Genomic DNA, 50163 nt, shown 5'->3' with positions numbered 1-50163 from the left:
AGTGCTGAAAGAAGATGAGTTCTTCCGTTCAAAAGTCTACCGTGACCTTGAGGCCTTTAAAGCGGATAGCGATATTATTTTGGCTAACCGGATGGTGCCTGAAATCGAAGATGTGGCGGATAAAGTGTATACCCGCGACCTATTTGGTAACGATTAAATGAATTTGTTTTTTGACAAGCCTTTAGTTTCTGTAATCATGCCCTGTTATAATGCAGAAAAAAACATTCAGGAGTCAATACAGTCTGTTTTAGAGCAGGAGTATGATAATCTTGAATTGATAATTATCGACGATAATTCAACAGATAATACTAGAAGTATTCTTAAAAAGATTGATGACCCTAGGGTTCATATCATTCTTTCTGATGAAAATCATGGTGCTGGGTATTCTCGAAATAAAGGTATCGAAAGTGCTAAAGGACGTTTTATTGCCTTTTTAGATAGTGATGATATTTGGTTAAAAAATAAATTAAAAGAACAAGTTTCTTTTATGTTAGATAATAATTACAATTTTACTTTTAGTTATTACCAACATATAAGTAACAACGGATTAGGAAAAATTGTCACAGCTCCAACATTCACAACCTACCATAAATCATTATACGGTAATGTAATAGGTTGTCTGACAGTAATCTATGATGCTGATTACTTTGGTAAACAATACATGCCGCTGATTAGAAAAAGGCAAGACTTTGGACTATGGTTAACATTGCTTTCCATCGAAAAGAAAGCTTATTGTTACCCTAAAGTGTTAGCTTATTATCGGACAGACTCCGGTATGACTCAAAATAAGTTGAATGCTGCTAGATATCAGTGGCAATTTTATCGAGAAGTTTTAAAACTTAATCCTTTTCAGACTTTCTGGTATTTTTCTTTTTATACCATCAATGGTTTCTTAAAACATTCGAGTATACTAAAGAAGTAAAAGTGTTCTAATAACATGAAATAAATGATTTTCATTAGAATAACCGTTATATTCTATTAGCTTTACTTACGATAAACTCCTACTAAAGGAATAGCTAGTTTATGAAACATCTTTCTGTTATTGCGCTAATGCTCACCGCATTAACTGGCTGTACCGTTACCCCTGGTGTCTATATGTCTACCTCGGGGAAAAATGTCGTCGACACTGGCGATCGTGATATTTCTAAATTTGTCGATATCTACCCGATCTCGCCAAAACTATTAGATGAGATGTATACCCCACAGGTTATCGCAAAACCCAACCCAACCTTAGAGAAGCAACTTGCAACCTATGAGTACCGTGTTGGTGTGGGTGATGTATTAACCATTACGGTATGGGATCACCCTGAGTTAACCATTCCTGCTGGCTCTTACCGTAGCGCCGCGGACTCCGGTAACTGGGTGCATTCCGATGGTACTATCTACTATCCGTATATTGGTAAAGTTAAAGTTATCGGTAAAACCGTCACTGAAATCCGTAACTTAATTAGCAACCGCCTTGCAACCTATATTGAGTCTCCGCAAGTGGATGTCAGCATTGCCGCCTTCCGCTCACAGAAAATGTATGTTTCAGGTGAAGTGGCTAAACCCGGTACACTGCCGATTACTAACGTACCGCTAACGGTTTTAGAGGCCTTTAATAATGCAGGCGGCCTGACTGAAAAAGCCGATTGGGACAATGTCGTACTCACCCGAAATGGCAAAGAAATTAAAATCTCACTGCAAGCATTAGTTCAGTATGGCGACCTAACGCAAAACCATCTGATGCTACCGGGTGATGTGTTATACGTACCACGTAACGACGGGCAGAAAGTATTTGTGATGGGCGAAGTGGGTCAGCCAAATACCCTAACCATTGACCGTGCTGGCATGAGTATCACCGAAGCATTGAGTAAAGCAGGCGGTACAGATCAAAATACCGCTAATGCAACTGGCGTATTTGTCATCCGTCCAATTAAAAACCAAACCTCAGGTGATAAAGAGCTGGATGCCCTACTGCCGAAAAAAATGGCGGCGGTCTATCAGTTAGATTTATCCGATGCCACTGCCATGGTGATGGGAACTGAATTTAAACTGCAACCTTATGACTTAGTTTATGTCACAGCCGCTCCAGTTGTACGTTGGAACCGCCTAATCACCCAATTGCTACCAACCATCGCAACTTATAATCAGTTAACCGAAGGTACTAAACGTATTCATGACTGGTAATCCATATGTTTAATAATATTCTCGTTGTCTGTATGGGGAATATTTGCCGCTCCCCCACGGGGGAGCGCCTATTACAAACCCATTTCCCCGATAAAAAGGTGCACTCCGCGGGCATTATCGCCAAAGAGGATCGCCCCGCTTATGATAGCGCCATCCGTATTGCACAAAACCACAATCTCTCTTTAGATGGCCATCAATCACGTCGTTTAACCAGTGAATTATGTAAAGAAGCAGACTTAATCCTAGTGATGGAAAACGACCATATTGATAGAATCCATCAACAGTTCCCCGAGACGCGTGGCAAAGTCATGCTGTTCGGCCAGTGGCTAAATAAAACCGAGATCCCAGATCCGCATAAACGCAGTGATGAAATGTTCGAGCATGTTTATCAACTGATGGAAAAAGCCGTTATACAGTGGCAAGGGAAAATTTAATTTTACTATTTGAAGGCTTAACGTTAATTGATTATGAACACGACAAAAACCAGCTCCGCTACCTCTGACGAAATCGATCTGCTGGCGCTATTTAAGGTACTCAAATCCAGCTACCTTAAAATCGGCTTTTTTACCCTCTTTTTTATTGTTATTGGTGCCGCTTATAGTTTTCTAGCGACACCAATCTATCAAGCCAATGCGACACTGCAATACGATAAAATGAGCCAAGTTTCATTGTTAGATCAAATGAGCGATGTGATGCCATTTGCTAATAGTAATAGCCAAGCCGATTCCGAAATCGAGGTCATTAAGTCTCGGATGGTGCTCGGTAAAACGGTTGCAGACCTTAATTTAGATACCCACACCGCACCGGCTGGTTTTTTCGATAGGCTTTGGGGAGACAAAGCTTCTATCGCTATTTCCCTCTATTCTTTACCTGAACATCTTATTGGTGAACCCGCTATTGTGACCTATTTAGGCGAAAACCGTTATGCTCTTCATATTGATAACCAAACCTTTGAAGGCAAAGTGGGCGAACTCCTAAAACAAGATGAAATCAGCTTGCTGGTATCCTCAATCAATGCTGAAGTCGGACAAGAATTTACCTTATCTAAAGATGCCCGTTATTCGACCATTGAAAACCTACGTAATACCTTAACGATTGCAGAAGTCGGTAAAGGCACGGGGATTATTAATCTTGCTATTAAAGGTGCCGATAAAGCGGAAAATGTGCAAATTCTGAATAGTATTATTCAAAATTATGTGGATCAAAATACCGAGCGCAAAAAAGAGGTTACCAACAATACTCTACTATTCCTAGATGAATACTTACCGAAAGTAAAAACTAAATTGGACAACTATGAAAACCAATTAAATGCTTTCCGTAAAAAGAATGAATCTATCGACCTGTCCTTAGAGGCTAAATCAGCTCTTGATAGCGCCTTGCAAGTCGAAGAAAAACTCAATGAATTAACCTTTAAAGAGGTAGAGATCCAGCAGCTCTATACCCGTAACCACCCTGCTTACCAATCATTGCTGGATAAGCGTCAGCAACTGTTACGTGAAAAAGAGAAAATCAGTAAAAATATCCAAAAACTTCCCAATACCCAGCAACAGATAGTACGTTTAACCCGTGATGTAGAGTCCGAGCAAGCTATCTATAATCAGCTAGTGGCCAAACAGCAAGAGCTGAGCGTATTAAACTCCGGGATCACCGCCGATGTGCGTATTATTGACTCGGCAGAATCCCAACCTAATGCCGTGGCACCGAAAAAAGCGCTCATAATGGTTCTGGCGACGATCCTCGGTTTTATTGTGGGTTGCGCTTATGTGATCGCCCGTGAGTTCTTTAATAATAAGATTAAAGGTACTGAAGATATCGATGCATTAGGTGTTAACGTCTATGCCACTATTCCATTCTCTACTCATGAGAAAAAATTAATTGCAGCGGGGAATAAGCCCCCACTTGCATTGGAAAACCCAGCCGATACGGCAGTAGAAGCCATCCGTTCCCTGCGTACCAGCGTTTACTTCTCGGTGATGAACCAAGGGAATAACTTGGTGATGATCAGTAGTGCGTCACCGGGCGTAGGTAAAAGCTTTGTTACCTCTAATATGGCGGTTGTATTAGCTAATGCGGGTAAAAAAGTTCTCTTAATTGATACCGACTTACGTAAAGGCCGTATTCATAAAGCCTTTGGTTTAAGCAATAAAGCGGGGTTATCCGAATATTTGGCTCAGCAGGACATTACGCAACCGACCATCCACCGTGGTGTGATTGAAAACCTAGATGTGATCTGCCGTGGTAAAAATGTCACTCACTCTTCTGAGTTACTGATGGGAGAACGTTTTAAACACCTGCTCGACACGGTGAAAGGGCAATATGATATCGTGGTTATCGATACCGCCCCAATCTTAGCAATCACTGACTCTGCGATTATCGGTAAGTACGTCGGCACCTCACTGCTTATTGCCTACTATGGTGTCAATACGGTGAAAGACGTTGAGCTATCGCTAAAACGCTTTAAACAAAACGATATCGAAATCACAGGCGTGATCCTCAATGGTATCGATGCGAAATCAGACGACTATAACTATGTCTATGAGTACTAGTCGTACAGGAATTTAAAATGAATCATACAAAGGTCTTAGTCACAGGCGGTCTTGGCTACATTGGTAGCCATACCTGTGTGCAGATGATTGAACAAGGCATGCAACCAATTATTTTAGATAATTTATGTAATGCCAACCCAGAAGTACTCAACCGCATTGAAACCATCACAGGTACAAAACCTGTCTTCTATGCCGGTGATGTACGTGATAACGCTATTCTGGATACGATTTTTGCTGAGCACCAAATCACATCGGTGATCCACTTTGCTGGGTTAAAAGCGGTTGGTGAATCCGTTCAAAAACCGATTGAGTATTATGATAATAACGTCAATGGCACGTTAGTATTACTTGCCAGTATGCAAAAAGCGGGCGTCAAAAGCTTAATTTTTAGCTCATCGGCTACTGTGTATGGTGATCCAGAAGAAGTACCATTAACCGAAGACTCTAAAGTCGGTGGTACTACCAACCCATATGGCACCAGTAAATATATGGTTGAGCGTATTCTTGCTGATCTATATATTGCACATAACGATTGGTCGGTTACTTTACTACGCTACTTTAATCCCGTTGGCGCACACCAATCAGGCTTAATTGGTGAAGACCCACAGGGTATTCCAAATAACCTAACACCTTATATCGCTCAAGTAGCAGTTGGTCGTCATAAAGAAGTCATGGTATTTGGCTCTGATTACCCAACTCCAGATGGTACTGGCGTACGTGATTATATCCATGTTATGGATTTAGCTAGCGGTCATATTGCAGCATTAAATAATGTCAGCCATCAAGCAGGCCTACATATCTATAACCTAGGTACGGGTAAAGGAACGAGTGTATTAGAGATGATTGCTGCTTTTGAAAAAGCATCAGGTAAACCTATCCCGTATAAAATTGTTGAGCGCCGCCCTGGCGATATCGCTGAATGTTGGTCTAGCCCTAAAAAGGCCTTTAATGATTTAGGATGGAAAGCACAATATTCAGTACAAGATATGGTTAATGACAGCTGGCGTTGGCAATCTCAAAACCCTAACGGCTATAAGCAGCAATAGCCTTTAATTGAGATCCTTCACTTAACAGCGGGTTCCTTATCGAACCCGCTTTTTTATTTAGCTTCAACAACTACATGCAACTTGTACCATTTGCGCGTAAAATCCTTCCTCATTGTTCCATCTAACTTGACTGTTTAATACAACCATTCGTTATGCCACATATTGTTTTATTCGAACCAGAGATCCCGCCAAATACGGGCAATATTATTCGCCTTTGTGCCAATACCGGATTTAGTTTGCACCTTATCCATCCGCTAGGCTTTACTTGGGATGATAAGCGACTACGCCGTGCAGGCTTAGATTACAGTGAATTCGCCGATATCAAACACCATCATGACTATTATGCTTTTTTAGATAGCGAAGGCTTAAGTCCTGATAATAACCAATCTGCTAGCGGTGCTCGCGTTTTTGCTTTAACCACCAAAGGTAAGCCAAGCCACAGTAATGTAAGCTATCGGCAAGATGATTATTTAATGTTTGGTCCAGAAACGCGGGGATTACCCCCTTACGTACTCGACAATATGCCAATTGAGCAAAAAATTCGTATCCCTATGTTGGCAGATAGTCGCAGTATGAACCTATCCAACTCTGTTGCAGTGGTGGTGTTCGAGGCATGGAGGCAGTTGGGTTACGCAGGAGCATTATTACGCGACTGATTTAGCAGCCATGCATTCTTGAACTGTCCTTATAACGCCATTATACCTGTACAGAATAAAGTACAAGTATAGGAGGGTAAATGAAAACAATTTCATTTAGTGATGCTAGAAATAATCTAAAATCGGTATTAGATAGCGTTGTTGATGATGCAGATACAACTATCATCACTCGTCGTGACTCAGAGGATGCTGTAGTTATGTCTTTAGAGTTATTACAATAGCCTAATGGAAACGATTTATTACGCTCACCAGCAAATGCCGAACATTTAAATAAATCAATCGATCAATTTAAAGCCGGAAAAGTAAAGAAAAGAGAGCTTATAAATGAGTAGATTTTTAATATGAACTGACCAAGGATGGGAAGACTATCTATACTGGCAAACCCAAGACAAAAAAAGCTCAAACGCATTAATAAGCTCATTGACGATACTAAAAGAACTCCCTTTTATGGGATAGGAAAACCAGAACCACTAAAAGAAAACTTAGCTGGCTTCTGGTCTAAACGAATAGATGAAACAAATAGGCTCATTTATTCAATAGACGATGAGGGTTTAACTATTATTGCTTGTCGTTATTATTAAAAGGTTCAATAAATTGTGATACAGTAACATGAAATAACTCATCTGTATGGCTAGTATATTCATCCATATCTTTTAGCAGTTTCAACTCAGATAAAATAATGACTCTTCTCAAATCCCATCGCCATCTTCAAAACCATAAATCGAACCATTAAAGTTCTGATCCATCTCAAATGATGGTTTATCACTATTTGGCTTGCCAACCACCCGAGCAGGTACACCCGCGACGGTTGTATGAGGGGGAACAGGGTGAAGAACAACCGAGCCAGCACCAATTTTTGCGCCACGACCTATCTCAATATTACCAAGAATCTTCGCGCCAGCGCCGATCATCACGCCTTCTCGTACTTTAGGGTGACGGTCACCGCAGGTTTTGCCTGTACCACCTAAAGTCACGGATTGAAGAATAGAAACATCGTTCTCAACAACGGCAGTTTCACCAATCACAATGCCCGTAGCATGATCCAGCATAATGCCACAACCAATACGAGCAGCAGGGTGAATATCCACTGCAAAAGTGACTGATATTTGATTTTGCAGGTAAACCGCAAGCGCTTGGCGCCCCTCTTTCCATAGCCAATGCCCAATACGGTAACCTTGCAATGCATGGAACCCTTTAAGGTAGAGGAGTGGCGTAGAGTATTTATCCACCGCGGGGTCACGTAGACGCACGGCGGATAAATCCATTGCGGCTGAAAAGATCATCTGCTCATCATTACGATACGCTTCTTCAACAATCTCCCTCACTTCCATCGCAGGCATAATGGGAGAGCTTAGCTTGTTTGCTAACATATAGCTGAGCGCACTGCCTAAGTTGTCATGCTTTAGCAGTGTTGCATTAAAAAAACTGGCTAGTAGCGGTTCACAATCAGCAAGCGATTTTGCTTCCTCTTTAATAAACCCCCAGATCCTATCCAATTCTTCTCGCGACATAATGACTCACTTATCTTTTAACTTTAATCTTTCGACGTCGGCGTATAAGCAATTTCATCTTTTGTTGCACGCCCTAATAGAGCCTGTGCAGCCTCTAACACATTTTTATGGCAATAGAGGATTTGATAAATTTGCTCCGTGATAGGCATCTCAACACCAGTACGCTCAGCAAGCGCTTTCACTTCTTTAGTATTGCGATAGCCTTCCACCACTTGGCCAATCTCTTTTTCGGCTTCACTGACACTCACCCCATCGCCGAGCATCATACCAAAACGGCGGTTACGTGATTGGTTATCAGTACAGGTTAACACTAAGTCACCTAACCCCGCCATACCCATAAAGGTGGCAGGATCAGCACCTAATGCCGCACCTAACCGGCTCATTTCGGCAAGGCCACGGGTAATTAATGCGGTACGCGCATTCGCGCCAAACCCCATACCATCAGAAATACCCGCGCCAATCGCAATGACGTTCTTCACGGCTCCGCCAAGCTGTACGCCGACCATATCAGGGTTTTTGTACACACGGAAACTCTTACCGCAATGGAAAAGTTGTTGCAGTTCATCGCCAAATTGGCTGTCGGTTGCCGCAACCGAAATTGCCGTCGGCATCCCCGCCGCCAGCTCTTTGGCAAACGTAGGGCCAGATAGCACCGCGAGTGGAATTTCATTGCCTAATACTTCACGTGCCACATCTTGTAATAAGCGTCCTGTATCTCTTTCTAAGCCTTTAGTCGCCCAAATAACACGAGAATTGGCTTGGAGATGAGGTTGAATTTGCTTGAGTACATCACCAAAAACGTGGCTTGGTACTACGATCAAGATATTCGGACTCGCTTCCACGGCACGTTTGAGGTCCGCTTCGAGAGATAAACTATCAGGGAAAGAAACGCCAGGCAAAAATGCCTGATTGCTACGTTCTTGTTGTAATGTATGGATATGCTGAGGATCATGCCCCCACAGCACAACCTGATGACCATTACGAGCTAACGTAATGGCTAAAGCGGTGCCGTAAGATCCGGCACCGATGACTGTCATTGAAGCAGTTTTCATTAAGCGTCCTGTTGAGCTTCTGTATCTGGCGCTGATTCACCTTGCTGCTGTTGCAAATAATTCATAAACAGTGCATCAAAGTTAACTGGCGCAAGGTTCAGTTGAGGGAATGTACCACGGCTCACCATGCTAGTGATTGCTTCACGTGCATATGGGAACAGAATGTTAGGGCAGTATGCACCTAAGCAATGTGCCATTTGCGTGCCTTCAATACCTTCGATTGAGAATACACCGGCTTGTTGAACTTCACACAGGAATGCAGTTTCTTCACCCAGTTTTGCTGTTGTGGTAACACGCAAAACAACTTCATAAACACCTTCAGTCAATTGAGTAGAAGAAGTATCCAAATCCAGTTTGATTTCTGGCTGCCACTCATGCTGGAAAATATGTGGTGCATTCGGTGCTTCAAATGAAACATCTTTTGTATAGATACGTTGGATCTGGAATACCATTTCTGAGTTGTTTTGTTCTGACATAGTTTTAATACCTTTTAACTTCCATATGAATTTGACTGTATAGACCCGCCGATGTTCAAACTAACCTGTCTCAAATGAGCATCATTGGATATATGACAATTTACACGCCGGATAAATTATTTCTTACCACGAGCCAACGGCAGGTTTTCACCTGACCAGCCAGCAATCCCTTCTTTTAAGATAAAGACTTTTTCAAAACCGTGCTGGACGAGGTGCTCAGCCGGTTTACCTGATTCCATACCACTTGCAGAGACCACAATAACGGGTTTCTGTTTGTGTTTATCTAGCTCACCTAAATTATTGTCTTTAATTTCAGATGGCGTTAAGTTGATAGAATCAATAATGTGCCCTTTGCGGAAGTCGTCACGAGTACGTAAATCCACAACGACTGCCTCTTCTTTATTAATCAGAGCAATCGCCTGCGCGCGAGTGATCACTTTTGATTTAGAGAACAAACCTTTAAAGGTCATTACGACCACCGCGACAAATAGTGCGATCCAAACCAGACTCAATAACATGTTCCGGCTGACGAATTGCATGATTTCTTGCATCATGGGGGGCAATCACTCCCGTTAGTTAAAAACGAATACCAAAGGGTTCAGAGTATACCTTTGTGTTGAGCTAATTACAGCCAGTTAGCGCAAACTACATTGTTTTTTTTGCGAAACACTCCGCAGAAATGGTCTCTAATCCCAACAAAATAGCGTTTATTTATCAATATAGACGAACCATTTTACCATAAGCACAAAGCGTGACAAAAAATTGCACTGTTAAAATCAAGCATTCTGTGTGGTGGAAAAAGACACAGAGGCACTAACGAGCACTGAAAATATTTGATTTAATGCTACAAAATGGCGCGATACACTATACAATCAATAGGATGACAAATGATGATATGCTAATTATTACAAGATAATTTAGTTTTCATCAGGTCATAAAACGCGTTTGGTTCGGCGCGATTTGTTGCAATATTCAGAATAGGGTGCTGGTAACTCACGCTATCAGATGAAATAATCAGCTATCGCATTTATTCGAGGTTTTCTATCAGAATGGCCAATACACATAACCGGATGAAAAAAGCAGCTATTCGTCAGGCTATTGCTTCAACCCTGTTCGTTTGTGGATTAATCTCTCTGGTGCCTAATCAGGTATTGGCGGCCAATCAGATCACCGAAAATAAAGATCAGCTCCAAAATTTGCTGCAAAATATCGCTGAAAAAGAAAAAAGCGTCAAAAACCAGCAAGCCAAACGGGCATCATTGCTGAATCAACTCCAACAGCAAGAGAAAAACATTTCTGCGGCAGGGCGTGAGCTACATGAGACACAATCTCAACTTAAGCAATTAGATAAAGAGATTTCCTCATTAAGCAGCAATATTAACCGATTGCAAAAGCAAAAAGCCGAGCACGAAAAGTTACTTGCCGAGCAACTTGACGCAGCCTTTCGATTAGGTAAGCACCAAGGCCTATCACTGTTTTTAAAAGGTGAAGAAGGCCAACGGGAAGAGCGTATCCTCGCCTATTACAGCTACCTCAATCAAGCGCGCGAAAAAAATATTAAACAGCTTGAGGCCACCACCCTTGAGCTAAATCAGCAAAAACAGCTTGAGCAGCAAAAACAAGCGGAACAAAAAACAGCTTTAGCTCGCCAACAGCAAGAAAAACGTAAACTCGATAAGGCTCAGGCAGCACGTAAGCAAACTCTTGCGGCCCTTGAAAGTACGCTTAAAGAAGATCAAAAAAATCTTGCCATCATGAAACAAAATGAATCTAGGTTGCGAGATAAGATCGCGCGTGCTGAACGTGAGGCGAAAGCCAGAGCGGAGCGTGAAGCACGTGAAGCCGCACGTATTCGTGCTGAAGTGGCCGAAAAAGAGCGTAAAGCCAAACAAAAAGGCTCGACTTATAAACCTTCAGAGAGTGAGCGTTCACTCATGTCTCGTACCGGCGGCTTAGGCCGCCCTGCGGGGCAAGCACTATGGCCAGTTCGCGGACAGACCCTGCACAATTATGGTGAGGCAATTTCAGGTGAGCTACGCTGGAAAGGTATGGTTATCGGCGCTAACGAAGGCACACAAGTCAAAGCCATTGCCGATGGCCGTGTACTACTTGCTGACTGGCTACAAGGTTATGGCCTCGTCGTCGTGGTTGAACATGGTAAAGGCGATATGAGCTTATATGGCTATAACCAAAGTGCTCTCGTCAATGTTGGGCAAGAAGTTCGCGCTGGGCAACCTATCGCCCTTGTGGGAAGTAGTGGTGGGCAAGAGCGACCAGCACTGTACTTCGAAATTCGTCGGCAGGGTAAAACGGTCAACCCTCGCCCTTGGCTAGGTAGATAGCCAAATAAATAGTTAGGAATATAATTATGTCAAAACGCCGGCCTTTTATGCGACTCATCGGTTTATCTCTTTTGATGATGAGCCTTCAGGCTAGTGCAGCAAAATTAGCGATAGTCATTGATGACTTTGGCTATCGCACGAAAGAAGATAACCAAATATTGGCGCTGCCGACGCCAATCACGATTGCTATCTTGCCTGATTCACCTCATGGTCAGCTTGTTGCCAATAAAGCCCATCAGCAAGGGCGAGAGGTTATCATTCACATGCCGATGAAACCCCTTAGCAAGCAACCACTCGAAAAAAACACCCTTTCACCAACCATGAGCGCCGAAGAAATTGACCGTATTATCAAACGAGCCATTAGCCAAGTGCCTTATGCCAAAGGCATGAATAATCATATGGGCAGTGAAATGACCTCTAGTCTTTCAGGTATGCGCCATGTCATGAACTCACTGTCTAAGGCGAACTTTTTCTTTTTAGATAGCGTGACCATCGGAAATACGCAGGCCGTAAAAGCCGCAAATGAATTTGGTGTTCCCGTTGTACGCCGCCATATCTTCCTTGATAACCATCAATCAGAGGAAGAAACTCGCGTTCAACTTAATAAAGCGGTCGCCTATGCACGTAAACATGGCAATGCGATTGCGATAGGTCATCCACACCCTTCGACCGTTCGTGCTTTACAGAAATACTTGCCGCAACTCCCTGCAGATATAGAACTTGTCTCGGTAAGCGCCTTATTACAAGGAAGTTCGCAACCCACAGACCAAAAACCGTTAAAAATGCAGCCTGAAACGCCGAATAAACAGCCCACGCCTTCTACAGTCAACCCTAAAGATACGGCGCTGGAGCCAGTTAGGCTCGGGGTATGTGAGTTTACAGTGCCAGAAAATACGTCGCTAGAAGGGATTGATTTTCTGATGTTTGTGGTTGAATCAATTTATCAAGATAAGACGCTACGGCCGCTATTATCTGCCCCAAAATAGCCGCTCTTTACACAACAAAAACCCTAACACTGTTTTCCAGTTGCCGCACAAATTCGGCAACTGGAATACCACCGACTAATCCCAATTTAATATCACTTTTCCTGACTGCCCTGAACGCATCACGTCAAAGCCCTTTTGGAAATCATCGATAGAAAATTGATGGGTGATTATTGGTGAAAGATCTAACCCAGATTGGATCAAGGTCGCCATTTTATACCAAGTTTCAAACATCTCTCGGCCATAAATACCTTTGATAAATAGGCCTTTAAAAATCACTTTACTCCAATCAATCGCCATTTCTGAAGATGGGATCCCCAATAAAGCAATGCGACCGCCGTGGTTCATCGTGTCTAGCATAGAGTGAAAAGCCGCAGGAGAGCCAGATACCTCTAAAGCCACATCAAAGCCTTCTTGCATGCCAAGCTCTTTCATCACATCTTTTAGATTTTCACGCCCCACATTCACCGCGCGAGTGACACCCATTTTTTTAGCTAGCTCTAATCGATAGTCATTGATATCAGTGATAACAACGTGACGAGCCCCCACATGTCGGCACACCGCGGCAGCCATAATACCGATAGGCCCTGCTCCTGAAACTAAAACATCTTCACCAACAAGATCAAAAGAGAGCGCAGTATGAACCGCGTTACCAAATGGGTCAAAGATAGCAGCAATTTCATCTGGAATATTATCGGGGATTTTAAACGCATTAAATGCAGGCAACACAAGGTATTGTGCAAAACAGCCGGGGCGATTTACCCCCACGCCAATCGTGTTACGGCATAAATGCGTGCGCCCCCCACGACAGTTGCGACAGTGACCGCATGTAATATGCCCCTCACCGGAAACACGATCACCGATTTTAAAGCCTTTGACTTCCTGTCCTATCTCAACAATTTCCCCAATATATTCATGGCCCACAACCATTGGAACAGGAATGGTTTTTTGTGACCATTCATCCCAGTTATAGATATGAACATCCGTACCACAAATGGCGGTTTTACGGATTTTTATCATCACATCATTGTGCCCTAGTTCCGGTTTTGGAACTTCTGTCATCCATATACCTGGTTCTGCTTTTAATTTAGACAGTGCTTTCATAGAACGGCCTTATATTATTATCATTAGGAAATGACTTTCAGTTTTTTGCCTATGCGGGTGAATGCGTCTACAACGCGTAAAATATCTTCTTCCGTATGTGCCGCCGACATTTGTGTACGAATACGCGCTTGTCCTTGAGGAACAACAGGGTAGAAGAAACCAGTTACATAAATACCTTCTTCTAGTAATTCATTTGCAAAAACTTGAGCAAGCGCCGCATCCCCTAACATAACGGGAATAATGGCATGATCGGCGCCAGCGAGAGTAAAGCCTGCCGCAGACATCTTTTCACGAAATAGCGCGGCATTACGCCATAACCGCTCACGTAGCGCATCCCCCTCACTCATCATATCGATGACTTTAATCGAGGCCGCAACGATAGCGGGGGCTAATGAGTTGGAAAATAAGTAAGGACGAGAGCGTTGACGTAACCACTCGACGACTTCTTTTTTTGCCGCCGTATAACCGCCTGAAGCCCCACCAAGCGCTTTACCCAGTGTTCCTGTAATAATGTCTACTCGCCCCATTACATCACAATATTCATGGGTGCCGCGGCCATTTTTACCAACAAAACCAACCGCATGAGAATCATCAACCATCACTAATGCTTGGAATTCATCTGCTAGGTCACAAACCGCTTTCAAATTGGCAATAACACCATCCATTGAGAAGACACCATCCGTCGCAATCAAAATGTGGCGTGCACCTGCGGCTTTAGCCTCTTCGAGACAAGCCCTAAGCTCTGCCATATCATTATTTGCATAACGATACCGTTTAGCTTTACAAAGGCGTATTCCATCGATAATGGAAGCATGGTTTAACGCATCTGAAATGACCGCGTCTTCGGGGCCTAGCAAGGTTTCAAATAATCCCCCATTCGCATCAAAACAAGAGGAATAGAGTATGGCGTCCTCCATACCTAAAAAATCAGCCAATTTCTTTTCGAGTTGTTTATGGCTATCTTGTGTTCCACAAATAAAACGGACAGAAGCCATACCAAAACCGTGACTATCCATACCCTGCTTCGCGGCTTCAATCAAATCTGGGTGATTTGCTAATCCCAAGTAATTGTTGGCACAAAAATTAACAACTCGCTTATTACCAACAATTTCAATATCTGCATCTTGCGAGGAAGTAATTATCCGCTCATGCTTAAACAAACCAGCAGCCTCTGTTTGGGCTAACTGCTCTTTAATCTGCTGATAAAATAGTTCTGACATGATTTATTCCTGTTATGTAACGATTTTTAGAGTTTAATAATAGATACTAAAACTATCGACTGATGCAGCATAAATAAATTAAGTTTGCAGCCAAGATCACGATCATTACCCTATAAAAATGTAGCCTCTAGAATGTTTGTCTGCTAGTTATGGTGTCGTCAGCGCGCAGAAATGCTATTATGAAAAACAATTCGTATCCTTTTTGTTCTTAACCCATTTGAGGTATGCCCGATGATCATTGTCACTGGCGGAGCTGGTTTTATTGGTAGCAACATTGTCAAAGCATTAAATGATGCTGGTCGTACAGATATTCTCGTTGTCGATAATCTGAAAGACGGTACTAAGTTTGCCAACCTTGTTGACCTCGATATTGCTGATTACATTGATAAAGAAGATTTTATTGCGAGTATTATCGCCGGTGATGATTTTGGTGATGTCGATGCGGTATTCCATGAAGGTGCTTGCTCATCCACAACTGAATGGGATGGCAAGTATATGATGGATAATAACTATCAGTATTCGAAAGAGTTACTGCATTTTTGCTTAGAGCGCGAAATCCCATTCCTCTACGCCTCTTCAGCAGCAACATACGGTGGTCGTAGTGATAATTTTATTGAAGATCGCCAGTTCGAAAAGCCACTCAACGTGTATGGCTATTCGAAATTCCTCTTTGACCAGTACGTTCGCGAAATTTTGCCAGAAGCACAGTCGCAAATTTGTGGTTTCCGTTACTTCAACGTATATGGTCCTCGTGAGGGTCATAAAGGCAGCATGGCAAGTGTCGCTTACCATCTGAATAAGCAAATTAATGAAGGTCAACAACCCAAGCTATTTGAAGGCAGTGAAAACTTCCGCCGTGACTTTATTTATGTCGGCGATGTTGCCGCAGTCAATTTATGGTTCTGGCAGAACAATATTTCAGGGATCTTTAACTGTGGTACAGGCCGTGCCGAGTCATTCCAAGCCGTAGCCGATGCAGTGACACAATTCCACAGTGATAAAAATGTTTCTGTTGAATACATTGAATTCCCTGAGAAACTAAAAGGGCGCTATCAAAGCTTCACACAAGCAGACATGACAAAATTACGTACGGCTGGCTATAAGGCACCTTTTAAAACAGTTGCCGAAGGCGTAGCTGAATATATGCAATGGCTGAATAAAGAAGATTAATACAACTTTATGAAAATATTGGTGATCGGCCCCTCATGGGTAGGGGATATGATGATGTCACAGAGCCTATATCGCACGCTAAAGGCTCAATATCCCCAAGCACAAATTGATGTGATGGCACCTCAATGGTGCCGCCCTCTATTGGCGAAAATGCCCGAAGTCAATGCCGCCATCCCAATGCCATTAGGCCATGGTGCGCTCGCGATTGGTGAGCGCCGTAAACTTGGCCTTAGCTTACGCCAAAATGGTTATGACCAAGCCATTGTTCTTCCGAACTCATTTAAATCTGCTTTGGTGCCCTTCTTTGCCAAAATTGCCAAACGAACGGGTTGGCGCGGTGAGATGCGTTATGGACTACTTAATGACCTCCGTACATTAGATAAAGCCGCTTTTCCGTTGATGGTGCAGCGCTATGTTGCATTAGCTTATGATAAGCAAAACATTCACAGCGCAGCAGATATTCCAGAGCCTATCTTATGGCCTAAACTGGCTGTTAATGAACAAGAAGTCACTGAGGCTATTAAAGCGTTTAATATCAATACCACACGCCCAATTATTGGCTTCTGCCCTGGTGCAGAATTTGGTCCGGCTAAACGTTGGCCACACTATCACTACGCCGCGCTAGCGGAGCAGTTGATCAGCGAAAAAGGTTATCAAGTTCTCTTATTTGGCTCACAAAAAGATCATGATGCAGGTGAGGAAATTCGCCAAAGCCTAACGGACAGTGCGCATGAGCATTGTAGTAACCTTGCAGGTAAAACGTCTTTAGAACAAGCTGTGAATTTAATTGCTAGCTGTCAGGCCGTTGTCAGCAATGATTCAGGACTGATGCATGTTGCTGCTGCATTGGATAAACCGCTTGTTGCCCTATATGGCCCAAGTAGCCCTGATTTTACGCCTCCACTATCGAATAAAGCAGAAGTTATCCGCTTAATTAGTGGCTACCATAAAGTTCGTAAAGGTGATGGGGCAAGCGGTTATCATCAAAGTCTCATCGATATTCAACCTCAATTAGTGGTTGATGCGCTGGCGCGATTACAAATAGGTGTTGCTTGATGCGCGTACTGCTAGTAAAGACTTCATCGATGGGGGATGTGTTACACTCCCTACCCGCACTAACGGATGCACAGCAAGCCTTTCCTCATATCCAATTCGATTGGGTTGTGGAAGAGGGTTTTGCGCAGATCCCCACATGGCACAGCGCAGTCAATCAAGTGATCCCTGTTGCTATCCGCCGTTGGCGTAAAAACTGGTTTTCTGCCCCCATTCGCGCCGAACGTGCTGCATTTCGCCAGCAACTGACTGCAACCCGCTATGATGCGATTATTGATGCTCAAGGCCTATTGAAAAGTGCCTTTCTGGTCACGCGTCTCGCAGATGGCCCTAAACATGGCTATGATCGCCACAGTATTCGAGAGCCTATTGCCAGTTTTTTTTACGACTATAAATACCAAATTAGTAAGCAACAGCACGCCGTAGAACGTATTCGCCAACTGTTTGCCGCGAGTCTTGCCTACGATTGTCCTAAAGCGCAAGGTGACTATGCCATCGCTCAACATTTTTTACATGCCCCCACAGTCACACAGGATGACTATGTGGTGTTCTTGCATTCAACCACTCGTGATGATAAACACTGGCCTGAAGAGCACTGGCGAGAACTGATTGGGTTAATGGCCAACAGTGGTTTAAAAATAAAACTGCCATGGGGCGCAGAGCATGAACACCAAAGGGCATTACGCCTTGCAGATGGGTTTGATTTTGTCGAAGTTTTGCCTAAATTAACCTTAGCCCAAGTTGCTCTACAAATTGCTAATGCTAAGGCGGTGGTTTCTGTTGATACTGGCCTTAGCCATTTAACCGCCGCATTAGATAAACCGAATTTCACCCTGTTTGGCCCAACAGATCCCGGGCTGATTGGCGGCTATGGTTTAGAGCAACATGAAATTAAATCTGTGGATGGTACTATGAGTTCAATAAAACCAATGGCAATTTTTAGCCAATTAAAAGAGCACTTATAATTAATCTATACGAATTAAAACGGCTAAAACATTAGCCGTTTTAATATTCTTACCTATAATTTCTCTGGCGCAATAAACCCAAAACACATGGTTTCTGGCTCAGCATCCGGCTCTGAACGATAGATAACCTCTTCTTTCTCAATCGTAAATTGTGGCCAGTACTGACGAACCTTATCAAAATTCTCATGAGCGCAATCATCATACTTACGACCTAACAGCAACGCACCATGCTGGCGGATCTCCGCTTCTGTAATCTTGCGGTTATACACATTCGGCGGCATATGATGTTCAAGAGTCCAAGGCTGGATCACATGTGGCCTATCTTTTGCGTAGATAATAAACCATTGATGTAAATTATCTTCACCACCAACATATTTTAGTGGAACGCCATAACGTTCATGCCAGCGATCTTCACCCTCCGCGATCAACGTTTTCACGCCAATAAATTTTTGCCCTGCGCCCTTAATATTAGCCGCTTGCACAACACAATAACCTAACAGAACCACGACACCGAAAAGGGCTAAACCAATCAGTGGTTTTCTGAGTGATTTAGTCGGCATGACTGTTATAGAGCCAATAAATAGCGGGGCACAAGCTGCCATAAAGGGTTGCAACCATTCGGTAATACGCCCACCGTCATGGAAAGAGAACCAACCATAGATCACCGCTAATGGGAAAAGAACCAAGAAATTCGCCATACGATTTGCTAGCGATTTCGGCCAACCTAATTTCCCACCACAGCTATATAAAATAATGGCGGCAATAATTAAAGGATAAAATACGCTGAGCGCCGCCTTAGTCGTATGCAAATTAAAGCCTGGGTCAATCTGTGAATCCACCCATTTAAAGGCAGAAAAATCACTCGCCATTAACCAAAAGAAATTAGGTAATACAATCGCAAACCAAAGTGCAATCGCTAAATAAAAAACAGGATAACGATAACTTTGGCGAACTTGTTTAACAAATAACGTTAATAAAAATACCGATCCTACCAGCGATAATGTTGAATATTTCCCCATTGTCGCCAAACCTGCAAATAAAGCAAAAAGCAGCCACCAAGCCGGATTTTCATAAACGGCTCGTAAGAAAAAGTAGATTATCCAAGCCCAAAAGGTCACTAAAATATAGTTATCATTGTAAGGAATGATATCAAAATTAATCACACCCGATAAATTCAACATCAACATCGCAAACCAAGCTAGGTCATGACGTGCTGTTAAACGGTATGCTAATTTCCAGACCCCCAATAAACCAAAGGCAACCCCGACAAAATGAATAAAGTACCAGTAAAAACTGTAGGAAATACCCAAATAAATAGCAGGCCACATAAGAACACCAACAAACCAAGGGTTTTTTGGTGAACCCCACTCCCCATTCATCCCCCAGTTAACGGCTTCCACCGTATCATAAGGCACTGTAGGATCTAAGTGAAAGCTGGCTAGAATCCATGCAACCGCATAGCCAATGACCCATAAATAAACATATTTGTTTGATGTTGATTGATTGATTGCTGGCATACTGTCTTAAATAATTGAGTAAAAGTACCCACTATCTATTAGGCAGACTCATCATGCATAAAAATACAAACCTAATAGCACCAATGGAAATTAAACGGCAGATTCTACTATAGTTTATAGCGAATAATAAGAAAGGAAGACAAATAGTCATCATCTATTGTCGTTTTATTCAAGTTCAATATTCTGAATTAGAAATAATCGTTAAAATTATTGCTCTCTCGGAGGCAAGTAAGGTTGTAAAAGCTTTAATAAACGTTGTAGCGCCCCCTGATTTTCATGCAAAACTTCCGCAGCATGACGACCATAATATAAACGGTAATCTTCGTCCGACAGGAGGCTAGTGACTGCTTGAACTATTGAATCGCTATCAGTCACCGTAATTAAGCCATCCGCCTGCTTCAGCTTCCCACAAATATCCTTAAAATTAAACGTATGTGGTCCCATTAAAACAGGTAACGCATGTGCTGCCGCTTCCAACGGGTTATGTCCCCCTGTTTCCACAAGGCTGCCACCAACAAATGCTAAATCCGCAATTCCATATAACAACATCAGCTCCCCCATCGTATCCCCGACAACCACTTGTATATCAGGAGTAGGCACAATACCTTCACTACGACGAATAAACTTAAGGCCTGCTTTTTGGGTGAGTTCTTCTGCTTTGGCAAAACGTTCAGGATGACGAGGAACTAAAATCAGTAATAAATCAGGAAATTGTTTTAATAATTGCTGGTGTGCCGCTAACACGATAGCCTCTTCACCTTCATGGGTGCTAGTGGCAATCCAAACGGGTCGATGTGCCGCCCACTGCCGGCGTAATGTGACGGCTCTAACCGCAAGCTCTGGGGTAACGGAAATATCAAACTTAAGGCTCCCCGTGACATTTAATTGCACACGTCTTAACCCTAGCTTGATGAAACGCTCACCATCTTCTTGGTGCTGTGCAGCAACCATCGTGACATTGCGCAACATACGTTTCACAAAACTACCTAACTTTTGGTAGCCTGCCGCAGAGCGCTCAGACAAACGCGCATTCGCAATCACTAAGGGTATTTGGCGACGATTAAGTTGATTAATCATATTCGGCCATAATTCCGTTTCCATAATAATTACTAATTTAGGATCAACTTGATTAAGAAAACGGCGCATAGAGCACGGGAGATCATAAGGAAGGTAGACATGGTAGACATCATCACCGAATGCCGAAACGACTCGTTCGGAGCCTGTTGGTGTCATCGTGGTTACCGTAATCGGCAATGACGGATAGTGATGCCGTAATGCCCGTACCAAAGGCACAGCGGCAAGGGTTTCACCAACAGATACTGAATGCAGCAGAATACCGCCCGGCGCAACTTTACCAGCACAAAAACCATAACGTTCACCCCAACGCTTACGATACGCGGGAGCTTTGCGACCCCGCACTAATAGGCGTACCCAAATGAGTGGCTGGATAAGATAAAGAAGTACCTGATATAAACGCAATAACATTCGATCTGATTCACTTACCAAAATTGGCGCTATCTTAACATAAACCTTTTATTAAAGTGTGCAGAATATGCACCTAAAAATAGCTTTAAAATTCGCTTAGGGCATCATTAGTCGGTTGCAACAGCACTTAATAGTCGATAATGTTGATAATATGCACATATTACTTAATTTAAATTTTTTAAATTAGCGTTAACAAACAACGAGATATCAATATTATGAAACATAAAGCGATTTACCCTGGTACATTTGACCCTATTACTTCAGGCCATATTGATATTGTTTCTCGTGCGGCGGCAATGTTTGACCACGTATTACTCGCTATCGCTAATAGCCAACGCAAAAGTCCCATGTTTACCCTTGAAGAGCGTGTTGAACTTGCCCAAAAAGTCACCTCGCACTTAAACAATGTTGAGGTGGTTGGCTTTTCTGAGCTAATGGCTAATTTCGCACAAAAACATGGCGCAAATATACTTATCCGTGGCGTTCGTTCTGTTGCAGATTTTGAATATGAATGGCAGCTCGCAAACATGAACCGCCATTTTGTTCCTGAATTGGAAACGGTATTCTTACTCCCTTCACAAAGCTTATCTTTTGTTTCATCGTCACTGATAAAAGATGTGGCACTCCATGATGGCGATATTTCTTCTTTCCTTCCGCCCGTTGTCGCTGAAGCGATGCTAAAAAAGCTGAATAAAATTTAAGCTTATTTTTGACATTGAGGACAATAAAAGGTACTACGTTGGCCTTGTTTGATACTAAGAATTGGCGTGCCACATATCAAACAAGGCTCACCTTTTTTACCATATACAAACAATTCTTGGGCGAAGTACCCTGGTTTCCCATCGGATTGTAGAAAATCTTTCAGCGTGGTTCCACCCTGCTCAATAGAGCGCTGCAGTACCTTTTTGATCTGCTGGACCAAATCAATCGATTGTTCAAGAGTCAATGTGTGCGTGATTTTTTCTGGTGAAATGCCCGCCGCAAATAGTGCTTCATTAGCATAAATATTACCAACACCCACTACAACCTTGTTATCCATCAGCCAAGGTTTAATGGCTATTTTTCGCTTTCCTGCCTGCTCAAATAAATATTGAGCATTAAATTCATCAGAAAGAGGTTCTGGGCCTAGATGGGATAAAACACGACTCGTTTCAAGATCATCACACCATAACCACGCACCAAAGCGCCGAGGATCCGTGTACCGTAGTACTTTGCCATCTTTTAATACCAAATCAACATGGTCATGTTTTTCTTCAGGCAATTCTTCCAACAATATACGCAGACTACCCGACATACCTAAGTGGATAATAATCCAACCATTTTTTAGTTCGATTAACAGATACTTAGCGCGCCTTTGTACACTTAAAATCATTTCATCAGATAAACTTTTAATTTGCTCTGATACAGGCCAACGTAAGCGGCTGTTACGAACAATTGCATACTGAATTGAGTTACCAACAAGATGTGGTTCTATCCCTCTACGACTGGTTTCAACCTCGGGTAGTTCTGGCATAAGTCGATCCTTAAACATCGAAATGATTAATAGAAATCAAATATCTTAAACTAAATCGCAATGTTAACTGCCTGATAGTCTGGACATTCAAGTATATGATAAATACAATTCATACATTAGCAATCAAAGATAAGTTATCTAGCACGATAAAAACATTTCGTAGCGTTTGCTCACCCTAAAAAGAAAAATGACATTCATCAGCAGGCGGATTTGTGAATATAAAAAACAGTATTATTAGCCAACTTCCTTTCCTATTAGTTTCTCTTGTCATGTTGGGTATGTTTACAAATGATACTCAAGGTGTTTTAAACATTTCTGCCGCCTTGCTTTTCCTTTACACTATTTATGTCATTATAAAAAATAAGATCCATATTAAAGATGACATTATTAACCTTGTTAGGGGTAAGAAGGTATTCTTTTTATTCAACTTATGGTGTTTGTCTTGTATTCTGTTTTTTACTTATCCCGGCTTTACTCTAGAGGCACTCAAAGAATTTTTTAATGACTGGCGCTATGTCATTATTATCTCATTATTTTTAATAGCCTTTAAAAATAATGAATCAAAATCAATAAAAACAATCAGTTATACTCTAATTGCCACTCTGGCTTTCACTATCTTTATTTCACCTGTATTAAAGCAATTTAAAAGTAGTGACCTGCCTTTATATTTGCAGCTCAGATATGGCTTTGCTCACTATACCACCTTACTTTTTCCATTCACTTTTAGCGCCTTTTTTATTTTTAAAAATAAAATATTAAAAGCTGCGATGTTCATTTTATCTATTTTATCTTTCTGTTTTTTACTCTATACTGGTAGCCGAGGTGGTGTTCTTTCATTACTTATTGAATCACTTATTATTTTATTTTTATTCTCCAAAAGTATTAAAAGATTTATTTTATATATAGTCATTTTCATAATTGCTTCTTTAAGTATTACAACTATTGCATATACCACAATTCCTCAAGTAAAAAATAAAATAAATCAGACTCTAAGTGCTAAAAATATTACCTCAAGTAGAGATAAAATTATTTTAACAAGACTTCCTATTTTTACTCATGAAAATAAAAATATAGTTTTTGGCGTGGGATATGGTTCCGTATCTTATAACCAGTATCTTAATGATAACCATGCTGAGCGGTTTTCTGGAGGAGGTGTCTACTCAGAGCGTAAAAAAGAGTACGTACATAATAATGATGATCCCTTCTTCCTAAACATTATGTATAACGTTGGTTTAGGTGGTTTAATTTTATTCTGTTTGGCCTATATTATTAATTTAAAAGATCTACTTAGTTCGATAAAAATCCAAAAAAATATTCTCAATGTCGGGATACTTGTTTCTTCTATTGGCTATTTTTTAATTTACTGCCTCTTTGAATTTATATTCTTAGATATTTTCTTTCTATACAATATTTTAGTAGCAATTTTGATCAACAGAAAGCTATCAAGCTAAGCAGAGTAATGCTGACTAAGTCAGCATTCCCTTAATGAAATATTTTCTTTTTCATATATTCTGCTGTTGCTAATAAAAATTGCAAAAACTTCCCATTCTTTCTTAGGTGTGATTTTTTACGGGATAATTGCTTATAACTTTCGGCTTTAAGTAAAGGGATATTTTTCCAAGGCGAATTCTGTCGTGCAATCTCAAAAAATTGATATTCACTATAGAAATTTGCCCATTCATGAAATGGCTTAGTTAAGCCAACAAAGTGAATAAAAACAACCTCATCAGGTATATTATTAATATCCCTCTTACTGGTAATATACCAATCTAAAGAGAACATAAAATTAAAGTTCTCACTGATATTCACTAATTTATTATTAAGTAAAATATTCAAGGCATCTTGATCTGGATGAGTAAAATGACTACTTTTTACTAATTCAATCACCCGATTCGGAATATCTTCTTCAACCATTTTCTGGATTGACATATACAAAAATCCAGAGTTAAAGTATTTACTCATCTCCATTGGTAGCTGTTTCTTTTCACTACAAAATTTATCCTTTACTGCATAAAGATAAATATTTTCATTAAACTCCAATGTTTTTAGATATGAAAGGTTACCTTTACAAATAATATCTGCATCCAAATAGAGTAATTTATCAATTGATTGTGAAAGATAATCGATAATCACTAATCTAAAATAAATGGCATGACTCCAAGCTTGCGATGGTAACGGTAACCGCTTAAATTCTTGGTTATCAATCAAATAAATGGTTATTTTATGCTGGCTACTCTCAACTAGCTGTTGGAAAAGCTGTTTGTCTGTTAGGTCATCAACCAAAATATGGAAATGAAAATGCGTCTCTTTATTATTAATAAGGATCGATGAAATTGATGTGCCAACACCGTAGAGGAACTTTTCATCGACCCCATAAGCAATATGAAAGTAGCCGTCATCACGATCATTAGCTTTACTGCCGCTTATTTCAACTAGTGATTTGATCATTTCATGACTTAGCATTTTGTTAACCTTACTGAATATTATTATTCGATACTTAGTTTATGATAAAGAAACAGTTTTTATCTTTAGCTCCAATATAATCACTTTAGAACATATAAAAACTCTATCATAGCCTAATATCTATTCATAATAATCTGAAAAATATGCTAAAAACATCAATAACTGTAACTAGTTGAATAAGTTACTAAATTCAACATTCTGATGGAAACCATCTTAACTCAATATAGAGTAAGCAAGATTTGCGCCAATACAATATATTAATAACGTATGCTCAGAACTTATGCAAAAATTATTTATACCACTTATCAATAACACTTCTCAATTCGTTTTTCACAATTTCCCATGTAAAATTGTCATAGGCATACTGCTTTGCAGCATCGGCTATTTGACTTCTATTATCATGATTTAAAGCATTATTAATATCATCCGCCATGCTAGCGGCTGATAATGGTTCACGAAATATAAAACCCGTTTCATTGTGCTTAATAAATTCAACCATTGCCCCTCTTTGGCTCGCAATGACTGAACATCCAGATGCCATAGCTTCAAGTGCAACCATACAAAATGATTCATCTGCAATAGATGGAACCGCAACAAGATCAGCAATAGAGTAATAGTGCCTCATTTTTTCAGGGTGTATTCCTCCTAGAAGGATACATTGTTCACCTAACTGATGAGCATAATTTTTTACTTCATCTTGAAATTCTGCATGTTCTCCCTTTGATGCAGCATTAATATCTCCAACAATCACTAACTTATAGTTAGCTCTATCTTTAAATAAAATGCTGCAAGCTTTCATTAACTCAAGCACCCCCTTATCCCGAGTAATTCTGCCAGCGAAAAGAATAACATTATTATTTTTATTCAAACCAATATCTTCTCGTTTAATGTCTGATGGTAAAGAATAAATATCACCATCAAAGCCATTTCGGACTACTTCAATGGAAGCTTCAGGTAAACGTTCTCGAAACCAATTATGAGTGAAATGACTCGGAACAATGATTTTAATATTAGCAGGTACATTTTGTGGTTCAAAACAGTTATGCATGTGGAGTATAACGTTTTTATACCCTTCTTTTTTAATTATTTTTTTAAATAACTTAATATTGTTATGAACAATAATGATACTTTCATCACTATTAGTCGCAAACTTGCGTTTTATTTTTACAATACGATCTGCATATGAATAAGGGTCTAGCCTAGTCCATTTTTTAAAAAGCCTAGTATAGATTTTGCCAAATTTTATTCTTTCAATTGAACATTTCTCGTTGACTTCTGAATAATGAGAATATCCCTCATTTTGAATACATACGATACGATTTTCTATTTCTAACCTTTTTGCAACATGATATATCCACGACTCAACTGCCGCCGCACTTTTCGGAGGAATAGAGTAAATAGGAGTTACTGTGAAAACTATTTTATTAATCATATTAGTATCTTTTGCTCCTGAACATTTTCATAAACAAATATTGGCTCCCTGATAAAAACCCCTTAATAAACCTTCCTTGTTTTAATAAGTGTTTATACTCTTTTTTTCTTTCAACAAATTTAGTTGCAGGTTTTAAGTCATTCGTTGTCCAAGGCGATTGCATCAAAGCCTTATAAAAAGGTTGGGAAGCGGGATAATTTGCCCATGTGTGCCAAGGTTTACTCACACCTGTGTAATGAATTAGGACTGTTTCAGGTGTAATAACCTGTTGATATTTTTGGTGAGTTGAGTCATATAATTCATTTTTTAGTGTATAAACAGTATTAAATCTTTGGTTAAGTAGTTCTAAGTCATCTCTTAAAATAAGGTTTAACACATCTTGATCAGGATATTTATATCGTTGCTTAGCATTTTCTGCTGATAACAACTCAAAACATTGTTGGGTAATCTGCTTTTCATGCCATTTTTTTAAGTTGACAAACATGACACCAGAATTGAAGTAAGTCTTTGCTAGTGAAGGCGCATGAAGCCTTGTTTCACTTTTCGTTCTTACACCGATATCATCAGCAACGACACCGCAGACTTTGCCTTTGATTAAATTAGTCGTTAAATCTAAGATGCCATTACACACAACGTCCGCGTCTAAATAGAGTGCAAAATCATAATCAATCGACAGATAATCCAAGGCAACTAACCGAAAGTACATCGCTGATGACCAAACATCAGAAGCGGGAAGTGTTTTCAGTAATTTGTTATCTAATTCATAAACATGAAATTCCACTTGAAACTGACTTGCAATAACTTTAAGTTTCTCTAGAAAATCTGGGCTAACTTTATCTAGAAAATAATGGAATCTAAAAAATGTGGTTGGATTATTTATGAGTAAAGACACCGCTGAAACCCCAGCTCCAAACTGATAGTTTTCATCAGAACCATAAATAACATCTAAGCATGATAACAAGGTATTATCAGCTTTACCCACTTCGCCGAGCACATATTTATTTGTTATGAGGTTATTCATAGTGTTTTCTCTTATTCTTTGTTGAACTGTGCCCCATCATAGCAATTAAAAAACCTAAAAGAACACCTAATGGTTTTAGGTCCACTTGCTCAAACATCCCTCGAACCAGATAAAAGCTAATGAGGCTCATTAATAACGCTATAAATGCAAAATGGCTTTTTGATTCATTGACTGTACTTTTGATTTCCTTGAATAAGGAAAAACACATCGACAAAAAAACCGCACTAAAAGCAATCAGCCCTGAGATACCTACACCAAACCAAATATATAGCCAGATATTATGAGGCCCCAATGACTTCTTAAATACCCAATCCGGTTTTTCTGGTACAACACTATTATATTTATCAATGTATATTTTATCACCAAATCCATATCCAATAATTGGATTCTCTAAAATTAACTCAAGTGCTGTTCCCTGTGTACCATTTTTATATCGATGAGTACTATCAGTTTGTTCAAGCTTATAAAATAGAGTTTTAGTCATATCTGGGTAGATTGATTTTAATGAGATCAATGAAATTAACGAGATACATAGTATCGAACCAATCAATTTCCATGGACGTTTAAAACATAAAAATAATAAACCTGCCATAGCCACAGCAACCCACCCACCTCGGGAAAGAGTCCCTAACAAAACAAATAAAAATACAACACTTAGTATATAAAAATAAATCAGCTTAGATTTAGGCAATAGATACCAAAGGATCGGAATTATAGGAAAGTAAAAAACCAAGGCATCTGAAACATTCCTAAAGTTGTAGGTTGTAAATGGTAAAATACCATTCTGATAAGCCTCATAGTACCGATATAGTTCAATAAGTAAAACAAACACTAATGATGCAGAAAAACTAGTCAATAGTAAATTTGAAATCGTTTTTATATTTTCTTTGTAGAGAAGAATCGGTAATAAAAGAGATAGGCTAAGCACCCCATAATTCAAGAAGTTATTATTAATCGCTCTCATTGATGCATCAGGCATGCTTGAGTAACTTATTGAAATATAAAAAACCAATGAAAACAACACGACTAAGTATAAAAGTTTATTATTTAATCTTTTTAGCACCCTTCTTGTATCTAATGATAAATATACCAAACATGTAGCTATCATTAGATAGAATAGTATATGTTTATACCTAGTAACATTGTCCACAAAAAAAAGCACAACAAACATAAAGATTAAAGCTTTATTATACTTCGAAAGAGTATTCTGATTTCTTTCTAAAAAAGGCATAATTTACCCAATGATTAATTACTTAATTTAGCCCAAAAGTATTGAATGCTATTTTTGATTCCAGAAAATAATTTACCTTGGTTAAACATATGCTTCGCACAATAACGCAAATGGTTGCTACTTTTTGCTTTTAGCAATGGAATATCCTTCCATGGCGAAGATTTTTTGGCCTCAATAAATGGCTGTGCAGTCGCATAGTTCGCCCACTCATGCCATGGTTTAGTCGGACCAATATAATGAATTAATATCGTATTATCTGTTATTGGGTTCTCTTTTTTATCTTTTTGCAGCTCATAGTTTAGGCTATATTGTGTATTATACTTTCCATCAAGATAAATAACTTTGCCTGTTAGTAATATATTAAGAATATCCTGATCTAAATAGGATATTTTTGCTTTTATCTCTTCTTGAGATAATAATTCCATCGCTTTAGCCGAAATATCTAGTCGAGACCAGTTTATCAGATTGATTAGTAAAAACCCTGCGTTAAAATACCCAGTGGAAATATTAGGAACCCCTAAAGCATCAGCTCTTTTCTGCCACCAAACAGCATCTCTTTCAGGTACAACAGCAGCAACTTGATCATCGCTAAACTTAATATCTAACAATTCATTTAATGAACCCTGACATATAATATCTGCATCCATGTAAATCATACGTTCTAATTGATTTGAAAAATAATCTGCGATAATAAATCGAAAATAGGTTGCGTATGACCAATTTTTAGTACTTGGTAATGACTTTAGTTGCTCACAGTCAACTAGGTAAATGATAATACTAGTATTATACTGGCTTGCGAGTTGTTTAAATAAACCTTTCCATTCATCGTCAAAATAATCAGTAAAAATATGGAAGACAAAATGCATATCCGAATTATTTTTTAATATCGATGCAATAGAGATCCCACATCCATACAAGAAGTTACGGTCTATACCATAAGAGATATGTAAGCTAGTACTAGGGTGTTCCTCACCAGAAGAAGATAGATTTATCTGTTTAGTTACTGCATTTTGTTTATCAAAAAACATATTCTTTTTACTCTCTTTTTCGGAGAATGTTACAATGACTTTCTAATTGTACGCTCTTGGATTTTTTTTGCCTTGCTTCCTGCTTTGAGTACCAAAGCTTGTTCTTCTTTTAAAATTTCTCGTAAAGGCAAATCAAAGTAAACCTTCATAAAACGGAAAATATCTCTGCTTGTTAGGCCGATATTTAATGAAGAAAAGTATAACCCAATAAGATCTTTATCACGCCAACGAGTTGGAACCTTCTTTCTAAGTTGCGCTCGATGTAAATCTATCACCGAGATTTTCAAATCCTGCTCTTCACCTGAGAAAGGCAAGTGTAGTAAAAAATGGCAAATATAACAGTCGCGGTGATTAATACCAACGGCGTGCATTTTACGTACCATTTGAGCAACACGGCGAATAATCAATTGTTTAACTCTAAAATCAGGCGCTAGGCTTGGCCAATTTGCACAGTAATCTTCCAAACTCACCGTTGGCGTTAAATCTTTCGTAATAATAAAGGAATGGCGGCGTAGCGGATTCACACCCTTTTGCCCAAATGCACGGCCATCCATCGTATCTACACCCGCTTTTGTTAGCCGATGAATTGCGTTCCACTCCCTATCAGCCCCCAATACTGGTAGCCTTAATGAAAACAGGTTTTTTAACACCTCTTTTAAGCTTGTACCATAATGGATTTTGATAAAATAGCTCTCACCACCAAGCTCAAAGCGCAATGTTTTGCGACTTTCTAGCTGACGAAAAACCTCACCTTCTAACTGCTCAGTTTCAACAAAAGGATCTTTATTTTTCCATAGCTCACTAAAAGGTGTTTTAAGTTCAATCATCTAGATGTCCTAAAATAATATCAGCCGCTTTTTCAGGTAAACTATATAAGTCCTCTGTATCCGCAAAATGCCGCGCCTTTTCTGCCCAATTTTTTAATTGTTGTTTATTTTGCAGGCTTTCTGAAAGCGCAGAATCTAACGTTTTTTGCTCAAATGGTTCACGGATCACAATACCGCATTGAGCATCAGCAATAAATGAAGCATAACCACAAACTTCCGTAACAATAATGGGTAAACCTGCTGTTATAGCTTCCAGCAACACAATACCCGCCGCTTCTTGGTATGCTGGATGCATTAAGATATCAGCCGCTGCCATTAGCTCAGCAACATCATTACGCCCACTAAAAAAGGAGACTTGTTTACCTATACCCAGTGTATTTGCTAGACGCTGATATTTTTCAGGCTTATCCTGCCCAACTACCATTAATAACGTATTTTTCTTAATCTCCTCAGGCAATGCAGCCATCGCTCTTAAGGTTCTATCGACCCCTTTACGCTTAAAGTCGGAACCGACCTGCAACAACAAATACGCTGACTGAGGTATCTGATTTTTCTCTCGATAAATTTGCCGCGCATTGGGGATTTGTTTATCGTATTTTCTATCTTGCGCAATCCCCGGCGGCAGCATATAAAAACGCGACGCTTCTGTAGCATAGTGTTTTTTAAAATGTGCAATTTGATGAGGTGTTAACATTAATAGCTTAGTCGGCTTCCCTGTCTGAAACACCGCTTTTTCAAACCGGGCATAATGTTTATAGCGAGGCGTCAATTTGTAGAAAAAACCTTTTTCATTGGCGACTTTTTCTGCGTAACAAACATCCGCTGCATAGTAAACATCTAAGCCCGGCATCTTATTAAAGCCAACCACACGAGCTACAGGATGTTGTTTAATATGTGCCTGAACCCACTCACAATACTGCGCATTACGTCCATGGTTGGTTTTAGAAGTCACAGGCACAATGATAATTTCAAACCCTGCAGGTTTATCGCCATCCCATGATTGAGTATAGACGCGGATCTGCTGTCCTCTTGCCTGACATGCTAATGCAATACGCAAAAAATCACGCTGCAAACCACCGAATGGAAAATACTTGTACAGACAAAATGCCAAAATCATCTCAGAGCCTTGTCATTATTGAACGAATATTCATAGGCAGCATTTTTTCTGTTGCCTCAATAACATCAGATGCGGGAATGATAGAAAGATATTTTTTAGTTCTATCGAGCTTTTCTCTTGGTGGCATCGCCTCATAATCACCCGCCCAAAACTGCACAACATTATCACTCCACGGACGCCAAAATACATTATTCGTTGCGCCAAACAAACACACTATTGGTGTATTTACAGCCGCTGCAATATGCATCGGTGCTGAATCAACCCCGATAAATAACGCGGCATGCGCAATTAAGGCACCAAGCTCAGGAAACGTCGTTTTACCTGCCAATTCAGTAATAGGCTTGGTTTGGCAATGAGAAGCAATCGTCTCAATACAGTTTAGGTCTTCTTTACTTGGCCCTGAAGTCAAAACAACCTGATACCCACGAGATTGTAATGCATCAATGACTTGTGCAAATTTTTCATCATCCCAACATTTAAATATCTGCCGTGCGGTTGGCTGGATCACCACATAACTGCTGTGTACACCTAGCTCTAATAACTTTTGATCGATATTTTTCCAATCTTCTTCTGTGTATGACATCGTTAAATTGGTTTTTAGATTCGTTATTTTTAACGGTTCAAGCACAGAAAGATTATTCATAACAACGTGTTCACCATGAGGCTCGGTCAAGTGTGTAAAGCTATTTAGCCAATATTTGGAATCTCGATGACCAAATTTATGGGAGATTTTCATTTGGGCAGGGATAGAACGCACCAGAAGAGACACCATCCATTGGTCGGCTAGATTCACAACTAAATCATACTTATTACGGCGTAGTTTGAATAATAAACGAATAAAATTACATGCTTTACTTAGACCATTAGCCTTTTTACCTTTCATACCATATAAGGCATGGATTTCCCTATTTTCAGACAAAATAGGGATCGTATCTTGATAAAGTAACACGTCAATCTCGGCATCAGGATAGTTTTGTTTTAATGTACTGATGACGGGCGTCGTCAGTAACATATCCCCATGAAACCGCATCTTGATAACAAGAATTTTTTTAAACTGTTTTTTCACCAGACACTCTTAATTATATCTATACGTAAAATGACATAGTTCTTTGACAAAAACTAACACTATTAATTCAATCAATAATAAACATGTTACTACTTTAGTAATAATCGATATAGCTTTGAATACCTATCGTCATAGCTTTTTGATTTTTAAAATAAAAAAACCCAGCCAAAGCTGGGTTTTTTATAAGAAAACAAAAATTATTTAATTTTTGCTTCTTTGTAGATTACATGCTTACGAACAACTGGATCGAATTTTTTCATTTCCAGTTTTTCTGGCATAGTACGCTTGTTCTTCGTAGTGGTATAGAAGTGACCAGTACCTTCAGAAGAAACCAGCTTGATTTTCTCGCGAATACCTTTAGCCATTTTTTAGCTCCTTAGTACTTCTCACCGCGGGCACGCAGTTCAGCAAGAACAGCATCAATACCCTTTTTATCGATAATACGCATGCCTTTAGCAGATACACGCAGTGTTACGAAACGTTTCTCAGACTCAACCCAGAAACGGTGAGAGTGCAGGTTTGGCAAAAAACGACGCTTGGTCGCGTTTAATGCGTGTGAACGGTTGTTACCGCTCATTGGACGCTTGCCAGTAACTTGGCAGACTCGTGACATGTCTATTCTCCAAAAATCTAATCAGCTCGAGCTTTTTTGTTCTGGGTATGGCCGCCTCGTCAGGCTTAGGAGCCCATCTCAGCAAACTTTATTGACTGAAAAGAATGTTATCATCTTAGTAAAAAAATTTACTGAGATAGGCTCTTCTCGCCAAACCCAAGATCCTCAAAGGTGGCGTAGTATACGCTTTCAATCGTTCTCACTCAAGCCCAATGCGGCAAAAGTTGTCATTTTTTAGTCAAAAAAATGCTTTTACAACCACCCTCGTTCAAGAAACGAAACACAATTTTTATGCCCAACAACAAAATGGTCAAGTAATTTAATCCCCATTAAAGTACAAGCCTCCTTAATACGAAACGTCACTTGCCTATCAGCGTCACTCGGCTCTGGGTTACCTGAAGGATGGTTATGTGCCAATATAATCGCACTGGCATTCATTTTCATTGCAAAACGAATGATTTCTCGAGGATGCACCTCTACCCGATTGATCGTTCCCCTAAATAACTCTTCGTAGCTAATAATTTGATGTTGATTGTTCAAAAATAAGACGGTGAAAACCTCTCTTTCTTGACCAGAAAATAGCTCGACTAACCTCATTTTTAATAGGTTTGGGTCTGATATCACATCTTCATATAAAAATTGTTCAGCAAAAAACCGGCGTGCCAGCTCACTAATTGCCTGAAGTTGGGAGAACTTACACACACCAATTCCCTTGCATTTCTACAGCTTTGAGTAATCCGCTTGTAAAAGAAGGTATAAAGAACCGAACTCTTTGAGCAAACGTTCCGCAAGTTCAATTACTGATTCCCCTTGCCTACCTGTTCGTAAAAAAATCGCTAATAGCTCTACGTCAGTCAGTGCTACCGCACCATAAGCTAACAGTTTTTCCCTTGGCTGTAAGTTCTCTTCATATTCCATCATCACCCCCTATTTCTCCTTTTGCGCCCCCACTTTTATATGCAGACGATAGGCACAACAACGCATAACTGGTGAATTTGCGTAGCGCTTCGCAAAAATAAAAGGGTGATGATATATACAGTGCTCTCAACGATATTTCTGATATGATAAGATGCTCTTCACGATAATTAGATGGATAGAACCATGACACAGCTATTAGGTAAAAAAATAGTTCTCGGCATTAGTGGTGGTATTGCCGCGTATAAAATTCCTGAACTAACCCGTCGGTTACGTGATGAAGGCGCAATAGTTCGTGTTGTTATGACCCATGGTGCAAAAGCCTTTATAACCCCTTTGACGCTACAAGCGGTTTCCGGTCATCCTGTCTCTGATGATTTACTTGATCCCGCTGCTGAGGCCGCAATGGGCCATATTGAATTGGCCAAATGGGCAGATATCATCATATTAGCGCCGGCTACCGCAGATTTAATTGCTCGGGTCACTTCAGGTATGGCTAATGACCTACTCACGACAATTTGTTTAGCTTCGGCAGCCCCCATTGCTGTTGTACCTGCCATGAACCAACAAATGTATCGGGCAACCGCAACACAAGAAAATTTAATTAAACTGAAACAACGTCAATATATTATCTGGGGTCCAGATAATGGTAGCCAAGCCTGTGGCGACGTTGGGCCGGGTCGAATGATAGACCCACTCGAGATAGTACGCCTAACCTGCGAGCATTTCCGCTCTCGAACAGACTTACAAGGTGTAAAAATCATGATTACTGCTGGACCTACTCGTGAAGACTTAGATCCCGTCCGTTTTATCAGTAATCACAGTTCTGGGAAAATGGGTTTTGCAATCGCCGAAGCGGCAAGCCAACGCGGGGCACAAGTCACTTTAATCGCTGGCCCAGTGAATTTAGCAACGCCCTCCGGAGTCACACGGGTTGATGTTATCAGCGCTCTCGATATGTATGAGCAAGTCCACCACACTATTGCACAACAGGATATCTTTATTGGTTGTGCTGCCGTTGCTGATTATCGTGCAAAAACCATCGCAGAAAATAAAATCAAAAAGCAAGGTGATGAAGTTGCCATTACATTAGTTAAAAACCCAGATATTGTTGCGAGTGTTGGTCAGTTAACGCAAAATCGCCCTTATGTGGTTGGGTTTGCAGCCGAAACCCAAAATGTGGAAGAGTACGCACGCCAAAAGCGCCAACAAAAACAGTTGGATCTAATTTGCGCGAATGATGTTTCTCTCGCTGATAATGGTTTTAACAGTGATAATAATGCGTTACATCTTTTCGATGCCTTTGGTGATGTCCGTTTACCACACAGTAGTAAACTTGAATTAAGCCACCGTTTATTAGACGAGATACTTCAACGTTATGAAAAAAATTGATCTAAAAATTCTTGATCCCCGTATTGGTAATGAATTTCCGTTACCAACTTATGCGACATCTGGCTCCGCAGGGTTAGATCTACGTGCCTGCCTTGACGCGCCAATTGATTTGGCACCCGGTCAGACTGAACTAATTCCTACTGGCCTCGCTATCCATATTGCTGATGAGCAACTTGCAGCGGTGATCCTCCCTCGTTCAGGCCTCGGTCATAAGCACGGCGTGGTACTCGGTAATTTAGTAGGCTTAATTGACTCTGACTATCAAGGCCAACTGATGGTGTCTGTTTGGAATAGAGGCAACCAGACCTTTACAATAGAACCAGGTGAGCGCATGGCTCAAATGGTCTTTGTACCCGTTGTTCAAGCAGAATTTAATATCGTCGATGACTTTGATGCTACAGAGCGTGGAGCCGGTGGTTTCGGTCATTCAGGTCGTCAATAAATCTGCATAATCCTAATTCAAAGCTTTACTGGTAATATCAACGCTATGTTAAGTGGCGGAATAAAAATAAAATTATCAGTAAATTAACCGGAAAATAGGCGGTGTCGTTATAGTAAAAGGGCTCTGTTACCAGGGGTATTGTTATTCAACCCTCACTTGTTTATCACGACAAAAGATCCGTTGATGTAACGGGTCTTAATAATGCTAACAATAATGATGAGTTGAATGTGTTGTGCTACGTTTGTTTGATATCTCTAACAAAAAACCTCAAGTCTTACCGTATTGAGGGCTGATACGCTAACGTGTTCAGAGGATTTAAAGCGTTCCAACAACAAGGAATAGTTATATCTTCATTTAACACGAAGTGTTACGAGCGTGCATCTAACCATAGATAACAAGAATAGACCTTTGGAATTAATAAGCTCTCATACAAACCGTCCTATTTTATCTTCTTTTTGCCCTCTGATGGCTATTTACTCAGGGCAAAATTTTAGATAGTTTGTTTTGCTGTTTTAGCAGGGGTCTTATCAGACATGGCAGAAAAAGCGATAACAAAAAAACGCAACAGGCGCGAAGAGATTTTACAATCACTTGCGCTGATGTTAGAAAGTAGTGATGGTAGTCAACGAATTACAACCGCAAAACTAGCGGCAAATGTTGGTGTATCAGAAGCCGCACTCTATCGACATTTTCCAAGTAAAACCAAAATGTTCGATAGTTTAATTGAGTTTATTGAGGACTCTTTAGTATCGCGTATTAATCTTATCCTGAATGATGAAAAAGATACGTTAACTCGTATTAAATTGATTTTAGCGCTTATTTTAGGTTTTTCAGAAAAAAACCCTGGCCTAACCCGTATTATGACAGGCCATGCGCTCATGTTTGAGCAAGATAGGCTACAAGGGCGTATCAATCAGCTCTTTGAACGGATTGAGTCACAGCTACGGCAGGTATTAAAAGAGAAAAAAATACGTGACGGTCAAGGCTTTATCCATGATGAATCCCTATTGGCAACGCAATTACTTGCTTTTTGTGAAGGGATGCTATCGCGTTTTGTCCGTTCAGAATTTCGCTATCGCCCAACGGTAGAATTTGAATCTCGCTGGCCTTTAATTTTAGCTCAGTTACAATAACAGATTAAACTACTACTCACCCCGCCCACTCTTTGGGCGAGGGCTTTTTTCTTTTAGTAGGTTAGTAGGTTATTTCCCTGAGTTAACACTCACTGAAAGCTAAAGTACTGCTTGTAGAGAGAGGCCTGCTACTTCGGCATCTTTTATGCAAACTGATAGGGTAACTATGGCAAGTCACCCTTATTTTCCGGCTCTGTTTAAAGCCAACAAAGTGTCATACATTAAATACCATATTGCTGGCGATAAGCTTTCATCGCAATAAGGTGTTGCTGCATATCCTCACGTTCAGCTAGATAAGCGATCAAGTCGCTCATGGTGATAATGGAATACACTTTACAGTGATAATCACGCTCAACTTCCTGTACAGCAGAGATCTCACCTTTCCCTTTCTCTTGACGGTCAAGGCAGAGCAGAACACCATTTAGCGTTGCATTGTGTTGCTTAATAATTTCCATCGACTCACGGATAGCAGTACCTGCCGTAATCACATCATCGACCACAACAACACGCCCCTGTAATGGGCTCCCAACCAGAGTGCCTCCCTCACCATGATCTTTTGCTTCCTTACGATTAAAGCAATATGGCATATCCACATCATGATGCTCAGCAAGGGCGACAGCCGTGGTTGTGGCAATCGGTATGCCTTTATAAGCAGGCCCAAACAGCACATCACACTCAATCGCACTTTCCTTAAGCGCTTGGGCATAGAAACGACCAACTAATGCCAAATCACGCCCCGTATTAAATAAACCCGCATTAAAAAAATAAGGGCTTTTACGGCCTGATTTCAGCGTAAACTCACCAAATTTTAGTACCTGTTTTTTCATGGCAAGTTCTATAAATTCGCGCTGATAGGCTTTCATGGGTCAATCTCCTCAATCGTTAACATCTATATATTAGGTTGCATATCTCTGGCGATATTTACCAAATCGCCGAACATAAAAAAGGCGACTATTTCAGCCGCCTATTAAAAATAACTTTATTTCAACGCTTCTCGTTGAGCTTCAAAAATCGATCCTAGCCCCGTTTTTGCTAGCGCTAATAATGATAAAAGCTCATCATGGCTAAACGGCTCACCTTCTGCTGTTCCCTGAACTTCGATCATGCGACCATCGTCCATCATCACAACATTCATATCGGTTTCTGCTGCGGAATCTTCGACATATTCAAGATCGCACAATGCTTCACCATCAACGATTCCGACAGAAACTGCTGCAACCATAGATTTTAGTGGGCTTTGTGCAAGTTTACCCTGTTCAACCATTTTATTGAGGGCATCAACCAACGCAACGCAAGCACCTGAAATTGCAGCGGTACGTGTTCCGCCATCGGCTTGTATTACGTCGCAATCTAAGGTAATGGTGTACTCACCTAATTTTTTAAGGTCAACCGCAGCACGTAGAGAGCGTGCTATCAGGCGTTGGATTTCCATTGTACGGCCTGTTTGCTTCCCTTTGGCTGCTTCACGTTGATTTCGTGAGTTGGTTGCGCGAGGTAACATGCCATACTCAGCGGTAACCCAACCTTGACCTTGCCCTTTTAGGAAACGAGGTACACCTTCCTCTACTGTTGCATTACATAACACCTTAGTGTCGCCGAACTCAATAAGAACAGAGCCTTCCGCATGCTTAGTATAGTTGCGTGATATTTTAATCGGACGCATTTGGTCTGCCATTCTGCCTTCTGGACGCATGGTGTTATCTCCATTTTCAACTTAATTGCCGCGCATTATACGTCCTTAAACCGATAATGCCTATCCTGACATCGCGCATAGCGCTATAATCCTTCTAGTATTCATTTTGATAGGAACGAATTATGATCCGTAGTATGACCGCTTTTGCCCGCCGTGACATCAAGGGTGAATGGGGGAGTGCGGCCTGGGAGCTGCGTTCCGTAAACCAACGTTACCTAGAAACATATATCCGCCTACCTGAACAATTTCGAAGCCTTGAACCGGTGATCCGCGAGCGGATCCGTGCACGCCTTACTCGCGGTAAAGTCGAGTGTAACTTACGTTTTGAATTAGATGGTGCAAAACGTGGAGAGCTTATCCTTAATGAGGATCTAGCTCGCCAAATTATTAGTGCGGCTAACTGGGTAAAAAACTACAGCCACGAAGGTGAAATTAACCCACTTGAAATTCTGCGCTGGCCAGGCGTTATGTCCGCTGAAGAGCAAGATTTAGATGCTATCAGTGAGCAGCTATTAGCTGGCCTTGATGAGACCTTAGATGCTTTCATTCAAAGTCGAGAAGCTGAAGGTGCTGCGTTACACGCTCTTATTGAGCAGCGCCTTGATGGTGTTTTAGTGGAAGTAGCCAAAGTTCGTCAGCATATGCCTGAAATTTTACAATGGCAACGTGACCGTTTACAGGCGAAGTTAGAAGAGGCTGATATTCAAGTCGATAGTAATCGTTTAGAGCAAGAGCTGATTTTGCTCGCCCAACGTATCGATGTCGCTGAAGAGCTTGATAGGCTTGAAGCTCATGTTAAAGAGACCCGCAATATTCTTAAAAAGAAAGATGCAAATGGCCGACGTTTAGATTTTATGATGCAAGAATTTAACCGTGAATCCAATACATTAGCGTCAAAGTCTATCAATAGTGAAGTGACTAACTCTGCAGTTGAGTTAAAGGTCTTGATAGAACAAATGAGAGAGCAAATTCAGAATATTGAGTGATGTGAATATTGATATTAAGCCAATAACCTATCATAGTTATTGGCTTATAGTCCGAAAAATTTATTTTTATGTAAATAACAATGAATTATGAAGATTTCAGCAAAGTAGTATGCTGTAACTTGTTTTATAGTGATTAATGATCATAGAGAAGGCATTTTGTATGATACAGAGTAATAACAAACAAGCTAAATTGAGTAAGGAAAATGTAACTCCTATTTTCATCGTTTCACTAAAGAAGGATATTGAACGACGAGAAAAAATTACACATGCTCTGTCAATACAAAATTTACCGTGGACAATGGTGGATGCTATAGAGGGGAAAGACCTACAGCCTGATTATCTCAATTCTTTGAATTATAATTATAATAAACCATCTTGTGCTAATGAGGTTGCATGTAGTTTAAGCCATCAATTAATTTATAAAACTATCATTAATAGTGATATTGAATGGGCCATTATCCTTGAAGATGATGCTATACTTGATGCTCAATTATCGTATCTAATCCATGAATTAGAAAATGGAAAAACATCTCTATTAAAAAAAGAACATATCTATTTATTAGGTGGTCAAGAAGGGTTACGTACGAGACAAAGTATTTCCCTAAGCTTTTTTAATAAAATTAAAATAGGTGATATTACATTTAGAAAAGTGACGTATAAGCCAAACAAACTGGCCCGAACATGTTGTTATCTAATTCACCGGAACGAATGCGAAAAACTTGTCAAATTATTTGAAGAAGCTTATTACGTAGCTGATGCATGGAGTTTATTCTACAATCAAAAAATAGTTAAAGGGTATTTTCTTACTGAAATAATTAAACACCCATTGTTGACTGCTGACAACAGTAATATCGAAAAATACAGAATAAAACCAAGTACAACAAGGAGAAAGAAAGGCTATATTGAAAATAGGATTTCCTTATGGTTACTGCAGATAAGAAGATTTTTTAGATCACTAAAATGGTAATATGTATAATATTCTTTACCATACATAGTGATAAAAGATAACGTAATTATAAAATAAACCAAAATTCAAAAAAATTTGTAAAATCCTTTAGAGGTTAGAGCACTGTCAGCTCAATCAAAGATACTGAGCAAAAACAATACATTATTAAGAGTTAGTTTTGAGTTGAAATGCTAAATTTTCCTAAAAATTATCTTAAAACTCGTAATTTTTTCTTTTTTGTGAGTAAAATAATCAGCTATTTCACAATGATATATAGCAGAGAATGAGAGCCAAGGAATAAATTTTGATACCTAAAATAATACATTATATCTGGGTTGGTAATAACCCAAAACCTCAGTTTGTGTTAGATTGTATTGAAACTTGGAAACAACACCTTCCTGATTATGAGATCATGGAATGGGGTAATGACTGCCTAGAAACAATAAATAACACTTATGTCAACGAGGCTATAAAAAATAAAAAATGGGCTTTTGCTTCTGACTATATAAGGCTTTATGCCCTCTATAATTATGGAGGTATCTACCTTGATAGTGATGTTGAAGTCACACAAAGTTTTGACCGCTTCTTGAATTTAACATTTTTTAGCGGGTATGAGCAGTACAATGGAAAATACTTACCCATTACTGCAGCTATGGGGTCAGAAAAAGGTTCTTCTGTAGTTAAAGCGTTACTTTCCGACTATGATAATGTAAAATTTGAAGTCGACGGAGAACTTATATTAGAGCCCAATACATTTAAAATTAGCCGTTATTTTTCCAGTGAGTTTGGTCTCAACCCTCCCTATGATGGTACCCAAGAATCTCATCTAGCTGAAGGAGTAGTCATCTACCCATCTTATTACTTTTGCAGCCCTGAATATAATAAGATTAACTTTTCTATCCACCATTTTAGTGGCTCTTGGTTACCTTCTCACAGAAGAAAGGATAAATTAAAAATTTTCAATAAATTTATTATTAGTCGATTTAAAAAATCCAGAGATAAAGGGGATTATCCATTACTTCATAATGAAAAAATACTACTGAAGGTTAATTTTTCAAAAGTCATCTCCTATGTCTTGATTTCTAAGAGTAATTAGAAACGTATTATTAGACACACTCAATTGCTTGTAGAGTGTGTCATTTATTAAATATTCATACAATTTTTACCACCCTCCTTATTCAACTGCAAATATCATCCTACCATCAGTCGCTTACAGCGTACTTCTCCGCTAATCGAGGTACATTTTTCTCCTCTCTTTCTTAACGCCACCCGAAAACTTATTCAAATGATTAAGATTATAACCTGATGAATTAAATCAAAAAAAACATTAACTCATCAATAAATAGAAAAAGATTATAGGTTATTGTTCCGGACATTTTACATATGATAATGATAATTGTTATTATCTAATCTTGCTCAAAAGGGGTCTAAATATGAAGATAGTTAATCACCTGCTCTCAATAACATTTATCACATCACTCTCATTTTCAGCATTAGCAACGACTTATCCAATCACAATCACCGATATGGACGGTCAAAAAATCACGTTAAAGCAAGAGCCTAAACGTGTTGTGCTACAGGATGGTCGAGATATTTTAACCCTTGCTTTGCTTGATAGGGACGATCCATTTAGTCGTGTTGTTGCATGGAACAACAACCTTAAAAAATCTGATCCACAAACAGTAACGTTACTGGAGAAAAAATGGCAAGAGGATATGCAGAAAATCCCAGACATGGGGTTTAATGATAAAGGTGAGGTCAATACAGAAGTGGTTATTGCGCAAAAACCGGATGTATTAATTGCGCAACTGCGTGCAAAGCCAGCCTTAGAAGGTTCAGGTGTTGTCAGCCGCTTAAAAGATGCCAATATTCCTGTCCTATATATTGATACTTTCTTACAGCCCGTCAAAAATACGCCAGCTAGCGTCGATATACTTGGATTAGTGCTCAATAAGGAAAAAGAGGCCAAAGCATATACTGATTTCTACAACACACGCTTGTCTGATATCCAGAAAACGACTGCAAAAATTGAAAATAAACCACGTGTTTTTATTGAAGCCAAAGCGGGCGCAAATGGTAGCGATAGCTGCTGCTTCACCCATAACAACGCAGGTTGGGGTGGGTTAGTACAGGCAATTGGTGCAGATAATATTGGTAGCCAATTCTTGCCTGGCGCTTCTGGTACTGTCTCTTTAGAACAAGTGATTGCCACTAAGCCTGATGTCTATATTGTTACAGGCTCTCGTTGGGTCAATAAAAATAATATTGCAGCACCCTTTGGTTATGGCGTAACTGAAGACGAAAATCAACGTGGTTTTGAACGGCTCAAAAAACGTGTTGGTTTTAACCAAATCAGTGCAGTAAAAAATAACCGCCTATATGGCGTTTACCATAATTTTTATAACCACCCTTACAATATTGTCGGTATGGAGTATCTAGCGAAATTCATCTATCCCGAACAATTTAAGTCACTGAAACCTGAAGAAACCTATAATCAAATCATTAAGGAATTTACGACAATCCCAGTTTCAAAAGCAATTTGGGGTTCTCAAGCTGAACATTAATGATTATGCAAACTGCCCTCCAATTGTAGGGGGCAGTTTATCTCCTATCGAATAAAATACATTACCCTTTTGCTGCTGCAAGTTCACCTTTCCTATCATGATGGTAGTGGAACGTGAAGTAGAAAATAACAGCAAGAACAACAGTATAAGAGGCAAAAACAAGCCAAATGGTATGCCAATCTTTTACGCCATCGACGCTAAAGTAGTCAACGACGAGACCACTTAATATCGCCCCAAAATAAGCGCCGACACCATTGACCATTGTCATAAATAGCCCCTGAGCGCTTGCTCTCATTCGATTATCAACTTCCTTTTCAATAAAAATAGAACCCGAAATATTGAAGAAATCAAAAGCACATCCATAAACAATCATGGATAAGATCAAGAACATTAAACCTATTGCAGAAGGGTCACCAAAAGCAAAGAAACCAAATCTTAATGTCCAAGCGAACATACTTAATAACATGACAGTTTTAATGCCATAACGCTTCAAGAAAAATGGAATGGCTAAAATAAAACCAACTTCTGCCATTTGTGAGATAGACAGTAAAATAGATGGATACTGTACGATTAAACTATCTTGAAATAGCGGGTCACGAGCAAAATCATGTAGGAATGGGCTGCCAAACGTATTGGTTATTTGTAAAACAGCGCCTAATAACATCGCAAATAAAAAGAAGACAGCCATAATAGTTTTTTTAAATAACACCAAAGCGTCAAGGCCCAGTTTACTGACCCAACTACTTGAGATAGCTTTTTTATTCACGGCAATATGAGGTAGTGTCAAAGAATATAGTGCCAACAATAACGAACAACTTCCTGCGATATAGAGCTGCATGCTACTTAATTCAAATTTTAATAAGCTAATGCTCCACATAGCAATAATAAAACCTACCGTACCAAACACTCGGATTGATGGGAAATTAGCCACAGAGTCTAATTGGTATTGGCTTAATGAGGAGTAACTAATTGAGTTGGATAAAGCAATGGTTGGCATAAATGCCATCGCATTAATTAGCATGATCCAGAACATCAATGTCGAGTCAGTAACTGTTGCAGCGTAGAATAAGGAGCCTGCACAAATAATATGGCAGATCATATATAACCGATTCGCGGGAATATATTTATCTGCAATTATTCCGATAATGCCCGGCATCAAAATGGCGGCAATCCCTTTAGAACTATAAACCATTCCGACTTCGGCACCTGAGAAATTGAGTGTTTTCATCATATAGGCACCGAGCGTCACTAACCAGCTTCCCCAGACAAAATATTGCAAAAACAACATAATTTTTAAGCGGGTTTTAATATTCATACAAGTCTCCATTTGGAGTTATACTCGTCATTCTTTAGGTTGGCAGCATTATTGGCTAACTCATACGGGACATATTGTTCGATGAGTTTAAACGTTGATTAACGTGTCGCCTTACTGCGCCTCAGTTTATTCAAGAGCATTTGTTTATTTGTTTTTATTTTCACTTCAGCAATAGTGACACCGAATAAGATAATGGCAACGCCTACAAACTGAATGAATTCGAGAGGTAGATGTAAGACGGTAACAGACAGCAAGATTGTTACAGGTAATTGCATTGAGCTTAAAATTGTCGCAAGGCTCGTTCCGATAAGTGGAGTTCCTTTAGCAAACATCCACATACCAAAAAAAGAGCCAAAAAAGGCTAAGGGTAATCCATAAGAAAAAAAGAGTGAGTTAAATGTTGAGAAATGGCATAAAAAGGTAGGAGGTACAATGACTGAAGTGAGTATCGCTCCCCCCGTTACCATAATTGCGGAACGCATCATAGGATCGGTTTTCACCGCGAGTGCACCACTCACATAGACACGTATCGCATTCGACAAAGCAGCACATAAACCTAATGCAACACCTAACCAATGGAATTGGATATGCATCGTATTAAGCAACCCCGTAGCGAATGTCGTACCAATTAAGATAAATAATACTGACACCAGCGTCATTGCTGTAGGAGCTCGGCGAGTTACAGCCGTATTTATCGCCACCCCCATCCAAGTAAATTGCAGAAATAGCACAACACCTAAAGCAGGAGATAAATACTGCAATGATGCGTAATACAATAGCCCAGTTAATCCTGTTGTTGTCCCCGTCAATAACATCAATATTGATTGTTTCTTCGATGGCCAACTGAGTGACTTTCGCCTAATGGCGGAGCCAATCAAAACAAATAGCCAGAGCAGAACCGCCCCTAGCACGGTTTGGCTACCGATGACATCATTCAAAGAAAATCCGGCCTGATAAGCCAATACAACCAATGTTGACAAAATGCCATAGCTGCAAGCGCCCAGTGAAACTAAAACTAACCCCTTTAATTTCATTTCATACCTACCTACATGGTGTTCTATGACACTCTTTATATTGTTTTGAGAATAAGTTAGAAGCGAGCGATCACGCCAGTGACTAATTTCAAGAATGTCGCCTTTACTTTCTCGGCAGTTTCAATCACTTCATCATGGCTTAATGGTTGCTCTAAAATGCCACACGCCATATTGGTTAAGCAGGAAATACCCACTGTTTTGATTTGTGAATGGTGAGCGACCAGTGCTTCCGGTACGGTTGACATACCGACGGCATCCGCCCCTAAGGTTCTAATCATGCGAATTTCGGCTGGTGTTTCATAAGTCGGGCCAGTCCACCAGGCATAGACACCTTGGCGCAGCGAAACGCCTTGTTCTTTGGCAACATCAAGGATCACTTGACGCAACTCTTTGTTATAAACTTCGCTCACATCCAAAAAGCGAACGCCTAATTCCGGGTTATTTGGCCCTATCAGCGGGTTATTAGCAGTTAGGTTGATATGGTCAGTGATAACCATCAGATCACCGGGGTTAAAGTCAGTATTGACGGCACCGCAAGCATTGGTAATGATCAATTTCTCGACACCTAATGCTTTCATCAGACGCACAGGAAAAGTGACTTGGTCGAGAGAAAAACCTTCGTAATAATGAAAACGGCCTTTCATTGCGACCACATTTTTACCTGCGATAGTACCGATCACCAATTCATTCGCATGGCCAACCGCTTCGGACTTAGCGAAATGTGGGATCTCGCTATACGGGATATGGACTGCATTTTCTAATGTATCGGCAAATGGCCCCAAACCAGACCCTAAAATGATACCAATCGTTGGTTTTGTCGCTGTACGTGATTCAATAAAACGCAAGCTTTCTAAAATATCATTGGTGTTATGCATGGAAATCTCCGAATCGTGCCCAAAAGAGTGAATGAGGTGATGATAAAGTAATTTAAAAACCAATCAGCGATCTTAATCTCATTTTAAGAAAAAGATTCTCGCTATGATCTTATTTAAACAGCAGGATTTTTTGAGCAGATCTGCTAATCTTGGACGCGGCGTGTCTTGATAAGAAAAAGGTGATGACTTGTTACTTACACTATTGAATGAATTTCGCACCTCGAAAAATTCAAAAACTCGTAAACTCAAAATGCTGTATAGGCTAATCCTGAATCATGGGCCAGTAAGAGCAGAAGAGCTATCATCATTAGCGAGTATGAAACCCGCGACTTGTGCAAGACTGCTTGATGAGTTAAGTAAAAGCCAATTAATTTCGACATCGGAATTGGGGGAATCAACGGGGGGACGCAAGCCAATATTGTATAGTATCAACTCGGATGATGGGTATGTTGTTGGGATTGAGATGAGCGATCTCTACTCAACCATTATGTTGCTTAACCTAAAATTAGATATTTTAGGCATGCTGAAAATAAAAAATGAACAGCTAGAGACAGCAGAAAATATGCTGGATCACCTATTGATCAAAGTTGAACAGTTATTATCTGAGCACCAATTAACAATCGAAAAAATACTGGGTATTGGCATCGCCATTGATCATATTCTAGAACGAGATAAGGTCGACTTTACTAAATATGATGAGCGGATCAGTAGCCTATTCAATTATATTGATAATAAAGTGCCCTGTTTTGTGACACTGGGCAGTGGTATCACCTTTGCCGCGCTTGCCGAATACCGTTTAAGGTATCATTCAAAAAGCCAACGTTTTTTATTTACAACTTGTGATACGGACATACGTAGCTGTACCATCATCAATAATACCTTTGCCCCTGCGCCAATCAGTACCGCTCAAGCTTTTGGTCACACGACGATTGATATTCGAGGGTTAAGATGTGAATGTGGCTCTTATGGATGCTTAAAACAATACAGTTCATTATCGGCCATAAAAGTACGCATTATTCAGCAAATTCGATTAGGAAAATCTTCAATCATTAATCAGTTAGTCAGCACTGAATCGGAGATTAATTATCATACTATTTTCCAAGCACTCGCTATGGATGATAAATTATGTTTAGAAGTGCTAGAGGAAGCTGCCTATTATTATGGCCTTGCGATTGCAAACGCTATTTTAACATTACAGCCGGATGTTGTGGTATGTGGTGGTACATTGACACCTAAAAACCATTTTTTTGCCATGACGAAAAAGTCGATAGAAGCGAAAATGGCTGCATTTCCACATATTAAAACCCGTATTTTTCCAGCAAATGACTCCTATGAAGTCGTCGCTCAAGGTGCGGGTGGAATGGTATTAGAAAATTATTTGGCGGATTAATTTTAGGTTAACAAAGACTGGCGAGATCAGGTGACATAGGAGACAGTGATGCAATTTGAAACGACTTCAGAAGAGCAAATTTCAAAAACTAAGCAGCTATTTATTGAACATTCACCCCTGACCCATTGTATGACCAATGACGTTGTACAAACCTTTACTGCTAATATTTTATTAGCCCTCGGCTGTTCCCCTGCAATGGTGATTGAACCCGAAGAAGCGGAGCAATTTGCTGCTATTGCTGATGGTTTATTAATTAATGTAGGCACATTGACCGCAAACCGCCAAAATGCCATGGCATTAGCGGTACACAGTGCTAAAAAAGCTGAAAAGCCATGGGTGTTAGATCCCGTTGCGGCTGGTGCACTGACCTTTCGCACCCGCTTTTGTCATGAACTGCTGGCTTTATCGCCAACTGCCGTTCGTGGTAATGCGTCTGAGATTATGGCGCTAGCAGGATTTAGCCAAGGTGGTCGAGGTGTCGATTCATTAAACACCACGAATGATGCCCTACCTGCCGCCCAATCTCTTGCCCAAGCAGCCCAAACCATTGTCGTGATAAGTGGAGAAATTGACTATATTACCGATGGTCAAAGAACGATGGCTATCTCTGGCGGCCACCCAATAATGACCCGTGTTGTCGGTACCGGTTGTGGGTTATCTGCCGTTGTTGCGGCAAGCTGTGCATTACCCGGAGATCGGTTAGCCAATATCGCGAATACATGTGCCATCATGAAACAAGCAGGCGAAATTGCAAAGCAACGCTGTCGTGGAACGGGTAGCTTTGTGCCTGAATTTTTGGACGCATTATCATCACGCTAAATCAGCGTTAATGGCGTATATCGCGACATTTATAAACGCGTTTTCTTACCACGTATTTTACGTGACCAATGACGAATGTTATTTCGCAACATGATAAATTGGTACATAAAATTCTTTTTATCAGGTTCGATACCATAAAACCGTTTTAATGCAATTAAGTCATTCGCTTTGCAAATCGCGAGATGACCAAAGTCTGATAAATCGATAATTTTAAGTCCATTATCGGTGAGCACCAGATTACCTGCATGAATATCATTCGATGCTAAATCATAAGCATGGAGTTGGTTAATAAGTGCTGCTATTTCGCGGTAATAAGGCGTGATATCGCTGACCTCCGAAAGTACTGTGCCCTCAACATATTCGGCAATAATCCATGTTTCAATGGATTCTCGGCAGCGCATCTTTTCGGCCACAAAATAGATATCATTTGTGATAGTACAACCTTGATTTTGCGCACGCACTAAACGATAAAGTAGGCGGGAAAAATAAGGGCCATGCACCATACGCATAATTCGCTTTTCTAAACGACTATCGCGCTCTTTTTCACACTTAATGATGTAGTTTTTCCCATTAATCGTAATACGAGCGACACTGCGCTCCATATTGCCACTATTGAGATTTTTACCAACAATTTTGCCTTGGATATAATCATCAATGACTTGCCAATAATCTATATCACTCTCTTTTTGATAAACCTGATACCCATTTTTTTGTGACTTTATTATATTTTTCATTGCTCGCCATTTCACCGTACCATCTATTTCAACCAATGCTAACAATTACCTACATTCATTTCTTAGCGATTGTTGCAGATTATAGTTAAAGAATGGCAAGTATCCACTGTGAGCTAGCCAGCATAACAGCTGGCTAGTGATAGATCAGAAAAAATAAGGGAATTAATCGTTACCAAATAGGTCGCGGGTATACACTTTATCCGCCACATCTTCGATTTCAGGCACCATCCGGTTAGCCAAAATAATGTCGCTGTCCGCTTTAAAGGCCTCAAGGTCACGATAGACTTTCGAGCGGAAGAACTCATCTTCTTTCAGCACC

Annotated in this window: 48 protein-coding genes and 4 pseudogenes; 25 read left to right on the top strand and 27 right to left on the bottom strand. The window is 40.1% G+C overall.

Annotation, left to right across the window (positions count from 1 at the left end):
• The 9 genes and pseudogenes from PR833_RS18255 to PR833_RS18215 all read left to right on the top strand — a co-directional run.
• Positions 1 to 157 (top strand): annotated as a pseudogene (locus PR833_RS18255) (UDP-glucose 6-dehydrogenase); the annotation flags it as partial.
• Positions 158 to 922 carry a glycosyltransferase family 2 protein gene (locus tag PR833_RS18250; protein ID WP_036942521.1) on the top strand — a complete coding sequence of 255 codons (765 nt, stop codon included), beginning with the start codon at positions 158 to 160 and terminating at the stop codon, positions 920 to 922.
• Between the two features lie 101 nt (positions 923 to 1023).
• Positions 1024 to 2169, top strand: coding sequence for a polysaccharide export protein (locus PR833_RS18245; RefSeq protein WP_036942520.1), 1146 nt, complete (start codon positions 1024 to 1026; stop codon positions 2167 to 2169).
• Between the two features lie 5 nt (positions 2170 to 2174).
• On the top strand, positions 2175 to 2603 hold the full coding sequence (locus tag PR833_RS18240) for an arsenate reductase/protein-tyrosine-phosphatase family protein (protein ID WP_014657219.1): 429 nt from the start codon (positions 2175 to 2177) through the stop codon (positions 2601 to 2603).
• 33 nt (positions 2604 to 2636) lie between these two features.
• Positions 2637 to 4715 carry a polysaccharide biosynthesis tyrosine autokinase gene (locus PR833_RS18235; RefSeq protein ID WP_272526401.1) on the top strand — a complete coding sequence of 693 codons (2079 nt, stop codon included), beginning with the start codon at positions 2637 to 2639 and terminating at the stop codon, positions 4713 to 4715.
• Positions 4716 to 4732: 17 nt separating this feature from the next.
• Positions 4733 to 5761 (top strand): UDP-glucose 4-epimerase GalE, encoded by a 1029-nt coding sequence (gene galE / locus PR833_RS18230; RefSeq protein WP_004924333.1) that lies wholly within the window; start codon positions 4733 to 4735, stop codon positions 5759 to 5761.
• 152 nt (positions 5762 to 5913) lie between these two features.
• Positions 5914 to 6417 carry a tRNA (uridine(34)/cytosine(34)/5-carboxymethylaminomethyluridine(34)-2'-O)-methyltransferase TrmL gene (gene trmL / locus PR833_RS18225; protein WP_014657216.1) on the top strand — a complete coding sequence of 168 codons (504 nt, stop codon included), beginning with the start codon at positions 5914 to 5916 and terminating at the stop codon, positions 6415 to 6417.
• A gap of 80 nt (positions 6418 to 6497) precedes the next feature.
• The gene (locus PR833_RS20475; RefSeq protein WP_427864963.1) at positions 6498 to 6638 is read left to right on the top strand and encodes a type II toxin-antitoxin system Phd/YefM family antitoxin; all 141 of its coding nucleotides are present in this window, start codon (positions 6498 to 6500) and stop codon (positions 6636 to 6638) included.
• Positions 6639 to 6762: 124 nt separating this feature from the next.
• Positions 6763 to 6998, top strand: a pseudogene (locus PR833_RS18215) (Txe/YoeB family addiction module toxin); the annotation flags it as partial.
• A 108-nt stretch (positions 6999 to 7106) separates the two neighbouring features.
• Here the strand turns inward: PR833_RS18215 and cysE are convergent.
• The 4 genes from cysE to PR833_RS18195 all read right to left on the bottom strand — a co-directional run bounded on the left by cysE (position 7107) and on the right by PR833_RS18195 (position 10010).
• On the bottom strand, positions 7107 to 7928 hold the full coding sequence (gene cysE / locus PR833_RS18210; protein WP_004924317.1) for a serine O-acetyltransferase: 822 nt from the start codon (positions 7926 to 7928) through the stop codon (positions 7107 to 7109).
• A 23-nt stretch (positions 7929 to 7951) separates the two neighbouring features.
• Positions 7952 to 8980 (bottom strand): NAD(P)H-dependent glycerol-3-phosphate dehydrogenase, encoded by a 1029-nt coding sequence (gpsA, locus tag PR833_RS18205; protein WP_004924313.1) that lies wholly within the window; start codon positions 8978 to 8980, stop codon positions 7952 to 7954.
• The gene (gene secB, locus PR833_RS18200) at positions 8980 to 9456 is read right to left on the bottom strand and encodes a protein-export chaperone SecB (protein ID WP_014657213.1); all 477 of its coding nucleotides are present in this window, start codon (positions 9454 to 9456) and stop codon (positions 8980 to 8982) included. Before secB ends, gpsA begins: the two co-directional genes overlap by 1 nt.
• 116 nt (positions 9457 to 9572) lie before the next feature.
• Complete coding sequence (locus PR833_RS18195; RefSeq protein ID WP_004924305.1) at positions 9573 to 10010, bottom strand: rhodanese-like domain-containing protein; 438 nt, start codon at positions 10008 to 10010, stop codon at positions 9573 to 9575.
• A gap of 495 nt (positions 10011 to 10505) precedes the next feature.
• Between PR833_RS18195 and envC the strand changes: the two genes are divergently transcribed.
• Together envC and PR833_RS18185 are read left to right on the top strand one after the other, a co-directional pair.
• Positions 10506 to 11798 (top strand): murein hydrolase activator EnvC, encoded by a 1293-nt coding sequence (gene envC / locus PR833_RS18190; RefSeq protein ID WP_154610458.1) that lies wholly within the window; start codon positions 10506 to 10508, stop codon positions 11796 to 11798.
• A 26-nt stretch (positions 11799 to 11824) separates the two neighbouring features.
• Positions 11825 to 12784: a divergent polysaccharide deacetylase family protein gene (locus PR833_RS18185; RefSeq protein WP_272526399.1), complete on the top strand. Its 960-nt coding sequence runs from the start codon at positions 11825 to 11827 to the stop codon at positions 12782 to 12784.
• Between the two features lie 75 nt (positions 12785 to 12859).
• On the opposite strand, the gene tdh is transcribed toward PR833_RS18185, so the two are convergent.
• On the bottom strand, positions 12860 to 13885 hold the full coding sequence (gene tdh, locus PR833_RS18180) for an L-threonine 3-dehydrogenase (RefSeq protein ID WP_036942514.1): 1026 nt from the start codon (positions 13883 to 13885) through the stop codon (positions 12860 to 12862).
• Between the two features lie 23 nt (positions 13886 to 13908).
• Positions 13909 to 15105: a glycine C-acetyltransferase gene (locus tag PR833_RS18175; RefSeq protein WP_004924294.1), complete on the bottom strand. Its 1197-nt coding sequence runs from the start codon at positions 15103 to 15105 to the stop codon at positions 13909 to 13911.
• A 231-nt stretch (positions 15106 to 15336) separates the two neighbouring features.
• Between PR833_RS18175 and rfaD the strand changes: the two genes are divergently transcribed.
• The 3 genes from rfaD to rfaC are packed head-to-tail and all read left to right on the top strand — an operon-like array spanning position 15337 to position 18293.
• The gene (rfaD, locus tag PR833_RS18170; protein WP_004924289.1) at positions 15337 to 16275 is read left to right on the top strand and encodes an ADP-glyceromanno-heptose 6-epimerase; all 939 of its coding nucleotides are present in this window, start codon (positions 15337 to 15339) and stop codon (positions 16273 to 16275) included.
• 9 nt (positions 16276 to 16284) lie between these two features.
• Positions 16285 to 17331: an ADP-heptose--LPS heptosyltransferase RfaF gene (rfaF, locus tag PR833_RS18165; protein ID WP_004924285.1), complete on the top strand. Its 1047-nt coding sequence runs from the start codon at positions 16285 to 16287 to the stop codon at positions 17329 to 17331.
• Positions 17331 to 18293 carry a lipopolysaccharide heptosyltransferase RfaC gene (rfaC, locus tag PR833_RS18160; RefSeq protein WP_272526398.1) on the top strand — a complete coding sequence of 321 codons (963 nt, stop codon included), beginning with the start codon at positions 17331 to 17333 and terminating at the stop codon, positions 18291 to 18293. Before rfaF ends, rfaC begins: the two co-directional genes overlap by 1 nt.
• Positions 18294 to 18346: 53 nt before the next feature.
• On the opposite strand, the gene PR833_RS18155 is transcribed toward rfaC, so the two are convergent.
• Both PR833_RS18155 and waaA read right to left on the bottom strand, forming a co-directional pair.
• Positions 18347 to 19810: an ArnT family glycosyltransferase gene (locus PR833_RS18155; RefSeq protein WP_272526397.1), complete on the bottom strand. Its 1464-nt coding sequence runs from the start codon at positions 19808 to 19810 to the stop codon at positions 18347 to 18349.
• 207 nt (positions 19811 to 20017) lie between these two features.
• Positions 20018 to 21295, bottom strand: a complete 1278-nt coding sequence (waaA, locus tag PR833_RS18150) for a lipid IV(A) 3-deoxy-D-manno-octulosonic acid transferase (RefSeq protein ID WP_004924272.1) — start codon at positions 21293 to 21295, stop codon at positions 20018 to 20020.
• Positions 21296 to 21510: 215 nt separating this feature from the next.
• Between waaA and coaD the strand changes: the two genes are divergently transcribed.
• A complete protein-coding gene (coaD, locus tag PR833_RS18145; RefSeq protein WP_004924268.1) occupies positions 21511 to 21996 on the top strand; it encodes a pantetheine-phosphate adenylyltransferase in 486 nt (161 codons plus the stop codon).
• Positions 21997 to 21998: 2 nt separating this feature from the next.
• On the opposite strand, the gene mutM is transcribed toward coaD, so the two are convergent.
• Positions 21999 to 22808, bottom strand: coding sequence for a bifunctional DNA-formamidopyrimidine glycosylase/DNA-(apurinic or apyrimidinic site) lyase (gene mutM / locus PR833_RS18140; RefSeq protein ID WP_014657203.1), 810 nt, complete (start codon positions 22806 to 22808; stop codon positions 21999 to 22001).
• 212 nt (positions 22809 to 23020) lie between these two features.
• Here mutM and PR833_RS18135 point away from each other — a divergent pair, with 212 nt between their 5' ends.
• Complete coding sequence (locus tag PR833_RS18135; protein WP_154598607.1) at positions 23021 to 24259, top strand: O-antigen ligase family protein; 1239 nt, start codon at positions 23021 to 23023, stop codon at positions 24257 to 24259.
• 31 nt (positions 24260 to 24290) lie between these two features.
• Here PR833_RS18135 and PR833_RS18130 read toward each other — a convergent pair whose 3' ends face one another.
• The 11 genes and pseudogenes from PR833_RS18130 to radC all read right to left on the bottom strand — a co-directional run bounded on the left by PR833_RS18130 (position 24291) and on the right by radC (position 34527).
• Positions 24291 to 25271: a glycosyltransferase gene (locus PR833_RS18130; RefSeq protein ID WP_036942491.1), complete on the bottom strand. Its 981-nt coding sequence runs from the start codon at positions 25269 to 25271 to the stop codon at positions 24291 to 24293.
• Positions 25272 to 25560: 289 nt separating this feature from the next.
• Positions 25561 to 26703 carry a glycosyltransferase gene (locus PR833_RS18125; RefSeq protein WP_272526396.1) on the bottom strand — a complete coding sequence of 381 codons (1143 nt, stop codon included), beginning with the start codon at positions 26701 to 26703 and terminating at the stop codon, positions 25561 to 25563.
• A 1-nt stretch (position 26704) separates the two neighbouring features.
• Entirely contained in the window at positions 26705 to 27724 is a 1020-nt protein-coding gene (locus PR833_RS18120) for a glycosyltransferase family 8 protein (protein ID WP_053110675.1), read from the bottom strand.
• Positions 27717 to 28955 (bottom strand): O-antigen ligase RfaL, encoded by a 1239-nt coding sequence (rfaL, locus tag PR833_RS18115; RefSeq protein ID WP_053110676.1) that lies wholly within the window; start codon positions 28953 to 28955, stop codon positions 27717 to 27719. The genes PR833_RS18120 and rfaL overlap by 8 nt, the downstream gene beginning before the upstream one ends.
• A gap of 14 nt (positions 28956 to 28969) precedes the next feature.
• Positions 28970 to 29983, bottom strand: a complete 1014-nt coding sequence (gene waaO / locus PR833_RS18110; RefSeq protein ID WP_272526395.1) for a lipopolysaccharide 3-alpha-galactosyltransferase — start codon at positions 29981 to 29983, stop codon at positions 28970 to 28972.
• A gap of 29 nt (positions 29984 to 30012) precedes the next feature.
• Complete coding sequence (rfaP, locus tag PR833_RS18105) at positions 30013 to 30810, bottom strand: lipopolysaccharide core heptose(I) kinase RfaP (RefSeq protein ID WP_004924252.1); 798 nt, start codon at positions 30808 to 30810, stop codon at positions 30013 to 30015.
• The gene (locus PR833_RS18100; RefSeq protein WP_040132603.1) at positions 30803 to 31927 is read right to left on the bottom strand and encodes a glycosyltransferase family 4 protein; all 1125 of its coding nucleotides are present in this window, start codon (positions 31925 to 31927) and stop codon (positions 30803 to 30805) included. Before PR833_RS18100 ends, rfaP begins: the two co-directional genes overlap by 8 nt.
• Before the next feature lies 1 nt (position 31928).
• The gene (gene rfaQ, locus PR833_RS18095) at positions 31929 to 32993 is read right to left on the bottom strand and encodes a lipopolysaccharide core heptosyltransferase RfaQ (protein ID WP_004924247.1); all 1065 of its coding nucleotides are present in this window, start codon (positions 32991 to 32993) and stop codon (positions 31929 to 31931) included.
• Positions 32994 to 33190: 197 nt separating this feature from the next.
• Positions 33191 to 33358, bottom strand: a complete 168-nt coding sequence (gene rpmG / locus PR833_RS18090; RefSeq protein WP_004924244.1) for a 50S ribosomal protein L33 — start codon at positions 33356 to 33358, stop codon at positions 33191 to 33193.
• Positions 33359 to 33369: 11 nt separating this feature from the next.
• Positions 33370 to 33606: a 50S ribosomal protein L28 gene (gene rpmB / locus PR833_RS18085; protein ID WP_004924239.1), complete on the bottom strand. Its 237-nt coding sequence runs from the start codon at positions 33604 to 33606 to the stop codon at positions 33370 to 33372.
• A gap of 252 nt (positions 33607 to 33858) precedes the next feature.
• Positions 33859 to 34527, bottom strand: a pseudogene (gene radC / locus PR833_RS18080) (RadC family protein).
• A gap of 180 nt (positions 34528 to 34707) precedes the next feature.
• Here radC and coaBC point away from each other — a divergent pair.
• The 3 genes from coaBC to slmA all read left to right on the top strand — a co-directional run bounded on the left by coaBC (position 34708) and on the right by slmA (position 37488).
• Positions 34708 to 35913: a bifunctional phosphopantothenoylcysteine decarboxylase/phosphopantothenate--cysteine ligase CoaBC gene (coaBC, locus tag PR833_RS18075; protein WP_040132604.1), complete on the top strand. Its 1206-nt coding sequence runs from the start codon at positions 34708 to 34710 to the stop codon at positions 35911 to 35913.
• Complete coding sequence (gene dut / locus PR833_RS18070; RefSeq protein ID WP_004924226.1) at positions 35900 to 36355, top strand: dUTP diphosphatase; 456 nt, start codon at positions 35900 to 35902, stop codon at positions 36353 to 36355. The genes coaBC and dut overlap by 14 nt, the downstream gene beginning before the upstream one ends.
• Before the next feature lie 533 nt (positions 36356 to 36888).
• Positions 36889 to 37488: a nucleoid occlusion factor SlmA gene (slmA, locus tag PR833_RS18065; RefSeq protein ID WP_004924223.1), complete on the top strand. Its 600-nt coding sequence runs from the start codon at positions 36889 to 36891 to the stop codon at positions 37486 to 37488.
• Between the two features lie 221 nt (positions 37489 to 37709).
• Here slmA and pyrE read toward each other — a convergent pair whose 3' ends face one another.
• Together pyrE and rph are read right to left on the bottom strand one after the other, a co-directional pair.
• Positions 37710 to 38351 (bottom strand): orotate phosphoribosyltransferase, encoded by a 642-nt coding sequence (gene pyrE, locus PR833_RS18060; protein WP_004924221.1) that lies wholly within the window; start codon positions 38349 to 38351, stop codon positions 37710 to 37712.
• A gap of 116 nt (positions 38352 to 38467) precedes the next feature.
• Entirely contained in the window at positions 38468 to 39181 is a 714-nt protein-coding gene (rph, locus tag PR833_RS18055; protein WP_004924220.1) for a ribonuclease PH, read from the bottom strand.
• Positions 39182 to 39303: 122 nt separating this feature from the next.
• Between rph and PR833_RS18050 the strand changes: the two genes are divergently transcribed.
• The 4 genes from PR833_RS18050 to PR833_RS18035 all read left to right on the top strand — a co-directional run bounded on the left by PR833_RS18050 (position 39304) and on the right by PR833_RS18035 (position 43677).
• Positions 39304 to 40167 (top strand): YicC/YloC family endoribonuclease, encoded by an 864-nt coding sequence (locus tag PR833_RS18050; protein ID WP_014657191.1) that lies wholly within the window; start codon positions 39304 to 39306, stop codon positions 40165 to 40167.
• Positions 40168 to 40327: 160 nt separating this feature from the next.
• Positions 40328 to 41134: a glycosyltransferase family 25 protein gene (locus PR833_RS18045; RefSeq protein ID WP_158660872.1), complete on the top strand. Its 807-nt coding sequence runs from the start codon at positions 40328 to 40330 to the stop codon at positions 41132 to 41134.
• A gap of 283 nt (positions 41135 to 41417) precedes the next feature.
• Positions 41418 to 42209, top strand: a complete 792-nt coding sequence (locus PR833_RS18040; protein WP_230089039.1) for a glycosyltransferase family 32 protein — start codon at positions 41418 to 41420, stop codon at positions 42207 to 42209.
• Between the two features lie 337 nt (positions 42210 to 42546).
• On the top strand, positions 42547 to 43677 hold the full coding sequence (locus tag PR833_RS18035; RefSeq protein ID WP_014657190.1) for an ABC transporter substrate-binding protein: 1131 nt from the start codon (positions 42547 to 42549) through the stop codon (positions 43675 to 43677).
• Positions 43678 to 43738: 61 nt separating this feature from the next.
• Here PR833_RS18035 and PR833_RS18030 read toward each other — a convergent pair whose 3' ends face one another.
• The 3 genes from PR833_RS18030 to PR833_RS18020 form a co-directional block, all read right to left on the bottom strand.
• Complete coding sequence (locus tag PR833_RS18030) at positions 43739 to 44992, bottom strand: nucleoside permease (RefSeq protein ID WP_061064529.1); 1254 nt, start codon at positions 44990 to 44992, stop codon at positions 43739 to 43741.
• 98 nt (positions 44993 to 45090) lie between these two features.
• Positions 45091 to 46026: an EamA family transporter gene (locus tag PR833_RS18025; protein ID WP_004924207.1), complete on the bottom strand. Its 936-nt coding sequence runs from the start codon at positions 46024 to 46026 to the stop codon at positions 45091 to 45093.
• A gap of 56 nt (positions 46027 to 46082) precedes the next feature.
• Entirely contained in the window at positions 46083 to 46901 is an 819-nt protein-coding gene (locus PR833_RS18020; RefSeq protein WP_004924203.1) for a purine-nucleoside phosphorylase, read from the bottom strand.
• A gap of 187 nt (positions 46902 to 47088) precedes the next feature.
• Here PR833_RS18020 and PR833_RS18015 point away from each other — a divergent pair, with 187 nt between their 5' ends.
• Complete coding sequence (locus PR833_RS18015; RefSeq protein WP_042117090.1) at positions 47089 to 48291, top strand: ROK family protein; 1203 nt, start codon at positions 47089 to 47091, stop codon at positions 48289 to 48291.
• Between the two features lie 48 nt (positions 48292 to 48339).
• A complete protein-coding gene (thiM, locus tag PR833_RS18010; protein WP_004924199.1) occupies positions 48340 to 49110 on the top strand; it encodes a hydroxyethylthiazole kinase in 771 nt (256 codons plus the stop codon).
• A 29-nt stretch (positions 49111 to 49139) separates the two neighbouring features.
• On the opposite strand, the gene PR833_RS18005 is transcribed toward thiM, so the two are convergent.
• Together PR833_RS18005 and PR833_RS18000 are read right to left on the bottom strand one after the other, a co-directional pair.
• Entirely contained in the window at positions 49140 to 49844 is a 705-nt protein-coding gene (locus PR833_RS18005) for a lipopolysaccharide core heptose(II) kinase RfaY (RefSeq protein ID WP_272526394.1), read from the bottom strand.
• Positions 49845 to 50006: 162 nt separating this feature from the next.
• Positions 50007 to 50163, bottom strand: a pseudogene (locus PR833_RS18000) (UDP-glucose 6-dehydrogenase); the annotation flags it as partial.

It is taken from the genome of Providencia sp. PROV189 (genome assembly GCF_028480065.1).
In the GTDB taxonomy this organism is placed as follows: domain Bacteria; phylum Pseudomonadota; class Gammaproteobacteria; order Enterobacterales; family Enterobacteriaceae; genus Providencia; species Providencia stuartii.
This window is presented reverse-complemented; position numbering and strand designations above follow the sequence as displayed.

Bases quoted from the DNA above. Each gene is read 5' to 3' on its own strand.
- PR833_RS18250 (WP_036942521.1), top strand. From the start codon at position 158: ATGAATTTGTTTTTTGACAAGCCTTTAGTTTCTGTAATCATGCCCTGT.
- PR833_RS18245 (WP_036942520.1), top strand. From the start codon at position 1,024: ATGAAACATCTTTCTGTTATTGCGCTAATGCTCACCGCATTAACTGGC.
- PR833_RS18240 (WP_014657219.1), top strand. From the start codon at position 2,175: ATGTTTAATAATATTCTCGTTGTCTGTATGGGGAATATTTGCCGCTCC.
- PR833_RS18235 (WP_272526401.1), top strand. From the start codon at position 2,637: ATGAACACGACAAAAACCAGCTCCGCTACCTCTGACGAAATCGATCTG.
- galE (WP_004924333.1), top strand. From the start codon at position 4,733: ATGAATCATACAAAGGTCTTAGTCACAGGCGGTCTTGGCTACATTGGT.
- trmL (WP_014657216.1), top strand. From the start codon at position 5,914: ATGCCACATATTGTTTTATTCGAACCAGAGATCCCGCCAAATACGGGC.
- PR833_RS20475 (WP_427864963.1), top strand. From the start codon at position 6,498: ATGAAAACAATTTCATTTAGTGATGCTAGAAATAATCTAAAATCGGTA.
- cysE (WP_004924317.1), bottom strand. From the start codon at position 7,928: ATGTCGCGAGAAGAATTGGATAGGATCTGGGGGTTTATTAAAGAGGAA.
- gpsA (WP_004924313.1), bottom strand. From the start codon at position 8,980: ATGAAAACTGCTTCAATGACAGTCATCGGTGCCGGATCTTACGGCACC.
- secB (WP_014657213.1), bottom strand. From the start codon at position 9,456: ATGTCAGAACAAAACAACTCAGAAATGGTATTCCAGATCCAACGTATC.
- PR833_RS18195 (WP_004924305.1), bottom strand. From the start codon at position 10,010: ATGATGCAAGAAATCATGCAATTCGTCAGCCGGAACATGTTATTGAGT.
- envC (WP_154610458.1), top strand. From the start codon at position 10,506: ATGGCCAATACACATAACCGGATGAAAAAAGCAGCTATTCGTCAGGCT.
- PR833_RS18185 (WP_272526399.1), top strand. From the start codon at position 11,825: ATGTCAAAACGCCGGCCTTTTATGCGACTCATCGGTTTATCTCTTTTG.
- tdh (WP_036942514.1), bottom strand. From the start codon at position 13,885: ATGAAAGCACTGTCTAAATTAAAAGCAGAACCAGGTATATGGATGACA.
- PR833_RS18175 (WP_004924294.1), bottom strand. From the start codon at position 15,105: ATGTCAGAACTATTTTATCAGCAGATTAAAGAGCAGTTAGCCCAAACA.
- rfaD (WP_004924289.1), top strand. From the start codon at position 15,337: ATGATCATTGTCACTGGCGGAGCTGGTTTTATTGGTAGCAACATTGTC.
- rfaF (WP_004924285.1), top strand. From the start codon at position 16,285: ATGAAAATATTGGTGATCGGCCCCTCATGGGTAGGGGATATGATGATG.
- rfaC (WP_272526398.1), top strand. From the start codon at position 17,331: ATGCGCGTACTGCTAGTAAAGACTTCATCGATGGGGGATGTGTTACAC.
- PR833_RS18155 (WP_272526397.1), bottom strand. From the start codon at position 19,810: ATGCCAGCAATCAATCAATCAACATCAAACAAATATGTTTATTTATGG.
- waaA (WP_004924272.1), bottom strand. From the start codon at position 21,295: ATGTTATTGCGTTTATATCAGGTACTTCTTTATCTTATCCAGCCACTC.
- coaD (WP_004924268.1), top strand. From the start codon at position 21,511: ATGAAACATAAAGCGATTTACCCTGGTACATTTGACCCTATTACTTCA.
- mutM (WP_014657203.1), bottom strand. From the start codon at position 22,808: ATGCCAGAACTACCCGAGGTTGAAACCAGTCGTAGAGGGATAGAACCA.
- PR833_RS18130 (WP_036942491.1), bottom strand. From the start codon at position 25,271: ATGCTAAGTCATGAAATGATCAAATCACTAGTTGAAATAAGCGGCAGT.
- PR833_RS18125 (WP_272526396.1), bottom strand. From the start codon at position 26,703: ATGATTAATAAAATAGTTTTCACAGTAACTCCTATTTACTCTATTCCT.
- PR833_RS18120 (WP_053110675.1), bottom strand. From the start codon at position 27,724: ATGAATAACCTCATAACAAATAAATATGTGCTCGGCGAAGTGGGTAAA.
- rfaL (WP_053110676.1), bottom strand. From the start codon at position 28,955: ATGCCTTTTTTAGAAAGAAATCAGAATACTCTTTCGAAGTATAATAAA.
- waaO (WP_272526395.1), bottom strand. From the start codon at position 29,983: ATGTTTTTTGATAAACAAAATGCAGTAACTAAACAGATAAATCTATCT.
- rfaP (WP_004924252.1), bottom strand. From the start codon at position 30,810: ATGATTGAACTTAAAACACCTTTTAGTGAGCTATGGAAAAATAAAGAT.
- PR833_RS18100 (WP_040132603.1), bottom strand. From the start codon at position 31,927: ATGATTTTGGCATTTTGTCTGTACAAGTATTTTCCATTCGGTGGTTTG.
- rpmG (WP_004924244.1), bottom strand. From the start codon at position 33,358: ATGGCTAAAGGTATTCGCGAGAAAATCAAGCTGGTTTCTTCTGAAGGT.
- rpmB (WP_004924239.1), bottom strand. From the start codon at position 33,606: ATGTCACGAGTCTGCCAAGTTACTGGCAAGCGTCCAATGAGCGGTAAC.
- coaBC (WP_040132604.1), top strand. From the start codon at position 34,708: ATGACACAGCTATTAGGTAAAAAAATAGTTCTCGGCATTAGTGGTGGT.
- dut (WP_004924226.1), top strand. From the start codon at position 35,900: ATGAAAAAAATTGATCTAAAAATTCTTGATCCCCGTATTGGTAATGAA.
- slmA (WP_004924223.1), top strand. From the start codon at position 36,889: ATGGCAGAAAAAGCGATAACAAAAAAACGCAACAGGCGCGAAGAGATT.
- pyrE (WP_004924221.1), bottom strand. From the start codon at position 38,351: ATGAAAGCCTATCAGCGCGAATTTATAGAACTTGCCATGAAAAAACAG.
- rph (WP_004924220.1), bottom strand. From the start codon at position 39,181: ATGCGTCCAGAAGGCAGAATGGCAGACCAAATGCGTCCGATTAAAATA.
- PR833_RS18050 (WP_014657191.1), top strand. From the start codon at position 39,304: ATGATCCGTAGTATGACCGCTTTTGCCCGCCGTGACATCAAGGGTGAA.
- PR833_RS18045 (WP_158660872.1), top strand. From the start codon at position 40,328: ATGATACAGAGTAATAACAAACAAGCTAAATTGAGTAAGGAAAATGTA.
- PR833_RS18035 (WP_014657190.1), top strand. From the start codon at position 42,547: ATGAAGATAGTTAATCACCTGCTCTCAATAACATTTATCACATCACTC.
- PR833_RS18030 (WP_061064529.1), bottom strand. From the start codon at position 44,992: ATGAATATTAAAACCCGCTTAAAAATTATGTTGTTTTTGCAATATTTT.
- PR833_RS18025 (WP_004924207.1), bottom strand. From the start codon at position 46,026: ATGAAATTAAAGGGGTTAGTTTTAGTTTCACTGGGCGCTTGCAGCTAT.
- PR833_RS18020 (WP_004924203.1), bottom strand. From the start codon at position 46,901: ATGCATAACACCAATGATATTTTAGAAAGCTTGCGTTTTATTGAATCA.
- thiM (WP_004924199.1), top strand. From the start codon at position 48,340: ATGCAATTTGAAACGACTTCAGAAGAGCAAATTTCAAAAACTAAGCAG.
- PR833_RS18005 (WP_272526394.1), bottom strand. From the start codon at position 49,844: ATGAAAAATATAATAAAGTCACAAAAAAATGGGTATCAGGTTTATCAA.